This window comes from Nocardia pseudovaccinii NBRC 100343, assembly GCF_001613225.1.
GTDB lineage: Bacteria > Actinomycetota > Actinomycetes > Mycobacteriales > Mycobacteriaceae > Nocardia > Nocardia pseudovaccinii.
Genome location: NZ_BDBY01000308.1, coordinates 1 through 57,671, shown reverse-complemented (window position 1 = coordinate 57,671; position 57,671 = coordinate 1). Strand labels below are relative to the sequence as shown.

Genomic DNA, 57,671 nt, shown 5'->3' with positions numbered 1-57,671 from the left:
GTGGCTGAGGATCGCGGCAGAGGCCGCGACGCTCAGCTCGGGTTCCTCGGCCATTAATTCGCCCATCTCGGTGAAGACCGAGGACAGTCGTTCGAGCGGAGTCTCGCCGGTGACCGGGAGTGAACACCACCCGCGGATTCGGCGCCAGTAGGCTTCGGCCACGAGATGCTGTTTCGCTGAGAAGTAGCCGTAGGCTGTTGCATGCGTGAGTCCTGCTCTGCGGCATACCTCGCGCATCGACAACTGGTCGTAGCCCTGCTCGCGCAGAACCTCTAGAGCAGCGTCGAGCAGGCGATCCACCGTATCCGTCGAGCGGCCGGCCAGGGAACGTCTACCTGCGCCGGGCTGCGTCGCTGCCTCCACCATTTGATTTACAGTAGGCTATACGCCTGTAAACAGCAACGGGCTCGATGTCGTCCCACCGGTATTGAGCCGGCGCGAATCGCGCGCGATGTCCGCCTGAGCCAGGCGCATGGTAAGTTTCGGACACCTGTCTGTTCATCTGTCCTGGATGGGTCGGTGCTCGACGAGTGTGGTGAGTCGATATCCCGCCACGGCACCGCTGTATCTGTTCCGAACCCTCGTGTCCGAGACGGTCGATCGATGGCGGCTCGGTACGGGCTGTAGTCAGGAGGTTGGCCATGGGCCGGCTCGATGGAAAAACGGCACTGATCACCGGTGGCGCACGCGGTCAAGGGGCCGCTGCGGCAACACGATTCGTCCAGGAGGGCGCGAAGGTCGTCATCGCCGATGTTCTCGACGAGCCGGGAAAGTTGCTGGCGGGGACGCTGGGGTCAGCGGCTGTTTATCAACATCTCGATGTCACCGACGAGGATCAGTGGCAGGTGGCCGTCGATCGTACGGTGACCGAGTTCGGCCAGGTGAATGTTCTGGTGAACAACGCGGGCATTCTGCATTTCGCAGCGCTGGCGGACACCACCCTCTCCGACTACGAGCGGGTGATTCGCGTCAATCAGGTGGGGACCTTCTTGGGCATGCGTGCGGTCGCCGAGCCGATGCGTACGGCTGGGGGAGGTTCCATCGTCAACATCTCATCCGTGGACGGTCTGGCCGCAACACCGCTCGTAATCGCCTATGCGGCAAGTAAATTTGCGATTCGCGGCATGACCAAGTCTGCCGCCGTCGAACTCGGTCCGGCCGGTATCCGGGTGAACTCGGTTCACCCGGGGATGATCGATACGCGCATGGTCTCCGAAGCGCTCGGTGGCGCCGAGATGCCGACCGACTGGCTGAAGGAGAAGCTCCCGTTGGGGCGTGTCGGTACACCCGATGAAGTTGCGGAGATGGTGGTCTTCCTGGCCAGCGATGACAGCTCCTACAGCACTGGCGCGGAATTCGTTGCCGACGGTGGCGCCACTGCAACCCACGCCCTGAAGATCTGATCGACGGCTCGGCTCGTGTCGTGGCGGGGGAGTGATAGTCAGCCACGACACGACGTGTCGGGGACTGACACCGCCAGAGGAGTGCCGCGGCGTCGCCATACAAACTGACGGTTGTATGGACATGTGTAAAGTGCTACCGTCCAGACACGTGTCTCGGAGTGTGCTCGGAGGCCGAGAATCAGCGTTCTACGTGCGGTGACGAATCAACAGCACGGTGCGCAATCGGAAGATAGAAGGGTCGTCAACCATGGCTGCAGCATTCACACGCGAGGAACTCGACGAGACGGTTCGCCGCTGGGTGGAGCTCAACAAGAAATGCGAGGCCGTCGGTGATTGGCGCGGACTGGCGGACATGTACACCGAGGCCGCCACCTACGGCTGGAACTACGGCGCGGAAAGCGAATTCATGGCCGTCGGCCGGGACGAGATCCGCGACATCGCGGTCGGGCAGGAGATGGATGGACTGGAAGGGTGGAGCTACCCCTACCAGGAGTTCGTCGTCGACGAACGTTCCGGATACGTGATCGGTTTATGGAAGCAGGTCAGTAGCGCGAAGCGACCCGACGGCACCAACTACGCCGTCGAGGGGATCGGGGGTAGCTGGTTCCGTTACGGCGGAAACTACCAGTGGGCATGGCAGCGCGACTTCTTCGACTTCGGCAACGTGTCTGCGCTATTCGTCGAGATGATGGCCGCTGATGCCTTGTCCGAAGGTATGCGTAAGCGCATCGAACGGACTACGGCCGGTCCGCTGCCGGGCTGGTACCGCATCGGCAAGGCCCCAGTCCAGTTGTGGGATAGGTGATGATCAGCCGATACGCCGAACTGTCCCGGGAACAGCTGGCGATTCTGGTTCCGGAATTGCTGTTGTGCGGTCATCTGATCGACAGATCCGGGATGGCACATACCATCGCCGCCTTCGGGCGCGATGGTATGGCCGAGGTGGCGATCGAGGAGTGGCAGGTTGCCAGCCCGGTCTACACCCGCCGGATGCAGCAGGCGATGAACTTCCGCGGCGACAGCGTTGAGACGATCTTCAAGGGGCTGCAGCTGGATATCGGTGCGCCGCCGCAGTTTCTCGACTTCCGTTTCCGCGTCGACGATCACGACCACGGTGAGTTCTGGCTGGACCACTGCGGTGCACTCGCCGACGTCGAGCCGCTGGGTGACAAATACGTCACGGCCATGTGTCACACCATCGAGGACCCGACCTTCGATGCCACGGCTCTGGCCACCAATCCGTACGCGCAGGTGCGGCCCATTCATCGGCCGCCGCGCGTGCCTGCCGACCGGCGGCCGGTGTGCGCGTGGAAGGTCACCATCGACCCCGCACACGTGCCACCGGCCGTGCCGCGCAACGCTGACACTGTCGCCGATTCAGCTGCGGCGCGAGTCGAACTGGAACCCGTCGACCCTGCCGACGATGGACATCACGATTACTCAGGACCGCTGTTGAGCGATCTGCGGTTCGCCGACTTCTCCAAGTCGGCGCTCGTGCGTCTGGCCGACGAAGTTTGCCTTCAACAGCATCTACTCGTGCTCGGGTTCTTGATCGCGATCCGGGAACGCGTGGACGAGCAGACTGCTCGCGACATCGGTCGCAAGCAGTTCGCCGGGGTTGCGGGCGTGACAGCCGAACGGCTGCGGAGGGCGCTCGATCTCGGCGACGACCTCGCGGCACTGGCGCAGATCCTGATGCTGCACCCGGCGTGGAACCCGGCGCCCTACATGGCCATTGAAGTCGTACGAAAGGCGGACAGCCTGATACTGCGGCTCGATCGGCAGGGCGGTGCATTCGTCGACGGGGTATGGCCCACACTGATCGACGCGGATCATCCGGACGCGATCGACGCGATCGCCCGAGCAGTCAACCCGCACTTCCGTTCTCGTGTGCGGGCCGAAGACCCGGACTATATCGAGTTCGTGATCGACGCCGCGGACGACCCGTTTCCTGAATTGGCGGAGGTGGCGCTGACCCGCATCAGCACCGGCGCCGAGTTCTCGTTCACCGACCGTGGCATCCCATTGCCCCTCACCGTTGTCCGCTGACCAGCGAAAGAGCACAGACCTATGCCGAACAACTTCGCCGATCTGTTCGAGCACGCCGTGGACGCGATGCCCGAGCGGCTTGCCCTTATCCAGGGGGACCGCCGGGTCACGTTACGAGAATTGGACAGTCTCGCCAACCGTTTCGCCCGTCACCTCGCGGCCGCCGGCGCGGGCACCGGAACCCATATCGGGTTCCAGATGCACAACTCCATCGAAACGGTTGTGACGCTGGTCGCGAGCTTCAAACTTCGCGCGGTGCCGATCAATATCAACTACCGATACGGTGCCGAGGAGCTGCATTACGTCTATGACAATGCCGACCTCGAGATGCTGGTCCACCACCGGTGCTATGCACCGCTGGTCGATCAGGTCCGGCCGCGAGTGCCCGGTCTCCGGCATACGGTGGTGGTCGACGACGAACACGACAGCTCCGACATCGTCAGCGACTCGGTGCCGTTCGAGCAGGCAGTGCGGGACGTGCCGGACGCGCGAGTGTTCGTTGAGCGCAGCTCCGATGACCTGTTCATGATGTACACCGGTGGCACCACGGGCCTGCCCAAAGGCGTGATGTGGCGGCAGGAGGACATGTGGCGGGTACTGGGCGGCGGTGTCGATTTCTACACCGGTGAGCCGGTTGCCGACGAATTCCAGCAATCCCGCGTGGGCGCCGAGACCGAACCGAGCACGTGGTTCATCCTGCCGCCGCTGATCCATGCCGCGGCGATGATGCCGACCTTAGCGGCTCTGTGGTCGGGTAACGCCGTCGCCTTCGTATCGAAATTTGAGCCGGCCACAGTGTGGGAGAACGTAGCTCGGCATCGTCCTCAGATCCTGGTGATCACCGGCGACGCCATGGCCCGGCCCCTGATCGACGCCTACCGTGGGACCTCTGTCGACGCGACTTCACTGGTGGCGATCGCCTCCGGTGCCGCGCTGTTGTCCCAGCCGACGAAAAACGAGCTACTGGAGCTGTTTCCGAACGTGATCGTGTCGGACTCCATCGGGTCTTCCGAAACCGGTTTCGGGGGAATGGGCTTCGCCCAGAAGGGCGACGACCCCTCGCGTGGGCCCCGGGTGCAAACAGGGCGGGGCGCCGTCGTGCTCGACGACGACGGGCTGGCGGTGCAGCCGGGTGGCGAAGGGTGGCTGGCCAAGACCGGATCCGTACCGATCGGCTATTACAAGGAACCGGACAAGAGCGACAAGCTGTTTCGCATCATCGATGGCGCCCGGGTCGTGGTCACCGACGACCGTGCCCGCGTCGAGGCCGACGGCTCGATCACACTGATCGGACGCGGAAACATGGTGATCAACACCGGAGGGGAGAAGGTATTTGCCGAGGAAGTCGAGGCCGTGGTGAAAGCACACCCAGGCATCTACGACGCGGTGGTGATCGGCGTACCGCACGACCGCTGGGGTAACGAGGTGGCCGCCGTCGTGTCGGCCGCCGACGGAGCCATTGACTTCGCGGATCTCGAACGGTATGTGCGTGCCCACCTCGCCGGCTACAAATTGCCGCGCCGGATCTGGGTTACCGATACCGTATCCCGCACGCCCAGCGGCAAGCCCGACTACCGCGCCGCAAAGGCATATGCATCGGAGCGCGACCCCGAGCATGTTGCCGGTGCCTCGCGGACTGCAGAGGCAAGCTGACCGACTCGCGTGCCGGTCCCGACGTCGGCGCCAAGTCGGGACCAGGGCCGCGCGATAACCGTCTGCCCTCAGCGCGTCGATTTCGCATTGCTGTCCGATTTAAAAACAAATGCGAATAGGACTCGTTCGGCTATTTGCATCTCCGGGATTCTTCATTCGTTGTTATCGATGATCCGTCGAAGGTGGGTACACAAATTCTGATTGACGGGTGTGGTTCTGAGGGGCCCGCAGCTGCCCTCTGATCAACCCGTCGGTGCAGTAGACGGTGTCCATCTGTATCCGCTCGATTCCGCCGATACCGGCGAGGAAGTTGCCACTGGTTCCGAGCTGCCGACCGAGGGGCGCGAGGTCAGCTACCAGCCGCTGGGGAGAGTGGTGAAGTCGGGCTTGCGCCCCCTTGGCGAAGGCTGTCAGTGCCTCGGTGTTGGCGGGCCCGACCATCAGTTCCGCGAAGCGGTCGTTCTTCCGTTGCCGTGTGGCGGCGATCTCCTCCCGGACGGACGCTGTCATGCAGCGCTTGACGGGTACCAGGCTCGATATCGGTTGTGCGGCAAGCGTTTCAGCATGCTCGTGGGTGACGTCCAGCAGTTCGTTCGGTTCACACGTTCCAGGCCAGGCCCATGTCGGTGCTTGGGCCGATGCGATCCACTGTGAGGACAACAGTATCCACGCCGCGTTCTGACGGCCGATCAGCTGTGGGAAGAGATACGACGATGCGGCCTCGGGCGCCCACGCCAAGGCTGGTGAGCGGGCACTCGAGGCGGGCGGTGGAAGCGATGAACGAGAGATCGCGAAGCCGAGATTAGTTGCGCCGAGCCCTAGTCCGCGTTCGTTGACCGCGTAGATGAGCGGTTCGGGGAAGCCGACCAAGGCTTCGATGACTCAGAGAAACCGTGCTTGCCGGGGGATGAAATCCGGATTGGCGACGCGTTCGGCCATTTCGTTGAGATCGGTTCCGGCGCTGAAAGCCCCGGGCGTTACCGGTCAGCACGATGACCGCGACCGATGGGTCACCGGCAGCCTCGATGACCCGTCGGTCAGTGCGTCGTAGAGCGCTTCGTTGAAGGCGTTGAGCGCCCCGGGACGTCGAGGGGCAGCCACCGCACTCGCTGACCGGTGCTTGTCTGCAGTGTCATCGGGTCACTACCGCGCCCGTGACCAGCGGCAGATCCAGAGCCGTGCGGATTCCGGCCGGCGCGGCAACGATGGCCGGGATGGCGTTGACGATCCTGCCCGCTGCCGCGACGATGGCGGCATGATTGTGGTCGCCGCGGCGGCTGGTGGGGCAGATATCGACGGTGTACGACGGTTCGCCGACGATTTCGACGCGATAGGACCCGCCGGGCTGCGCGGGCTGCGGCCAATCGGGACGCAGGTCTTCTCGGAGCCGTGTGGTGTGCTCGACCACGACGACAGGACGCCCTCTCACCAGGCCGCGGATCTCGAAACGAATCGCCGCGACCGACCCCTTCGCGATGTGTCCCGCGGCGATGTCGAAGCTTTCCGGTGCCGGTTCGCGTTCGTACGAGTCGGTGATCTCGTCCACCGTGACGCCCAGTCCCGCGGCGAGCTGCCGGATTGTCGTACCCCACGCCATTCCCAGCACTCCGGGCTGCAGCAGCATCGGCACTTCTTCGAAAGGTTTGCCGAATCCCATCACGTCGAACATGACGGTGGCGCCGTCATAGGTGGCGTAGTCGGCGATCTCCGAGCAGCGGACCTGTTCGATGTCCTGGCAGGTACCGGCGAAGGCCAAGGGGATGAGGTCGTTGGCGAAGCCGGGATCGATGCCGGTGATGAACACACTGGTATCGGTGGCGAGCGCGGCCTCTTCGATCGGGGCGAAATACTTGTCCGGCAGCACCTGCCAGGGGTATTGCAGTAGTCCCGGGGCGGAACCGACAACATTGACGCCGGCCGCGAGGATGGTGCGGCATTCTTCGAGGGATTCGATCAACCGGGTGTCGCCCATCGCGCAGTACACCGCGCACTCGGGATTCAGTGCGAGCACATCCGCCAAGCTGTCGGTGGCCTGGATCCCGGTGGTGACGTCCAATCCGGCGAGTTCACCGGCATCCTTGCCGACCTTGTCCTTGGACGAAACGCATACTCCCACCAGTTCGTACTGTGGGTTGCTGATCAGCCCGCCCAGTGCGAGCCGACCGACATTACCGGTGCCGATGTGTACGACACGGATCGCCATATTTTCTCCTCGTTTGACCTACGGCACCATGCCGTAGAGCGCGATTCAGCTGCGCGCGGATTCGACCAGCTCAGCAACTCGGGTGAATTTGACCCGCGGCCGTCCCGCGGCCGCGCCAGCCGCCTTCTCCGCTCGGTCGATCGTTGTCCAGCCGTCGCGATCGACGAGGTCCGGGCAGCGGTCGATCAGCAAGGCCGCCAAGGCTTCCCGGTCGTGCTCCGGTGCGGTCAGCTGACCGGAGAGGAAGTCGTCGACCAGCGCGGTGGCGGTCTCCTGCGCATCGCGGCGATTGCTGCCGATGACTCCGCGCGGGCCGCGTTTGATCCACCCGGTCACGTAGGTGGCCGGGGTCGGCGTGCCGGACCGATCGATGACGCGCCCGTGTTCATTGGGGATCACGCCGACCGCTTCGTCGAACGGGATATCCGGGACAGGCTTACCCCGGTAGCCGATGGCACGAAGCACCAAAGAGGCAGGCAGAGTGTCGATTTCCGAACTCGGCACCGGAACCGGTCCATTCGGTCCCGGGCGCAAATCGTTGCGAACACACTCGATGCCTGTGACCTTGTCGGTGCCGACCACTGCCGTCGGCGAGGCGAGGAATCGGAACACGATACGTTTGCTGCCCGGCTGGTCTCGCCGTGCGTAATCGGCGGCCAAGTCGAGTTTGAGTCGCAGCGCCGGATCGGTCGCCGGATCATCGAGCGCGGTGCGGACGCTGTCGTCGATATCGACTGGGTGGATGACGATATCGGTGTCGGGCAGATGACCGAGGGCCAGGAATTCCGGACCCGAGAACGCGGCATCGGCCAGCCCGCGCCGGCCGAGAAGCACAACTTCTCGGATATTGCTGTGCCGCAACGCCTCGATGGCATGGTCGGCGATGTCAGTGGTCGCCAACTGATCGGGATCGGCGGTGAGTACGCGCGCCACATCCAAGGCGACATTACCGTTGCCGACGATGACCGCGCGCTCACCGGAGAAATCGAATTCGTGATCGGCGAAGTCGGGGTGGCCGTTGTACCAGGCTACGAATTCGGTGGCCGAGATGCACCCGGGCAGATCTTCGCCGGGCACGTCGAGGCGGCGCTCGGCCGAGGCGCCGACGGCGTAGATCACTGCGTGGCAGTGCTGCAGCAATTCCGCGTGTGAGATGTCTTTGCCGACTTCGACATTCAGGTGGAATCGCACCGCGTCGCGTTTGAAGGCCGAGGCGAACATTTCGGTGACACCGCGGGTTTCGGAGTGATCCGGGGCCACACCGTAGCGGGCCAGCCCCCACGGTGCGGGTAACCGGTCGAACATCTCGATCTCGACATTGCCACGACTGAGCAGATTTTCGGCGGCATAGCAGGCGGCCGGTCCGGTGCCGACGATCGCCACCCGCAGCGCGCCGAGGTCACGGGGTAGCCGTTGTGGCGAGTCCGGCGGGGACAGCGCGCTGTCCAGCGGATTGTGCGCAAAGTACGCGGCATTGATCTCGGTGTAGCGTGCCAGCCGGGTCGGAAGGTCGTCGTCGGCGTAGATTGCGTCCACGGGACACGCTTCCACACATGCGCCGCAATCGATGCAGGTGTCCGGGTCGATATGCAGCATTTCCGCGGTAGCGAATCCGGGGTCCTCCGGGCGTGGGCGGATGCAATCGACAGGGCATTCGGTGACGCAGCTGGCGTCGTTGCAGCAGCGCTGTGTGATGACGTAAGCCATGACTCTCCGATAAATCGACGGTACGCGTCGTCGCGGTACGCCAGCCGGCGGCATGGCCGGAGCTGGGTCACGATGCGGGTGGCGTCAGTATTCGACATGGGGTAGCTATGCCCGGACAATGATCTGGACAACTGTCTGGACATTACCCTGATTCTGTGGCCCGTGGCAACATGTTCCCGGCGCACGCGGCGAGAGCTGGATCCTCGCGACCGCAGCCTGCCGAGGCGCTTGTGCTCACGGGATCCGGTGCGTGGCTTCATTGCACGCTGCGGAGGCCCCTTTGATCGCCAATGATCGCCAGCGCCTGGGCCGGGCAGTATCGGACCGCATTCTTGATGTCGGCCAAATCGTCATTGTCTACGGTCTCGCGTCGCAGCTGGACTTTTCCGTGCTTGGGTACCTCGAAAATCTCGGGGGCCTCGACCTGGCACATTGCGTGGCCCTGGCATAGGTCTAGGTCGACCTCGATGCGCGTCATTTCTTGCCTCCGTTCACGTTTCCGATGCGACCGGAACCATCGAACCGGTCCACGCTCTGACAGTCGCCAGCTGGGAGCGCGGCTCGAAACTATATCTTTACAGGTGTCTGTACAAGTGTAATTCCGATCTGGCCCGCGGTAGCTACCCCGAGCGCACGCATATCCCGGTCAAGCGTTCGGCGGCGCATCTGCAAACCGGAGGCGCAACTCTGTCGGACGATCGGTACCTGCGAACACTCGATTCGTGGGTGGCGCTGGCTACCGCGATGGCCGAGCGCATCGAGCTGTCTGCCGCGCGGCGCTGCCGGTCAGCATGACCTGATCGCGCTGGCCAAAACGATCGCCTCCCCGATCATTTGTCCGGGTCAGGGTCACCTTGGGGGCCGGATTCGGTTGGAACACTGATGAATTGGTTGATCATGTGTGCCGCCGCAGCGTCGGTGCACCGCGCTGCGGCAGTGCATCGAGGCCATGCGGTCGCTGTGGACCGAGGAAGTGTCCGAATATCGCGGCGACCACATCTCGTCCTGTTATACACATAGTGTTCGTGTGTATGATTGCATCGCGGTTGTCAGGTAGTACGCCGGTGAAACGGGAACCTGTTTCACTCACGGCGGCCTGAAGTGTCGTTGCTCGCGCAGCCCAGGGCGGGCCGAATGATCTGCTCGACGAGACGGCCGTGTCGGTATTGCTTGAAGCAGGAGTACATCGTGGTACAGCAAGAACTATTCCCCCCCGGTCTGGACTTCACCGATCCCGGCCTGTGGGCCGACCGCACCCCTGTCGAGGAGTTCGCGACGTTGCGCCGGACGGCGCCGGTGTGGTGGAACGCCCAGAGTGACGAGGCGAGTTCTCCGTACCGTGATGGTGGTTTCTGGGTGGTCAGTAGGCACGAGGACATTCGCGAGGTTTCCCGGAAACCGGACTTGTTCTCGTCGAATGCCAAGGGCGCGATTATCCGCTTCCCCGGTAATGTCGAGCCCGAGGCGTTCGAGATGACCAAGACGATGCTGATCAATATGGACCCGCCCAAACACAGCCGGGTCCGGCGCATCATCTCCAAGGGCTTCACGCCTCGGGCGGTCGAGGGATTGCGCGCGGCGCTGGCCGAGCGCGCCGGCGCCATCGTGCGGGCCGCCAAACAAACCGGCGGCGGAGACTTCGTCGAGCAGGTCGCCTGCGAGCTTCCGCTGCAGGCCATCGCCGAGCTGCTGGGTGTGCCGCAGAGCGACCGGCGAAAATTGTTCGACTGGTCGAACCAGATGCTCAACTTCGATGATCCGGAATACGGGGACCCGACCGTCGCGACCGCCGAGGTTCTCGGCTACGCGTGGCAGATGGCGGAGTCCCGCCGCGCGGAACCGACCGACGACATCGTCTCCCAGCTGGTCAACGCCGATATCGACGGCGAGTCGCTGACGTCGGAGGAGTTCGGGTTCTTTGTCATCCTGCTGTCGGTGGCCGGTAACGAGACCACCCGGAACGCCACCACGCACGGGATGAAAGCGTTCGTCGACTATCCCGAGCAGTGGGAAATTTTCAAGGAGCAGCGGCCGCGGACCGCGGCGGACGAAATCGTGCGCTGGGCGACGCCCGTAACCGCATTCCAGCGCACTGCCACCGCCGATACCGAACTCGGCGGACAGCTGATTCGCAAGGGGCAGCGGGTGGCGATGTTCTACAGCTCGGCGAACTTCGACGAAGAGGCGTTCGAGGATCCGTTCCGCTTCGATATTCTGCGCGATCCCAACCCGCACCTGGGATTCGGTGGCACCGGAGCTCACTTCTGTGTCGGGGCCAATCTCGCTCGGCTGCAAATGAATCTGGTTTTCAATGCGATCGCCGACGTGACGCCGGATATTCAGCAGGTGTCCGAGCCGGAGCGGTTGCGATCGAGCTTCATCAACGGCATCAAGCACTGGGACGTCCGCTACCAATGATCCGTATCGGCAAACCCGCGGTGACAACGCGAGAAGTGTGCGTCGTCGCGGTGGCGCCCGTCGCTACTGCACCGAGGAGTACCAATGGCCATCGTCCACCCCGCTGATGACACCACTGACGGCCACCGCCGACTCGCTCTGGCAAGCCCGCTGGACGGTAGCCCCATCGACGAGCTGGAAATAGCCACTTCCGCCGAAGTTGACCACGCGGTGGAGAAAGCCCGTGCGGCGCAGCGCAACTGGGCTGCACGAGGGGTGGCCGAGCGCGCGAAGATCGTGCGCAGGGCTGTTCAGATCGTGGTCGATCGGCGCGAGGAGATCGTCGCGACAGTGCGTGCCGAAACCGGCAAGCCGCGCGCCGAAGCGCTGATGCTGGAGATCGTTCCCGCCTGTGATTTCCTCAACTACTGGAGCGTTCACGCCCGCAATGTGCTGCGCCCGCGGCGGCAGCGGCTGCACGGCTCGCTGCGGATGCTGAAGAAGCTGTACATCGAGGAGCTGCCGCTCGGTGTGGTGGGAGTGATCACGCCGTGGAACGCGCCGTTCGTGCTGGCACTCAACCCGGTGGTGCAGGCACTGCTGGCCGGCAATACCGTCGTTCTCAAGCCTTCGGAAGTGACACCGCGGTCGAGCGAATGGGTCGTGCGCGTGCTGCACGAGGCAGGTGTACCCGAGGACGTGGTCCAGGTTGTGCACGGCGACGGCCGGACCGGTGCCGCGCTCGTCGATTCCGATATCGACAAGGTGTGTTTCACCGGCAGTGTCGGCACCGGACACAAGATCTCGGCCGCGTGTTCGCAGCGGCTACTGCCCTGTACGTTGGAGTTGGGCGGTAAGGACGCGATGATCGTCTGCGCCGATGCCGACCTCGAGCGCGCGGCAGCGGGCGCTGTGTATCTGTCCATGTTCAACACCGGTCAGGTGTGTATGAGCACCGAACGTATCTACGTCGTCGACAGCGTCGCCGACGAATTCATCCGGCTGGTAACGGAAAAGGCCGCCGCTGTCACCTACGGCTCAAGGGATGCCGATCTGGGGCCGTTGTTCTGGGATCGCCAGCTCGATGTGGTTTCCAGGCACATCGACGACGCGAAGAACAAGGGTGGGCAGGTAGTGATCGGTGGTGCCGTGGACGCCGGAAAGGGCTTGTACTTCCAGCCGACGGTCGTCGTCGACGCCACGCACGAGATGCAGCTGATGACAGAGGAGACCTTCGGGCCTGTCGTGGCGATTACCCGTGTCCGCGACGAGGCGCAGGCAATAGAAAAGGCCAATGACAGTCGCTACGGCCTCAGTGGATCGGTGTTCACCAAGGACCCGGTCAAAGCGCGCCGCATTGCGCGCCAAATGAACACCGGCTCGGTGTGTCACAACGACGGCGCGGTCATCTACGGCGTGCCCGAGGCGCCGTTCGGTGGGCGTAAGGAAAGCGGCCTTGGACGAGTGAACGGCACCGATGGCCTGCGCGGCTATACCCACGCCCAGCCGGTGCTCATCGACCGATGGCAAAGTTCGGCATCCAGCGTGTGGTACCCGTACTCGGAGAAGACGATTCGCAATCTGGAATCCATGATTCGGTTCGGCTACGGCACAAAGCTCGGACGGTGGCTCACCTCCTGACATTTGTGCGGCGAGTTCTCCGGGCCGTGTGAGCCAGAGCCGGTCGGCCCGGACCAGCTGTGGTCAATCAGAAAGATGAAAGGGACTTTCATGTCCGGTATCTACCCGTGTGTTCGCGTCGACGCTGACTTCGTCGAGGTGGCGCCTCATCGCTTCTCCAATAGTGTCGAGCTGAACATCACCCCCGAACAGCTCTTTCAGGTCCTCGGGGATGCCGAAGCGTGGCCGAAGTGGGCGAAGGTGATCACCGATGTGCGCTGGACCAGCCCCGAGCCGCGTGATGTCGGTACGACCCGTACCGTCACCATGCGCGCCGGCATCATCGGCAACGAGGAGTTTCTTGCCTGGGAGCCGTACCGGCACATGGCGTTTCGCTTCAACGAGTGCAGCATTCGGGGCATTGCCGCCTTCGCGGAGGACTACGGCATAGTGCCCACCACAGCCGGGTGCCGACTGACGTGGACGTTGGCTATGAGCGGAGACGCTGTGACGTCCGCGTCGATCAGACTGGCTGCTCCGCTGATGAATCTCACGTTCCGGTGGTTCCTGCGCAACTTGCGGAAAGTGACCGACGTGCGGTTCGCTTCGGTCGCGCAGTGACTGCGCTCCGTCGAGCGTCATCGCGGCCAAGGGCTGGCGTCGCATCGCGGTGCCGCACACTTGCTGTATGAGAAGACCGGCGTGGAACGGATCGGCGCCCCGTGACGACAACGAGGCTCGCCACCGCATCATCGATGCCGCCATGCGTTGCATCGATAGGCACGGTCTGGAAAAGGCCAACCTATCCGATGTGGCGTCGGAGCTCGGTGTCACCCGCCAAACCGTATATCGCCATTTTCGTAGTACGGACGAGTTGTTCGCCGCTGTCGGTTACGCCGCCGCGGACGGATATCTGGATCGGTTGCTTACCCATGTGTCCGGCATTGCCGATCCCGCGCAAATGTCGGTGGAAGCTATCGCATACACCGTCGAGCGCGTGCCGCACGACCGCTACCTCGGCCTCCTGCTGTCGGCCGGTCGTCCGGCGACCTTTTCTCGGGTCGCGATGGGCGAGACGGCCTTCGAGGCATCTCGCCGGGCGTTCGAGCGCTCGGATGTTGACTGGGCTGCCCATGGATACTCCGGCGAGGCATTGACCGAGCTGATCGAGTATCTGCTCCGCATACTGCTGTCGTTTCTCGCCGATCCGATGCCACCGCGCCGTGATCCCGCGCAGCTTCGCCGCTTCCTGCACCGATGGGTATCACCAGCTGTCTCCAAAGGGCGATGCCAGATTGTCCAGGACATGCCATGACCGCTGGGTGGCGCTGCTGACCAGCACTCGTCCGTGACGCTCACACGCCAGGTTGCTGGCAGCCGAAGGAGCATCGGTTGTCTCGGCGACATCCTCGATGACGAAGGCAAGGCGCTCGCCGACAAACTCGGCGCCGCTGCGCGGTTCATGCACCTCGACATTCGTCGTGGACGGTGCCTGGTCACCGCCGTCCCACACAAATCCTGATTCCGGCAAGGATTTCGAGTGTTGATAGAGGTCGGACGGGCGCTGTGGCGCCGGGTGAGGCGGTAGGTGTTGATCGATCCACGCACACCGGTGATCGTCGGTGTCGGACAGGTCTCCAAGAGCGCCGACGGACCGGGCTATCCAAGGATGTCGTCGGTTGAGTTGGCCGCTGCGGCGGCGCGTTGCGCACTCGAGGACACGGCGGCCGAATCGCCCGTGTCGCAGGATCGACTTGATCGCCCGAGCGGTGCGACGACCGGAGACGCGCGGATCGCAGTGCTTGTCGGGCGGCTGTACGCCGACGGCAGCCGGTTCCGGGCGACGATGCTGGCCGAAAAGCTCGGGGCGGCCGATGATCCGATCGGCCGGGACATCTTCTTGGCTGGGGGGTATTGCTCAACGGATGACGACCGCTAGTTTGATTTTGTTTTGTTCGGCCGACAGCCACCTACTTCGTTGGCAGGGCGTTTTGCAGGCCACCGACGTCGGTGATCTTCCACCCGGAGTTGCGGTCGATGGTGAGGGAGTAGGTGACCGTGGTTCGCCCGCCGTCGGGGGTTTGCGCACTGGTGGAGGTCACATCGAGGTAGGCGTTGACCTTGTAGATGCCGCCGGATTCGGAGGTGACCGCCGCCGACAGCGGGGTCGCCTTCGAGGTCCATTGCAGCGGCAAAAGGATCTGTTCGAGTTGCGGCGCGGTGGCATCGAACTTCGCCGACAGTTGTGGTGTGGTGCCTGTTTTGAGTCGTTCGATCCAGCTCTTCACATCGTGATAGTCGATGGTCGAGGCGCCCACCGAGTAGTCCGAGGCAATCTGCTCGGCATGCCGGTCGTCTGCGGCCGCGGAGTCACGGTCGGTGAGGGTGGAGCGGGCGGAGAAATAGAGGGAACCGAAGACGATGGTGAGCGCCAGCAAGGCGACGATCACCACGGTGGTCAGTACGGTCGACAGTCGGATCGCCAGCGTGAGCTGGGCGCGGAGCGGTGCGGCCGGTGTTGGTTCTGATTCTGATTTCGGCGTATTCGAGGTGTCCTTCTCGTCTACTGCTGTGTCCATTTTCTTTCCTCCTGCCGGGCCGTACGGATGGTGCTCGGCCCGCTAATTGATGTGGATCCGGAAATGCAGGGACCCGTCGGGTTCGACACTCTGCAGTGCCTGCCCGATCAGGGCGCTGATGTCGATGTGGGGTGTACGAGCGACAGCGTCGGCCACTACCGGTTGCAGCACCGGCGCCAATGGGGCGATCCCCGGCCCGATCTTGTTCAGCAGATCGGTCAGCTGCCCGAGGAACGGCACAAGGCCGTCCCCGGTGAAATAATTCGATACCGGCTGTGCTTTCGACAGCACCGAGCCGTGCTCGACGATTTTGGTCAGCGAGGTGCCGAATAGACCGAGTTGCGGCCCAGCGGTGCTCAGCGAAGGGCCCAGCCAGTCCATATTCGCGCCCATGGCCTGCATATCGGCGAACAGCTGCCGGATGGTGTCGGTGCGGCTGAGAAGGGTGGCTGCCAGCAGATCGGAGGAGCGCTGCAGTGTCTGCATGGCCTGGTCCGTGCCCGACAGCGCGGTGTCGAAGGTGTCGACCAAATGTGAGATCGCCTCGGGGTGAATCTGATCGAGCAGTTGCACCGCCCGTGACGAGAGCTGGGTGATGGTCATCGGCAGCCGCACTTGGTCGGCCGCGATATGTTGCCCATCGTGAAGATACGGCCCCGAGTTTCCGGTCGACGCGAATTCGATATACGGTTCGCCGAGGGCCGACAGCTGTTCGATACGGACGTTGCTGGAGACTGGAACGCGGTACCGCTTGTCGATTTTCAGGGAGACGAGTACACCGGTGGCCTGCTTACGCACTGATTGAGTCTTCCCGACCGACACGCCGTCGAGTAGCACCGGCGAATTCGGCCCCAACCCGGCCGAGTTGTCCAGTTGTAGGTCTGCGGTGAAATACGACTTGCGCGGATCGACATGCAGCACACCGGCTGTCATGTAGACGATGCCGAAGACCAGCACTGCGGCGATCGCCGTCAGCGATATCGCGCCTCGAACCCTCATCGGACCGCTCCGATCATCCGCAGGGTATCGACGATGCGCTTGGTGGGGTCATCGGGGCCCATGCCGGGATCCGGCGGCGTCACTCCGACGCCGACCATATTGATCTTCGGACCGTGGTCGGTGAAGGGAATGACCTTGTTCTGGATGAGATCGATCAATTTCTTGAAGTTGGAGGGCGAGTCGGTGTCCAGGGGTGCGCTGCCGAACAGCATCGGCACCACCGCGCGTGCGGCGCCGGCGGTCGAATCAAGTACCGGCCCGAGCCATTTGGTGGACGGGGCGAACGGGCCGAGCGCAGTAAGCACGAAGATGACCCCGATTTCGGCGTTCATCACATCGGTTGTGTGCTGCACACCGTCCGGGGTCAGCAGCGGATCCCAAGTGGAGGTTCGTCCGAGCAGCCCATCGTCGACCGTCGCCTGGATTCCGCTGACCACCGCGTGAATCGAATCGGTATGTGCGGCCAGGTCGTCGAGGTCCTGACCCAGTGTTTCCGAGATCCGTGCGGTGTCGGCCGGATTTCTCGGCATGATCCCGTTCATCTTGTGCACGATGTTCTGGACATCGTTTACAGCTCCGCTTCCGACGAAGGTCGCCAGCTGGGCGAGGATGTCCTCGATGGGCAGCGCTTGGCGGGTGTCGGCGAGCGGGATGGTGGCATCCGGTGGGATCTCACCCGACGCCGGTGCTGCCGGCTCGGTGAGGGCGATGTGCACGTCGCCGAGCGGTGTCGCCTGTCGCAGCTGCGCGGTGGTACCGGCCGGTAGGTGCACCGAGGTGCGGATGGCGACATCAGCGATCACATACCCCTGGCGTGCAGGGGTGGTAGCGGTGGCCGGGACCGGGTTGACGAGGGTGACACCGGTCAACTGGCCGACCCGCACGCCATCCGCGATGACCTTGGCGCCCTGCGGCAGGTTGAGCACATCGGCGAATTCGATGCGCAGGTGATAGGTCGAGCCACCGACACCGGTCCCGGGAACGGGAATATCGGCCGGTTGGAAACCGCAGGCGGTGGCCGATATCGCAATGGTCGAAGCGGCCAGGGTGTGCAGCCCGAGGCGGCGGGTGGTCTGGGACGGATTCCTCACTTCGCGCTCACCGCCGCGAGGAGTACGGGCAGTGCAGGCACCGTCACCGCGCCGTTGTCGCCGACCCCGCATTGCTGATCTGCAGCGGCTTTCAGCGCGGCACAGATTTGGTCGGTCTGTTGTTGTGGCAGTGCGAGTTTCGGTGGCGCGTAACGGATGGTGAGTTGTCCGTCGGCAGGATCGACCGCGCCGGCGAAACCGGTGGCGATGGCGGGCGCCATGCGGATGACATCGGCCAGTGAGCTGACGCCGTTCGAAATCAGTTGCGGCAGGTTCGGAATCGCGTTGACGGCATGGAGTGTGGGGGTGCCGAATTTCATGATCACCTCATTGAGTTCGGGCAGCTCTCCCGAGAGTGCGGCGACCAGATCGATCACGGGTGGGAAGGCGAGGGTGTTGATGTCGTTGAAGGTTTGGGTGAGCCGCGGAACGATGGTCTCGAGATCGGACCAACCGTTCTGGGCGCGGTGCGCGAGATCGCTGAGGCTGTCGAGCAGCTGCCCGAGGTGACCGATGGCGGCGTCGGGCGAGTTCAGCGCCTTGCTCAATTGCAGGATGAGCGCATTGATCTGGTCTCCGGTTCCGGAGGTGGCGCGGTCGAGTGCGTCGATCCCGTCGCCGAGTGCGGTTCGCTGGGCGGGATCCTTCGCGGCGTTGAGCTGATCGGACAGTTTCGCCAGGGCGTCGAAGGTTTCCGAAAGACTTTTGGGTGTCAGGGTTTTGGTGATGCAGGTGCTCGGATTCCAACCGGCACCTGTCGGTTCGGGTCCGATGAGGGCGAGGTTGCGGTCGGCGACGATAGTGTTGCTGACCGTCACCGCGCCCACGTCCGGCGGGAGTTTGCGGTCCTTGCGCACCGTGAACCGCACCCGAGCCGATCCGCCGACGGGTTCGATACTGGTAACCTTGCCGACCTGAATTCCCATGACGGTGACCGCACTGTCTTTGTACAGGCCGATGCTGTCGGGCATGTCAGCGCAGTAACTGCGGGTCGCAGGCTCGGGTTTGCTCAGCTTCAACCCGATTACGGCCGCCAGTATGAGTACGAGAATGACTGTGGCGGACATCAGTCCGCGTGATCCGAGAATCCGGCTGAGCATCAACAACCTCCTCCGGGAACCGGTACACACACCCCGGCGATCGTGGTGCCGGACTGGTCCACGGTTACCCCGTCGCCGGGCTGGACAAGCGGCTGCAGGCGCTGTTCGAAGGTGCGCAGCGAATCGAGCAGTGTGGACAGACGGCCACCGAGTTCTTGAAGTTTCGGGATAGCCTCGGCGAGCGGCTGAGTCTGATCGCGTAGCGAGTCGTCCCAGATTCGACCGAGCGGTGCGAATTCCTGCAGTAGTTGCGCCAGTCCGTGCAAAGCCCAGCTGAGTTGTTCATGGTTGTTGGCGACGATGTTCTCGAGGGTGCCGAAGGTTCTCATCAAGTTGACCAGGACATCGGAGTTCTTGTTGAGCGCCGTCAGGTATTCACTGCTGAGTGACAGTGTTTTCGAGATATCGACATTCTGTTTGTCCATGATGGCGACGATGTCGCCGGCCGCCCGGGTGATACTGCGAATGGAGTCCGGGCTCTTGTCGATCGAGCTGGACAGGGCGGCCAGATCCTGGCGGATGACATCACCGTCGGTCTTCTGCACGGGTTCGATGGCATCCTGAAATGCCTGCGTCAGACGATACGGCAGGATGACCCGCTGGGTGGGGATTACCTTGGTGCCGAGCGGACCGGGTCCGGCCGGTTGAACGGCCAGATAATATCCGCCGACGATGGTCAGCATGCGCACGGCCAGAGTGGTCTGATCACCGATGAAAACATTGCTCTTCACCGTGAATGTCATCCGCACTCGGTCGGGCAGTAATTCGAGCGATTTCACCTTGCCGACAGGTATGCCGGCAATGCGGACGTCATCGCCGGCGCGGACGGCGCCGGCCTCTGCCAATTCCGCAGAGTAAGTGCGCTCCGGGGAGGTGCCGACCATGTTGATCACACCGATGGCGGCGACCAGAATCAGGACCACGACTATTCCGGCGATACCCCAGCGCAGTTGCGTGCCGCGTTCGCTCCGGCTGGTCGACAGCAGGCGCACGCGGCGTAGCACACGCGTCGACGACATCTTTATCGATGGCATAGCGTGATCCTCTGTCCGGCGATGAGCACCTGCAGGGGTTCGGGCGCCGCGGCGATGCCTTGTGAGCAGGTGATGTTCGCTTCGGGGCCGGTCGGCGGGATAATCGCGGCCAAGGTCTGGAGCATTCCCGGCAGTCGGCCGAGCACGTCAGCGGCTTGGCTCGGGCTGGGGAATACCCGATGCAGCAGGGCGTCGAGATCCTTGTTTTCCTCGCCGGTGACGCCCAGCGCCTGCAGCAGGTCGAGTAGTGGCCGCAACATCGGCGGGATCTCTAATGCGAACTGAACGAGGCCGGGCAGTTTGTCGGTGATTGTGACGAAAAGATCCGTCAGATTGGTCATGAGTTTCATCGCGTTGCCCGACTTACCGGCCATATGGTCGGACACTTGCGCGAAATTGTTCACCAATGTCGAGAGCACCTGCTGTCGATCGGATGCCAAGCGGCTGAGCTTATCGATAGCGTCCAGCGCCGGTCCGATGCCGTCGCCATCGCCTTGAACGACAGCGAGCATACTGTTCGCGAACTGATTCAGGTCTTCGGGCGACAATTGCGCGAGGACGGGTTGTAGGCCGTTGAATAGTGTGGTGATGTCGAAGGCCGGAACCGTGTGCGCGGTATCGAAAACCGTGGCGGGTTTGCGGCTCGCACCTGGTTGCTCGGGTTGCTGAATCTCCAGATATCGGAACCCGGTCAGATTCTGATAACGCACGGCCACTTTGGTTTCGGTGTACAGCGGATGGCCCACTGACACCGTGAAACGCACGCGAGCCAGTGCGCCGTCGAGATCGACCGAGCGCACTTTGCCGACCTGGACGCCGTAGAGGCGGACATCGTCACCGAGTCGAAGTCCGTTGGCATCGGTGAAGATCGCCGTGTAGGTATCGGTCCGGCCACTGACCGGTCGTTCGATCAGCCGGAGTACCCCGACCAGAGCCAGGGCCATAACGGCCACCGAAACCATGATGCGGAGCCACAGCCAACGCATCGACATCAGCGTGCCCCTGCACCGGGCTGGTGCGCGAGCAGCGCCGACAGCGGACCGGCCAGTCCAGGAACCACATCCAGGTCTACGCGCGCATTCAGCACCGGGCCGGACGGCGAATCGTGGAATGCTGTGCCGAGCCGGGCGAGCAGTTCACTCAGCTCGCCCTCGGAACGCTCTGGTGCACTGACGGCTCCGGACACCTGGTCGAGGATCGCAGTGGCGATCGGCAGGAAGCCTTGGAAGTACTTTTGGGCGGTGTAGAGCGTGTCGGTTGCCGCCGGGAGCATGAGAGTTTTCACTTTGTCGAACATTTCCGAGAACCGTTGGATGTCTTGTTTGGTTTGCAGCTGCTGATTCGTCAGATCCGAATGCAGCAGCTCCGCCGCGCCGGCCAACAGTGCGGGTACTCCGTTGAGAGCCGATCCGTACTGGTCGAGAAGGAATGACGGGGGGAGCTGCCGTGTTTCGGTGTAAGAGCGCGCTGTGGTGCCGATCGCCTGCAGGAGCGGGGTGAAGGCGTTGATGTCGTGAGAGGTCCTACGAAGCAGCTCGGTCAGCTTCGGGGTGAGGACGTCGTCGGTCAGCTGGCCGGTGGATTCCAGCAGCGCTGCGAGTGTCGCATCGCGTACTCGGTCGGGGTCGCGGCCGCTGAGATCGATGGTCGAGCCGTCGGTGAGGGGTTTGCCGCCGTTGACCGAGTTCAGTTGCAGTGCAGTGATTCCGAATAGATTGCCCGGCGCGTAATCGACGGTCAGGGCGTCTGTCAGGCCGAACAGTTGGGACCCCTGTAGATCCAGGCCGATCCGCTGGCGGCCCGGACCGACGATGGCGACCGAGGCGACCGACCCGACCCGCACCCCGTCGAGCCGGACATCGGTGCCGGGCGCGACACCCGCACCGACATGGGTGGCAAGCAACGCGACCCGGATGTCGTCGGCCGGGCGGCTATCCGGAAGCGCCTGCCACACAATGACTATGAGCAAGACGATGACAACGGCGCCGATTCCGAGGGTGCGGGCGCGGCGGGGCCCGACTTCGGTTCCGGGCAAGGCATAGGCAGGCATGACGTCACCCGGTGAATGTGATGGGGGACTGGAATCCCCACAGAACGATGGTCGTGAGCATGTCGAGTGTGATGATCGAGACGAGACTGGCACGTACTGCGCGCCCGGAGGCGGTGCCAACGCCTTCGGGGCCGCCGGTGGCGAAAAATCCTTGGTAGCAATGGATCAGGACCACGGCGAGCGCGAAGACCATCACCTTGATAGTGGCGGCGACAACATCCCAGCCGAGGACGAACTGATCGAAGTAGTGGTCGTAGGTGCCGGCGGGGGTGCCGTGGATGGTCGTCACGATCAGCTCGCACGACAGGTAGCTGAGGATCAGAGCGACCACGAAAGCCGGTGCGACCGCGATAATTCCGGCGATCACGCGGGTCGTCACCACAAACGGCACCGACCGCACGCCCAGCGATTCGAGTGCGTCGATCTCCTCGGAGATGCGCATGGAGCCGATCTCGGCGGTCATTCGGCAGCCGGCCTGGGCGGCGAATCCGACCCCGGCGGCAATGGGCGCGAGTTCGCGGGTGACGCCGAAGGCCGAGATCAGGCCACTGAGTTGGCCCAGCGACAGCAGATTGAGCGCACTGTAGGCCTCGATTCCGATGGATGCGCCCATGGCGGCGCCCATCAACAGCATGAGCGGCACAACGCCGCCGCCGATGATGACCGAACCGCGACCCCAAGTCATATCGGTGATCACGGCGACCGTCTGGCGCCGGTAGTGCACCAGCGTGTAGGGCATCGAGGACAGCACCTGCCAACCGAACCCGAGGGCGAAGCCGATCGACTCGATCGGGCCCATCGGGTGGACTCGGCGTCGGATGCGGTTGGTCCACCGCAGGCCGAACGGAGCATACGGTGTGGCTGGCATCACGCCATCCTTACTGGGAAGAACATGGTGACCACCTGGGTGATGGCGGTATTGAGGACGGTGACCGTGGCGACGGACATCACCACGGCGGCATTGACCCCATCAGCGACCCCGCGGGGCCCGCCGCGCGCCTCGAGTCCGCGCTGGCAGGCGATGACCACCACCAAGAAGCCGAAGATCAGTGCCTTGATCAGCGAAACCCAGACATCGAGTGTGCTGGTGAACGCGCCGAACGACTGCCAGTAACTGCCCGGCGTGACACCGAGGGCGGTGACCGCGACGGCGAATCCGGACACTATGCCGACCGCGACGATCAAGATGTTGAGCAGGGGAGCGACCAGCATCATCGCCGCGATCCGCGGAACCACCAGGCGCTGCACCGGATCGATACCCATGACACGCATGGCATCGACCTCTTCGCGGATGGTCTGCGCGCCGAGATCCGAGGCAATGGCGGCGGATCCGGCGCCGCCGAGCATCATCGCCGTCGCCAGGGGCGCGCCCTGTTTGATCACGCCGAGCCCGCCGGCCGCCCCGATCATCGAATCCGCGCCGAGCTGCGACACGATATTGCCGACCTGAGTGGACACGATGACGCCGAACGGAATCGCCATCAGCACACTTGGAATGGCGGTGACCTTGATCAGAAACCAAGCCTGCGTGAGGGTTTCGCGGGTCTTGAACCGCATTTGCACCGCATCGGTCACGCCGATCCGGGCGGCCTGACAACCCATTCGCAACGCCCTGCCGAGGGTGGCCAGGCTGGATAGGACCGTGTCGGAAAAGTTCCGGCGCAGCACTGCTGCAGCCGGTGGCACCGCCGACTCGGGAAAGATATCCAGATCAGTGTTCGTCATCGAATCTCCGGGTGTCCGCCGAGCAATGCGGCAGAACGTACCATATGATCTGGACCACTATCCAGACATCTATCCAGATAGGTGCTCCGATTGTCGGGGAGCAGTCCACTCTTGTATGTCTCGGCTGGTCATCGGTATTGGCTGGACTGTTGTCCAGTAGTGGTTTGTCTGTATTGTCGGATGCCGCACAGCCGGGATCCCCGAGGGTGGTCGCCGATGATCGGGTCGCGTGGCGTGCGTCCGCTAGCGAACTTTGCAGGTGTAAATCCTGATGTAAATCGCTATTTGCGCAGAATTCCGAGGCGGCTGCTCCCGGCGGTCTTCGTCGGCCGGTTGTAGTCGGCCTGCTATCTGAGGGGTGGCAATGGCCAGGGCTTCGACATGCGGGCGCCGCGGAGGGGGTTCCAGCTCGCGGTGGATCAATTCTGGACATATCACCCAGGTTGTGGTGTGCGGGCGCCTCGCGGGTGTCCAGTTCTTGGGCAACTGTCCATACGTTCATCTGTACAAGTGTCTATGTATGTGACATCCTGGTGTCGACGCTTTCGCATCCCTCCCCCTTTGGATCGCAAGTGTCGGCGACGGGCGAAGTCTGCAACCCGCATCAGGTCGCAGACTTCGCCTTCGCTTTCAGGTGAATTACCTTGCGTGTCTTTAATTTTCGTAGTCCAGGTGCGGCCTGGTTGGTGGCCGTGTGGTGGCAGGCGGCGTGCCATTCCCGCACAAGTGGTCGAAGCCTGAAGGTAGTGCGCGGGGCGTGAAGGCAAAGATCTTGGGCTGCAGTCGATCTCATTCCGTGGTACTCGAAGTGACGCGTACAATTAAAGCCGCGCCGAATGCGAAACGAGGGCAGCGACTCAGGTCGTTCAAGAAGCGCCGATCTGCGCCGGGACAACTCGGTTGGGCTCGCTGCCAACGCCCCTGTGCAGCCCACCGGAGTCTAAGTCGGCCGCACCGAAACGGTGAGCAACAACCCGCCGGCGTGCTCGTCCGACTGCGGATCGACGACCGCTACCGTATTCCGGTGTCGAGCACCGTCCGCGTCGAACAGTTGTCGGCGCTCGGCCTGCCCTGACATCGATACCGAGCTAGACCCGACCGTCAGCCAGAAGCGCTGCAGTGCCAACGGATTTGGCGGCGGTGTTAGGATCGCGCTACGCCGGACGTAGACCGTCACGAGGAATCGCAGTCGGGTGGTGATCTGGCCAGACTTCCGATCAAGATCCACGGGTCGGCCTCTTCGAGCGGCGAATGTGTTCGACCGTCGGACATGTGCCGGTCAGCGCAATGTGTAGCAGGTCGTTGGCGAATCCGGGATCCATGCCGGTGATGAACAGGCTCGAGTTGCCGTGCTGTACAGCATCTTTCACGGGCGCGATGTACTTTCCGGGTAGGACACGCCACGAATATTGCAACAGCCCTGGCGCGGAGCCCACGACATTGACGCCCGCCGCGAGCAGTCACCGGCAATCCTTGATCGCCTCCTGCGGCCGAGTGTCTCCCATCGCGCAGTACACGACGCAGTCCGGTTCACGAGCGGGCAGATTGCCGAGGTCCGCGACGGCCGTGACCCCGGGTCTGCGAGTTCACCCTCGTTCTTTCCGGTCTTTCCGGGTGTCGAGACGCAGACCGCGGCCAACGCGAGGCGGCCGGTGTTCCCGTGCCGACATGAGCGACGCGGATGGGCAGGTTTTCTCCTTGTGGACGGCGGGTTCGGACCGGGATCAGATGAGCTGCTCTAGCGTCTGATCATAATTCTGGACACTAGTCTGGATCGAAGTCCAGCCAGTATGTTAACGTGACCGCTATGGGACGTGTAGACGGCAAAGTTGCACTCATCAGTGGCGGTGCGCGCGGGATGGGCGCCGCACACGCCGAAATGCTCGTCGCCGAGGGGGCCGAGGTTATTCTCGGCGACATCCTCGATGACGAAGGCAAGGCGCTGGCCGAATCACTCGGTGCGGCAGCGCATTACGTCCATCTCGACGTAACCGAGCCCGTTCACTGGGACGCGGCGGTGCGCGAGGCACAAAGCAAGTTCGGCAAACTGAATGTGCTGGTGAACAATGCTGGCATTGTCAACGGTGGACCGCTGCAGAAGTTCGACCTCGGCAAGTGGCGCCAGATCATCGACGTCAACCTGACCGGGACCTTCCTCGGAATGAGGGCCGTTGTCGACTCGATGATCGCCGCCGGCGGCGGGTCGATCATCAACGTCTCGTCGATCGAAGGTTTGCGTGGTGCGCCGTGGGCGCACGGGTACGTCGCCTCGAAATGGGGCGTGCGCGGCCTGGCCAAGTCGGCCGCGCTCGAATTGGCATCGCACAATATTCGCGTCAATTCACTGCACCCGGGCTTGATTCGAACCCCGATGACCGCGGGCATACCAGACGATTTGGTGACTATCCCGCTGGGCCGTCCCGCGCAACCGTCGGAGGTCGCGACGTTCGTGCTGTTCCTGGCCAGCGACGAATCCTCGTACGCGACAGGCTCGGAATTCGTTGTAGACGGTGGCCTGGTGACCGCTGTCCCTCACAAGGCCTCCTGACCCCGGGACTTCGGATGCCACGCCGTCCCCTCCTGCGCCAGCATCGCCGTGAAGGCACCCGGTCATCCGTTCGGCCCCTGGCGCCGTCGCGCCCTATCTGTCGCGCCCCGCGACGCGTATTGGTGCGCATAGGCGGGACGGCCCTTCTCACGAACCTTTCGAAGCGAGAACGAACCATGGTTCTGAAAGTTGTTGACGACGAGCGGGTTCGAGTCCTGACCCTCGACCGACCGGACTCACTCAATGCCTTCAACGAGCAACTCTACGACGCGCTGGCGTCGGAATTGTCCATCGCCACAACCGATCCCAGCGTTGCCGTCGTCGTCCTGACCGGCGCCGGAAGGGCGTTCAGTGCCGGAACCGACCTGCTGGAGATGCAAGCACGCATCACCGATCCGGACTTCACACCCGGGAAGTTCGGGTTTCTCGGACTCATCGACGCACTAGCGGATTTCCCGAAACCGCTGATCGTCGCGGTCAATGGGCTCGGGCTCGGTATCGGCGCAACGATTCTGGGTTTCGCCGACCTGGCATTCATGTCCTCCACAGCACGACTGAAGTGCCCCTTCACCAGTTTGGGCGTGGCACCGGAGGCGGCTTCGTCGTACCTGTTCCCGCGCCTGATCGGCCACCAAAACGCCGCTTGGATGCTGATGTCGGCGGAATGGATGACCGCCGACGAAGCCGCACAGATCGGCCTGGTCCGCTCGGTGTGCACACCGGAGGAACTGATGCCGACGGCGTTGCGTCATGCCCGGTTACTGGCGGCCAGGCCGATCTCGAGCCTGATCGCAGTCAAACGAACCATGATCGAACCCATACGGGCCGAAATCGCCGCAGCGCGCGAACGCGAGAACGCTTGCTTCGCCGAGTTGATGGGCGGTCCGGCCAACACGGAGGCACTGATGGCTTTTGCCGAAGGACGCGAACCCGATTTCACAAACCTGCCGGCGGGGTGGTGATGATGGCCGAGAGCGTGCGCGGCGTCATCGCCCGATCGGCAGGCGCTCCGGTGGAGCTGACAGACATCATCATTCCCGACCCGGGTCCCCACGATGTGGTAGTGCGAGTGCTCGCCTGCGGGGTGTGCCACACAGACCTGACGTATCGAGAAGGCCGCATCAACGATGAATTCCCGTTCCTGCTCGGGCACGAGGCAGCCGGAATCGTCGATCGCATCGGTGATTCCGTCACTCATGTCAGAGTTGGCGACTTTGTAGTCCTGAACTGGCGAGCGGTGTGCGGGCGCTGCCGGGCTTGCCGCCGCGGACGCCCCTGGTATTGCTTCGATACCTACAACGCCGAACAAAAAATGAGCCTCGCCGACGGTACCGTACTGACGCCCGCGCTCGGGATCGGCGCGTTTGCCGACAAGACACTGGTGCATGAAGGCCAATGCACCATCGTGGATTCCGCGATCGACCCGGCCGTCGCCGGGCTCCTCGGCTGCGGTGTAATGGCAGGGCTGGGGGCGGCACTGCACACTGGCAGTGTCGGCCCTGGCGATAGCGTCGCCGTGATCGGCTGTGGCGGCGTCGGCGCGGCCGCTGTCGCGGGCGCGCGACTGGCCGGAGCGACAACGATCATCGCGGTCGATCGCGACATCAGCAAGCTGGCCGCCGCAGTCGGGCTGGGTGCTACGCACACTATCGACGCATCCAGCGAAGACTCGGTCACCCGAATCCAGGAATACACAGGCGGTTTCGGTGCTGACGTCGTGATCGATGCAGTCGGCCGCCCCGAAACCTGGCAGCAGGCGTTCTACGCACGGGACCTGGCGGGGACAGTGGTACTGGTCGGCGTACCGACGCCGGACATGCGGATCGACATGCCGTTGCTGGACTTCTTCTCACACGGTGGCGCACTGAAGTCGTCTTGGTACGGCGATTGCCTGCCAGAGCGAGACTTCCCGACATTGATCGAGTTCTACCGCCAGGGCCGGCTGCCGCTGGACATGTTCGTCTCTGAACACATAGCACTCGACGAGGTCGAAAAATCCTTCGACACCATGAAATCCGGACGCATTCTGCGGTCGGTGGTTGTGCTGTGACACCCGAAACCGTGCATCGTCTCGGCTCGCTGCGCGTCGAGAAGGTCCGCACCTCGGGCACCTTCGATCTCGACGGAGGGAGCTGGGAGGTCGAGAACAATGTCTGGGTATTCGGCGATGATCACGAGGTCGTGGTCATCGACGCCGCACACGACGCCCAGCCGATCTTGGCAGCCGTGAACGGGCGAGAGGTGCGCGCAGTCGTGTGCACACACGGGCACAACGACCACATCGGTGCCGCTGAGGAACTGGGGACGCACCTGGACGCACCTGTCGCCCTGCATCCCGGCGATGAAATGCTGTGGCGACGAGTGCATCCGGGATTCAACTTCGCCGCGATCAGTGACCGGGACCGTATTCCGGTGGCGGGAACCGAGATCGAGATCGTCCACACCCCTGGGCATTCACCCGGCTCCGTATGCGTATGGGCGCCTGAATTGAAGCTTCTGTTCAGTGGTGACACCTTGTTCGCGGGCGGACCAGGCGCAACGGGCAGGTCCTACTCCGACTTTCCCACCATCATCGAGTCACTGCGCGAACGTGTGTTCACCCTCGCCGACAACACGACAGTGTTGACTGGGCACGGGCGCGCAACCGACCTGGGGGCTGAAAGCCCACACCTCGAGGAATGGATCGCCCGCGGATGGTGATCCGCACCGATGCCGTGGATGGACGGTCCGATAATCCGCCGCAGGCAGGACGGCGCGCGCACGACCGACAAGGAGGCGCGCGCCGCAGAAAGGATTTCGCATGACCCAGGTCGAGCTTCCCGCAGGCACCCGTAACCTGTTCGCACTCGCCGAGCAGGTTCCAGGATTCATGCCTGCGGAGGAGGGACGCGCCCTGTACGAGGCTGCCCGTGCCCATGCCGGTGAGGGCAGCATCATGGAAATCGGGACCTACTGCGGTAAGTCGACCATTTACCTCGGAGCGGCCGCGCGTGAAACCGGCGCCCAGGTCTTCACCGTCGATCACCACCGCGGTTCCGAGGAGCATCAGCCCGGGTGGGCATACCACGACACTGCGCTGGTTGACCCTGAGACGGGTGTCTTCGACACCGTGGCTTCCTTCCGCCGCAGCATGATCCGCGCGGGATTGGCCGAAACCGTCGTCGCCATCATCGGATCTTCCGCGGCAGCCGCCCGTATCTGGCGCACCCCGTTGCGCCTGCTGTTCATAGACGGTGGCCACACTGAGGAAGCAGCGCAGCGCGATTACGGTGACTGGGCCCACTGGGTCATCGAGGGCGGCCTGCTCGCCATCCACGACGTCTTCCCGGACCCCGCCGACGGCGGTCAGGCTCCGTACCACATCTATCGCCGCGCCCTCGACAGCGGAGGTTTCCGCGAGCTTTCCGTCACCGGTTCTCTTCGGATCCTTCAGCGCGCGGGGTCCGCCGACTGAGGCGTCGACGTTCTCAGTGGGGGAGTACATCGCGGAAGATGCCGTTCGCCGCAGTTGTGCGGGTGAGGGCATCAGCGGCCAGAAGGACGGCAGCACCGGTCCAGGTGGGGCATTCCTCCGGCCATCGTTTGCCGTCGATGTAGACCAAACCCGTCCAGTAGGACCCGTCGGAGTCGCGCAGATGTTGCATATCCGACAGCATGCGGTGGGCGCGCTCGGTGTCACCCAGAGCGTCGAGAGCCAGCGCGAGTTCGCAGGTTTCCGCACCGGTGACCCAGGGGGCGTCGGAGACGCAGCGGATGCCCAGGTCCGCGACGACGAACTCGTCCCAGTGGCGATCGATGCGGTCGCGGGCTGCCGCGCCGCGCAACGCGCCGCCGAGAACTGGGTAGTACCAGTCCATGGAGTAGCGACTCTTGTCCAGAAACGCCTCCGGGTGATCGTGCAGGGCGCGACCGAGACGACGCCGCGCTGCGACCCAGTCCGGTCGGCTTTCACCGAGGCGGTTGGCGAGAGTCGTGGCACAGGCGAGGCTGTGGAAGATACTGGAGCAACCGGTGAGCAGTGCCTCGCCCGAGGTGCCGGATTCGGAGGCCGACCAATGGATTTCGCCGTGCGGACCGAGCTGGAGAGTAAGCACGAAGTCGATGGCTGCGCGGACGGCAGGCCACATTTCGGCGGCGAACTCGTGATCGCCGGTGACGGTCAGGTAATGGAGAATGCCTGTCGCCAGGTAGGCGCAGAAGTTGGTGTCGGCATCGGGGTTCTCGATGACGCCCTGACGGAATTGCATGGGCCAGGAACCGTCCGCGCGCTGTGTCTTAGCGGACCAAATGTACGCGTCGCGGGCCTCGTTCCACAGTCCAGCGACGGTCAAGCCCATCGCGGATTCGATGTGGTCCCAGGGATCGGTGTGGCCGCTGGGGAACCAGGGGAGAGCGCCGTCGGGTTCCTGTGCCGCGGCGATGGATTCACCGGTACGGCGGATGTCGCGGGCGGATAGGACACCGGGGACGGCCGGGAGTTCAGCGGGTGACATCGTGCGCTGCCGGTTTGGTGAAGTAGAGGGCAACGCTCTTGCCGATGAGCGGGTTAAGGAGACGCTCGGTGATCCGGGTCAATAGTGGAGCGGACATCATGTCCCACACCAGCATTCGGTGATAGGTCGTCACTGCCGGGTGGTTGTTGTCGGAGACCCCGACAGCGCATTTCAGCCACCAGTAGGGCGAGTGCAGCGCGTGAGCGTGCTTTAAGTGGCTGAACCGGAGGGCGTGGGCGCTCACCTTGTCGCGCAGTTCGTTCGCGCGGTAGATGCGGACGTGGCCGCCGTCGTTGGCGTGGTACTCGTCCGACAGTGCCCAGCAGATCCTTTCGGGCAGCCAACGTGGGACGGTGATCGCAAGGCGGCCGCCGGGTTTGAGCACGCGCACCAATTCGGTGATCGCCTGCGCGTCGTTCGGGATGTGCTCGAGGATCTCCGAGGCAATGACCACGTCGAATTCGGCGTCGCCGTAAGGCAGGTCGAGGGCGTCGCCGTGGACGGTCTCGGCCTTGGCGTCCTCGGGGGCCTCGCCTGTCTCGGCCATGGCCTCGAACATGACCTTCACATCGGTCAGGTCGCCGGTGTTCTGGTCGAAGGCCACGATGTCCGCGCCGCGTCGGTACGCTTCGAACGAGTGCCGTCCCGCACCGCATCCGACGTCGATTACGCGCGCCCCGGGCCCGATGCCCAGGCGGTCGAAGTCGATAGTAAGCATGAGGTCTCCTTCCCGTTGGTGATGGGTTGATTCATCGGCTGGTTCCAGCCGCTGTGGTGCCAGATCGGTACAGGTGTCGCTCGATCGCCTGTTCATAGACCGCCACGGTCTGTGCGCCAACGGCCGACCAGCTGAATACCTCCAGCGCTCGTCGCCGTCCGGCGATACCCATGCGGCGCAGCCGGTCCCGATCGAGCAGCAAACGACCCAGGACCTGAGTCAAGGCGTCGACGTCGCCAGGTTCGACCAGTTCGGCGCAGTCACCGACAACTTCGGGTAACGCGCCGGCACGGCTTGCAACCAACGGAGTCCCGCTGGCCATGGCTTCCACGGCCGGTAGCGAAAAGCCTTCGTACAGGGAGGGAATGCAGGCGATGTCGGCGGATGCGAGCAGCTCGGCGAGCTGCTGGTCACTCAGTCCGGCCGTGGCTGTGACGATATCAGCGATCCCGAGTTCGGCGATGAGCTTTTCGGTTGGTCCGTTCGACTCCAGCTTCGCGACGAGCCGAAGTTCGACATCGTGGGTGTGGCGTAGCCGCGCAACGGCTTTGAGTAGATGCGCGACACCTTTGAGAGGTTTGTCAGCACTGGCCACCGCGACGATCCGCCCAGCGGCCCGCGGCTGGTTCCGTGGCCGGAAAAACGTCGTATCCACGCCCAGTGGCACGGTATTCAGCTGCTCCGGCGATACCGCGAAGTCCTCGACGATATCGGTCGCAGACGAGGAGGACACGGTGATCAGGTCCGGAATCTGGCGTGCCACTTTCTGCTGCATGTCGAGGAACCCGTACCAGCGGCGCACGAATGGCTTCCGTCGCCACGGCGCGGCCGCCAGATCCACGGCCCGGTCGCGGGTGATCGGATGATGGATCGTCGCGGTCAGCGGCAGCCGACGGGCGATGTCCAGCAGCCCGTAGCCGAGGCACTGATTGTCGTGCACCACATCGAAATCGTGTGTCCGCGCGGACAGCAGTTTCGCCGCGCGCAGACTGAATGTGCGTGGCTCGGGGAACCCGGCTGTCCACATCGTGGCGACTTCGAGCAGATCGATACGGTCGCGGATCTCGCGGGGATGCGGTGTGCGGAAGGGGTCGTCGTCGCAGTAGAGATCGAGGCTGGGCACCTCGGTGAGCCGCACCCGCGGATCCAGGTGTTCCGGATAGGGCTGGCCCGACAATACTTCGACGTCGTGGCCGAGCTCCGCCAGACCTTGACTCAGATACCGGACGTAGACTCCTTGTCCTCCACAGTGTGTCTTGCTCCGGTAAGACAGCAGGGCTATGCGCATCCGGCAGCCTGGGCAAGCAGTTCGGCGCACTTCTCGCCGATCATGAGCGACGGCGCGTTGGTGTTGCCGCCGGTGATGTTCGGCATGATCGACGCGTCGGCAACACGCAGGCCTTCGATGCCGCGGACTCTCAGCGTCGGGTCGACGACAGAGCGCTCGTCGACGCCCATCCGGCAGGTGCCAACCGGGTGGTAGATCGAATGCACGCGGTTGGGCAGCTCACGGCGCAGGGTGGCGTCGTCCGGGAATTCGTTCCCAGGCGCGTACTCCTCGACGATGTCATGGGCAATTGCCTTGTGCGCCATGATTTCCCGGATAGTCTTCACGCCCTCGACCAGGAAGTCGGTGTCGCGTGGGTCGGTGAGGTAGCCGGGATCGATGAGCGGAGCAGCGAACGGGTCCGCCGATGCCAGCCTCAGTTCGCCGCGGCTCTTCGGATAGATGAGGCTGGGCAGGACGGTGAGCGCGGGCCGGCGCTCCACCAGATACATTTTGTCCTCGTCCTGATTGGGCACCGGATAGCTCCACGGCAGGCTGTGGATTTGCATATCCGGGTAGTCCGCGTCGGCGAACTTGGTCTTGACGAAGCCGACCGCCTCGAACACCGTGCGTCCCATCCAGGTGCTACCCGGGCGCCGCAGCTCGCGCGCCAAAGCCCGGGCGAAGTAGGTCGGTATGCCGCGGTGGATGGCCTTCTTGGATATGAACGTCAGGGGAACGAATAAGTGGTCGTGCAGATTCTGCCCGACCGGCAGATCCGACTGCACCGTGATGCCGAGCTCGCGCAGGTGTTGGGCCGGTCCGATGCCCGACAACATGAGGATCTGCGGTGACCCCATCACGCCGCCACAGACGATGATCTCTCTACCTGCGTGGATGATGCGGCGGGCACCATTGCGATCGGCGACCTCCACACCGGTGGCGCGGCCCTTGTCGATGACGATGCGCGTCACGTGGACTCGCGTGATCACCCGAGGGCACTTGTCCGGCCTTTCGGTGAGGTACGCGCGAGACGAACTGTAGCGCAACCCGTTTCGCACGGTCTGCTGGAATATAGAGATGCCTTCCTGCGACGCGCCGTTGTAATCGTCGATGATCGGTGTGCCGAGGGTCTCGGACGCGGCGACCATGAATTCCTGCGAGACGGGGGTGAGGTCTTTCTGGCGTGTCACTTGGACCGGCCCGCCGACACCGCGATGGGCGTCGGCTCCGCCTTCCCAGTTCTCCAAACGTCGATAGGCGGGCAGGACCTCTTCGTAGCTCCAGCCCGAATTGCCTTCCGCGGCCCAGGAATCGAAGTTGGCTCGGTTTCCGCGTACGAACAGCATGCCGTTGACCGAACTCGATCCGCCAAGCACCTTGCCTCGGGTCATCGGGATCGTTCGGTCGTTGGCGTGCTTCTGCGGGATCGAGTACTGCTTCCAGCACACTCGCTGCTTCAGCGGCGGAATAGTGTGGACCATTGTGATGAGGCCGGGGCTGGTGACCAGCCGGCTGGTATCCGGGCCTCCGGCCTCCAGCAGGATCACGCTCACTCCTCGCTGTGCCAAACGGCCCGCGATGACCGCGCCTGCGCTGCCGGCGCCTACGACGATGTAGTCTGCTGCTTCGCTCATGGATTCGCCTGTCTATCTTGATGTGCTCCCGCGCCTGGTCGGGTCTACTCGTATCGGACGTGCCAGTGCTTGATGCCGTTGATCCAGCCGGAGCGCAGTCGTTCGGGTTCGGCGAGCTGCGATAGATTCGGCATCGTGTCGGCTAGGGCGTTGAACATCAAATCGATTTCCAGTCGCGCGAGATTCGCGCCGACGCAATAGTGTGCGCCGGTGCCGCCGAAGGCCAGATGCGGATTGGGGTCGCGCAGGATGTCGAAGTCGAAGGGGCGCTCGAAGGCGTCCTCGTCGAAATTGGCTGAACTGTAGAATAATCCGACGCGCTGTCCTTTGCGGATCTGTTGCCCACCGAGCTCGGTGTCTTCGGTCGCGGTGCGCTGGAAGGCGGTCACCGGGGTGGCCCAGCGCACGATTTCGTCGGGCGCGGTGCGCGGGCGCTGCTGTTTGTATAGCTCCCACTGCTCCGGATTGTCGACGAATGCCTTCATGCCGTGGGTGATGGCGTTACGGGTGGTCTCGTTGCCCGCAACGGCCAGCAGGATGACGAAGAAGCCGAATTCATCCGAGCCGAGGGCTTCACCGTCGATGTCGGCGTGTACGAGCTGACTGACGATATCGTCGACCGGGTTGGCGCGCCGCTGCTCGGCCATGTTCCAGGCATAGCCCAGGATTTCCACCGACGCGTTGGTCGAGGTGGTAGTCGTGATGGTGTCGGCGTACTCGGGGTCGTCGTAGTTGAGCATCTGGTTGGACCAGTCGAACAGTTTGCGCCGGTCTTCCTGCGGGACACCAATAAGTTCGGCGATGGCCTGCAGTGGGAGCTCACACGCGATGCGCTCGACGAAATCACCACCAACTTCTTTCTTGGCGGCGTGCACGATCGCGGCCGCCCGCTCGGTGAGAGCATTGCGCAATCCTTCGACCGCGCGGGGGCTGAATCCCTTGGAGATGATGCGCCGGATCTTGGTGTGCTTGGGCGGATCCATATTCACCAGCAGGGCGCGTGTGAGCTCGATCTGCTCAGGGGTCACCTCGCCCGGCAGTCGGATGATGGAGCCCTTCTGCTGCGAGGAGAACAGTTCCGGTTTGCGTGAGATCTCTTTGATGTCTTCGTGTTTGGTGACCACCCAATAGCCGCCGTCGCGGAACCCGCCGGACTGTTCGTCGGTCTGGGCGTTCCACCAGACGGGTGCGGTGCGCCGCAGCGTGGCGAATTCATGGGCGGGGTTGCGGTTTTCCCAGAGCGCCGGATCGGTGAAATCGAATCCGGTGGGCATGGACAGAGCTGGCACAACTGCCTCCTGAGGGGCCGACGTCATTGTGGACCGGTACTTCCAGGGGGTCTCACCGCCGCCGGCGGCGGTAGCGAACACGGCACGGCTGCTGCAGCTGCACGACCATCTTGGAGTGGTCGTTGCGGTAGGAATCCGGCGGCTGGGCCAGCTCGAATTCCCAGTCCCGCAACAGGATCGAGAAGATCGCCTTGAGCTGCATGAGCGCGAACGGGGCACCGACGCAACGATGACGGCCCGCGCCGAAGGGGATCCAGGTCCAGCGGTTGACGATGTCCTCTTGCCGCGGATCGAGGTAGCGGCTCGGATCGAAGGTGTCCGGATTCGGGAAGTCCTGGGCGATCCGGTTGGAGATCGCCGGAGTCGCCGCCACCATGTCGCCGGGTGCAATCCGGTTGCCGCAGACCTCGAATGCGTCACGGGCGATGCGCATGAGGATGATCAGCGGCGGATGCAGCCGCAGCGTTTCCTTCAGCGCAGCTTCGAGATTGGGAATCTGTCGCAGCGCGTTGTGGCTGACCTCCGAGCCGTCCGCATACAACTCGTCGAGTTCGGCGGTGACAGCGGCCAGCGTCTCGGGGTGGCGCAACAGTTCGATGATCGTCCAAGCGGCGGTGCCCGACGTGGTGTGATGGCCGGCGAACATCATCGAAATGAAAATGCCGGTGATCTCGCTGGCCGAGAACCGCAAGGCCCCGCTCTCATCTTTGACCGACATGAGAACGTCGAGCATGTCGCGGTCGTCCTTGCCGGTCGGCGGATTCGAATCCCGTCCATCCATGATCGACTGGACGAGCTCGACCAGCTTCGCGCGGGCCTCGTCGCGCCGGATGAAGCTCTCGATCGGCGCATAAGGATCGACATAGGCCAAGGCATCGGTGCCCTGCTCGAGCTCGTGGTATAAGTGTGCAAATCGCGAGTCGAGCTGCTCGCGGAACTTCACGCCGATCAGGCACGCCGACGAGGTGTAGATGGTCAGTTCCGCGAAGAATTCGAGGAGATCGATCTCGCCCTCGTCGCCCCATCCGGCGAGCATCCGATCCACCTCGCTGGCAATGGTGGCGGCGTGCCCGCGCATGTGTTCCGCGCGCAGGGCCTGGTTGTGCAGCATCTCCTTGCGGCGTTCGGGTGGTGCGTCGAACACAACCCCCTCGCCGAAGATGGGCTTCATGAACGGGTAAGCAGCGCCCTGGTCCAGGTCCTCGTCGCCGGCGCGGAAGAAGAACTCGTTGGCTTCGGACCCGGAAAGCAGAATCACATCGCGCCCCGCCAGTTCGAAGGCTCCGACATCACCGCACTCGGTCCGCACCCGCCGCATCAAGGCGATGGGGGCGGTGCGGAACTCTTCCAGATGCCCGTGTTCGTCTTCGCCTCCGGACACTCGCTGTGGCTTGACCAGCGCCATTGGAAATCCTTCCCGAGATACCTGTCCAGACATATGATGGACATGTGTCTGGACAGTACTATGATCCACTGTGTACGACAAGACTTGATAGACGGACCGACAGCGGGAACGAGAGCGAAGATCGAACGCAAACCCCGGCCCCTGCGGGCATGCTTCGGAAGGGGTGAACGAGGGTGATGGCTGCGTTTGATGCGCTCTTAATGTGACGAAATCCGCTGCAGCAGAAGGGAGTGCATCACTCGAACGATCGCCCTTGTAGGGCAAGTGCCGAGCGGCGTACCGCCTGGTTTCGGAGCTACGCCTGCTGGGTGCTGGTCGATACCGCTATCGACAATCGCACTGCCGCAATGACGTTCGAAGCGCGACGTTCGCTATTCGGCGCCGTCCGCAGCGCAGCGACTATCGATGGCTGCGGTATCCGTGAAAGGCAAACGGACGCACAAACGTACCCCCTTTGCTCGGCTGCGGAATATGCTCAGCTGCCCGGATCGGTCAGGATTCGACGTGCGCAGACTTCCAGCACGTCGGCTACCTCCTCATATGACAGCAGCCCCATGCCGCCTTGCAGCAGTGCGCCTGAATAGAGCAGTTCGAGCATGGACAGGCGTGCCCTGTCCTGCTCCCCCAGGGCCACGGCGAGCCGGTGGCGTATCTCGCGTCCGATGCGTACGCGCAGGTGTTGCACATCGGGGTCGTCGCCGAGCAAGGCGTTGCTGACCGCGCTGGCCAATGCCGGCTCGTCGGCCACGAGCATCGAAATCTGCCGCAGCACCGCGACCACTCGCGTGGCCGGATCGGAGTCATCGGTTTCCGGTTCGGGAGTCGCTATCAGTCGCCGCCAGAACACCTCCGAGATCAGATGCTCCTTGGAGGAGAAGTATGTGTAGGCGGTAGCGGTACCGACACCCGCGGCAGCGGCGACCAGTCGTATCGTTGTGCCGGAGTACCCTTCGCGCGACAGCACGTCGACAGCCGATGCCGTTAGACGGTCGACCGTGTCGGCTTGTTTTTCGGTCAAGCGCCGTCGGGTGGCTTCGACACCGGTGGACGTGAGTTCGGACATATGTCTGGATATTACTACGGTAATGTGTCCAGAACAATTGGCATCGGGTGTGTCGCTGGTCCCGAAAATGACGAGAGAATACGAATTGGTCCGTCGGCGAGGAAATGGCATAGTTCGCGTACCCGCGCGTTATGACAACTTCTCCGCGCGGGCGTGCGAACTGGTCTGATTCAGGACGTCGCTTCGGGGCTTCGGGTGCGATGCAACTCGACCGCCACCCGTCCGGCCAATCAGCGGCAGATCAAGGTAGGTTCGGACGCCCGGTTCGGCCGCGACAACGTAGGGAATGGCATTCACGCAGTGCATGGCCGTCGCGACCACAGCAGGATTTCGCGACAATCCGGCTTCCATCGAGTGTGGCATGCCCGAGACGGTGACGAGACAGCCCGGGTCGCCACCGATTTCGATTTCGAACCGTTCGTCCTCGGGGCCGAGTGTCCGTGGCGGGTCAAGGTTGTGCTGTCCCATGAACTAGTTGACCGCCGCGGTGATGACCCGACCGTCGACGGTGCCTGCCATCGGAAACTTTGAGCGGCAACGTGTCCGGGCTCGATCAGTCCGATCAGGAAGTCGATCGGCGCGGCCGCCACCGCCGTTTCGTGAGTGACCCGCAGATCGGGATCCAGGTCGAATCCGAGTTCGTCCGCGAGCATCCACACAGATTGTGCGTATCCGGCGCCGAGCAGTTCGCCCATGGGACTGGTGGCGGCCTGTTCGGAAGTGGCGTCGAAAAGCATCCAGTCACGGACGACATCTGGGGTGACCTAGGTGCGGATGTCGGAATATTCTTCTGCGCGAACCGAAGTCACCGGACCGGACAGGGCCAACAGCACCAAGGGGCAGGTGCTCGGTGATCGACGAAGCGACCACCGTCGTTCGGGATGATCCCTGCGGCCGGAATCGATGTGCAGCATCTCCGCGGTCGGGAATCTCGGGTCGTCGTGGCGTGGGCCGGATGCAGTTGACCGGACATTCGCCACGCAACTGGCGTCGTCGCAGCAGCGCTGGGTGATTGCGTATGCCTTCAGCTCGTCCTCATGCGATGGATACCGGAAGAACGGGTTTCGGCGGGTTCACCGGTGATGTAGTCGGACGTCGTCGTAGACACGGCGGGCTTCGTGGTTGACCTGTTTCCACGCCGCAGGGGATCCTGGCCGGCATTCAGCAGCTCGCACACGATGCGAATCTGCTGTTCTACGCGACCGAAGAGGCCAAAGAAGGCCGGGAGCCTTCAAAGCCAAGCGGCGACCAGAGTTCGATCGGTTTCCGCGTCGGGCCTGAGATATCGGAAGGATCACCGAGACGGCCCGCCGCAGAAAACCGGTACGGCATCGTCGCGTCAGGCCTGCGGGCCGGTGAACCCGTGGCCCGCAGCGGCGAGGTAGCCGCGGACGGTGTCGACCAGGGTCTCGAACGGTTCGGCGGGTTGCCATTGCTGGTAGGCGGTGTGCAGGGCCGCCATCGCGAGGTTGAGCTGGAGTAGGGCTACGGGCAGCTGGGGGGTAGGGATTCGTTGCTCGAGCCAGAGCCGGAGGTCTTCGGTGATCCACCGCGTGCCCGCGCCGAAGGTCGCCGCCCCGGCGGGTGCCGTCGCCTTGATCCGCCGGATCGCGACGACGAAGTCGCCGGTGGCCTCAATGCCCTCCAGTAGGACGGCGGAGAGTGCCTGCCACAGCGGTTCGGTGTCGGTGTGGCGGTCGCGGATACACGCCCACGTGGCTCGTTCCTGCGGGTCGGGCTGGGCGATGGTGTCTTCCTTGGTCGGGAAATAGTTGAAGAACGTCGTCCGGGACACGTCGGCGGCGGCGGCGATCTCGTCCACGCTCACCGCTTCGAACCCGCGCTCGGCGAACAGCCGGAGGGCGGCATCGCGGATCTCGCGGCGTGCCTGCTGCTTCTTGCGCTCTCGCAGACCGAGTTGCGCGCCGCCGTCCGGTCCGGTGCCCATGTGACCCACGGTACCACTTCCGTACTCAAGACTTATGTTTTACTTGAGTACAAGTTCGCACTCAGATTCGCCGCAGCGCGGCGAGCATCGAAAGGAACGTCCGACATGTCCGGGATGAACAAGCGCAAGGCCCTGATCCTCATACCCTCCGGGGGCGACCTGCCCCTGGCCGAGCCGGCCGGCGTCGCCTCAGTGTCGATCGGCTTCTACCTGGTCGAGCTGGCCGAAGTGCTCCGCCGGTTCCAGGACACCCACGAGTTCACCCTCGCCACACCCGACGGGAGCGTGCCCCAACTCGACATCAACGGCACCGCGCTGCCGTACCACGCGCTGGCCGACCTCGCGGCCACCACAGGTCAGGCGCGGCAACTGCAGGCCGCTGCCGAGTTCGATCTCGCCGCCTACCGCGACCGGTACGCGACTCTCGCCGCCCGCCGCGAGAATGAGCTTCGCCTGCTGGAAAGGCACCTCGGCCAGGTCGAGCTATCGGCCGTGCTCCCCGGCACCGACAAGGACGCCGCCGCTCTGCACCCGGAACTGGCCGCCCGCCTGTCCCGGATGCCCCGGCACACCTACCTGTCCGCCCGCCAGATCGTCGAACGCCACCGCGACCCCGCCGACGACTTCGACCTGGCCGGCTTCGACTTCGTCCACGCACCCGGCGGCCACGCGCCCATGATCAGCTTCCGGGATGACCCCTGGGTCGGCGAAATCCTGCATACCCTGCGCGACAATGGCGTGCTCATCTCGCTCATCTGCCATGCCCCGGTCATCCTCACCTCGACCCGGTTCCGCATCGACCGGGACGGCAACCCGTACGAACTGGCCGACAACCCGTTCGCGGGCACCACGGTGAGCACCGTCCCCCAGGCCGCCGAGCGCGCCGCCGAGGACTACGGATACCTCCACGTCCCTGGCAAGCAGACCCGGCTCACCTATTACATCGACGAGGCCCTCGAACAGGCCGGAATCCACAACCTGCACAAGCCCAACCCCGCCAGTGTCGAGGTTCACCACGAGCCCACCACCAACGTCTTGTCCACCAACGGCCCCCAGGGCGTCGACGCCCTCGCCGACCAGATCGACAAGCTGATCTCGGCGCCTGCCACCCCCGGCCAGCAGCGGTAGCAAAGAACAGTTCCCGTGTCGGCATCACTATCGCGGGAGCGGGTCTGGGCCTCGGATGGAGATCCTCCGCGTCTTCGGGCGAGGGATTTCGGTGACCCTCGGCGCCCGGACCCGTGGCAGCCTCGACACGCTCGCCGCCACCCTGAACGACGAGGGTATCGAGGCCGCCAGTTTCGCCGCGGTACGCGCACCCACGGGTTTCGTGACCACCACAAGCGCCCACTCACCACGACCAAGGCGACTGACGAGACCTTCTACCCAGGCAGCCGCAGCGGCCGGTAGCCGTCAGTATCGAGCTGGGCGAGCTCGCCGTCGATGTCTACTGAGTGGGTGCCGTAGAAATGCACGTTCTCGTGGCGGGTCGGCCAGATGTGTGCCAGGGCCTCGTCGTCGACCTGGCGGCCGGTCCGGCGCAGGGCGGCCAGACGAATGCGATCGGTACGCCATTGGAGATACGACAGGATGTATCGGTCATTGGCGAAGAACGCTTCCACGAAAGGGTTCAAGTTGTTCGGCTGCCACGGTCAGCCGATACGCCACCCGTTCACCAACCGTAGGGTCGGTGCCCTCGATATCTGCTTCCACTGGAACGCCGACGATCGCCTCTTCGGAGCTATCGCGCGGTGGCCGACGTAATCGCAGAGCTGGTCGAGGCAACCCCGCGCAAGCATCAACTCCTGGCTGCCGCATTCGCTGCGGCAGGTGGGGCGGGAGTGAAAGTGGCGTTGGGAGATGGTTCCGTCCTCGCGACTTCCGTGGCCATTGATCTCCTGGACGACGCTGATCACGCAGCCTTGCGCGTACTCGCCCACGACGTCCTACGGACCGGGCGGCATGTCGATGTCCTCCGCCTGACCTCTGGTGAGGATGTCGATGTCCGTTGGATCGTCGCGGACGGAGTCGAAGTGGTCGCGTCATTGACGCGACGCTCGCCGCAGTTGGGCGTTGGTCAGAGTCAGAAAGCCTACTCCGACTCTTGGCCGGTTCTCGTGATCGGCGAGCGTGGGTCAGGGCGAACCACAAAAGCCCGGGATGTGATCGCGACACCGGATGTCACTGTCCTCGACGGCATCGTGCCCAGCAAGCGACGAAATTCAACCGGATGCTGGGTATCGCGTTGTCACGTGGGCACGGTAGCGCAATTGTCGAGAACGTCCACCTTCTTGGCGAATCGTAGATCCTGCACCTCGCATCCCGGCTTCGTCGGCAGGCTCCCCGCACTGTCCTCACCGCCATCCCTGGGCGCGAGTGGGACAGAGCCCATTCCGTACTGGGACCGGCAATTGCTCGCCAAGAGGCGTTGGCGCCGGTGCGATCGCGGCGCGGCGAGATTCCCGCAATCGCCAATCGCATGCTGTCCATGATCCTGCCGGGGCAGACTGCCCGATTCACTCCCGCGGCACTCGGGGCGCTGGCCAGTCAAGACTGGCATGGCAATTCGGTCGAATTGCAGAGGGTCGTAGAGACGGTCGCTGAGGCGCACTCGCACGGCGATATCGGCCAAGGGGATCTGCCGCCGACCTATCGGGAAGGCTGGCGACTGCTCACTGCGCGAGAGGAGGCTGAACGCGACGTGATACTGGCGGCGCTCCGGAGCGTGGACGGAAACAGAACCCGTGCTGCCTCTCACCTCGGCGTGAGCCGGTCCACGCTGTACAACCGGATTCGCCTGCTGGGCATCTCTTGACCTCGGGGCTTCGGGCTTCGTGTCCTCGTCCGAAAATGTGGCAGAAGCTAGTACTGAAGCCGTGAGCTTCACGGCTGGCTTGCAGGACCTGGACAAGATGCCCAGATTCTCGTCGTGGACAACGCCCCGCCCACCTCGGTCGACGTGCCGCGTCATGAGCAAGATGTTGCGCGACTAACTCGGTGCCACCAGCCTGGACCTTGTGTCGCTATCTGATGTCAACTTTCATTCTAACCGGGATGAGCGCCGGAGCCGACAAGCTGTGCGGTCCCGCGTACGGTGAGCGTTCCGACGATAGGGTCAATTCCCGAAACGGGCACCGGCACAGGGATTTCGACATCAGAGTCGGCGCGATCGTTGTCGCGAATCCAAAGTTGCGCCAGGATGGCGATCTTCGGGATTGCCGTTGAAGCGCCCCATCGGCGCCGACTTGGCACCTACCTCGGTGGTGGCGACCTACCAGCTGCTCGGTGTGTCGGACTGCAAGCAACACCGGGTCTCGGCATCCAACGCGGACCAGACTGTCGCGGCGGTGGTTAGAGACCAGATACCGGCTGCCGGGGATCCCGGGACGCGCCGAGGGCGTCTACGACGGCGATCGACACCTCAACCGCTGACCTCGCATCGCTTTCAGACGCCGACTCACCCGCGTGGATAACGGCGTTGCGGCAGTCGGCGAGCCGGTTGAGGTCCGAGTGCGGCTGGTAGGAAGGCTCGTGCCGCACCAACCAGTTCGATCGGCTGACGATGCTTCTGGCCGTGCACTTGTTCCCCGTGCGCTGCTCGATCTTGCCGATGAGAACGATAAGGCATCGTTCGACAGACGTTGCCGCATCCAGAACCGCCTTGCGAAAATCGCGGCGGCGGAACGCGCCGAGGCTGTCACGACGAAGCTGGTGCTCCACCGGGGGCTGCTCGCCGTCAGCCACCCGGTCGAGAATGGCTTGCAGGAAGACCGCAGACAAGGGCTGGGGCCTCGGGGTCATGACCCGAAAGCCGCCGTCGCGCCACTTCCCCCCGCGCCACAACTGCAGCCCTGGGCCAATGACGTTGGCATCGAACACCGGCTGTCTATGGTTGATGTCCTCGCCGGTCACGACCGACACCCAGTCCTCAACCCCCGCGAACCATTCCGCGATGATATTCGCCGTGTAGTCAGCGATCCTGTTCTCCTGATTCTGCTGGTGCAGAAACCGCACCGGCACGTCCCGACCGTCTTCGCGCAGCTCCAGACCGATATGGCGCAGCGCTGTAGCGTTGGCGACATTGAAAGCGGCATACGTCGTGGTCCAAGGCGTGGCTGGGTCCCACGCAGACACCGGCACACCCTTTAAGGACGGCTGCCGCGCGGAGTCCGCCAGGCCCTCTGGAGCAGGTGTGACCACGGTCGCGCGCGCCGCGCCGATGTAGGTGTCGAAGCGCGAGCCTAGGACCGCGGTCTCGACCCAAATATGGTGGGGCAGTTGGTACTGCGCCGAAACAATGACCACCAAGGGCCTCCGAACTCCCGCGTTTACTGGGACCTTCCAGGATACGAACGGCAGCAACCGATTTTCTTTCGGCGTTCGACCACCTCGTTGATGTACGAGGCGAGGGGTAAACCGCCCGCGGTTATGTCATCCGGCCCACGGCGGGCGGAAACTCGACAATCGAAAGTTAGCGACAGAGTTCCCCGATGGGCGGACACAGCACCTCCAGGCTCCAGCTGCAAGGGTGCACCGATGTCGTCGATGAATCGCCTACAGCCCGAAGTCGTCGTCGTGGCCGAAGGCGGGATCGATGATCAGGTCAGGCTCGTATTCCGTGGGTTCTTCGGTGATGTTTGCGTGCTGGTACTGGGCGCGTCGGGCGTGTTCGGCGGTGGTTTGTTCGGGTGTGAGTTGGGTGCGGCGGTGTTGTTCGGTGTTGAGCTCGGTGAGTTCATTCTCCAGCCAGGTGGTGGTGTCGACTGCTGTTGTGTCCGTGGATGCGGTGCCGGGTGCGGGTCCGTAGAGGATGGCTTCGGTGTCAGCGAGGTGGATGCGCAGGCTGATGTCGGTGATGGCTTGTGCGAGTTGGTCGTCGGTGAGCATCTGCACCGGATCGGACAGATCAGGGAGAACCTCAGACGGTGGTGCTGATGGCTCGATGGGGATGTCGGGCAGGGGATGCTGGTCGACCCAGGTGGCGATGGCGAGGCGTTCGGTGAGGGTTCGGGCGGCGCGCCAGTCGCGTTTGAGCAGGCCCAGGATGGTGTTTGGTGGGTGGGTGGTGGCGATGTGGTCGCAGCGGGCGTGGATGTGGTCGTTGGGTGGGTGGTCGGGGATGCCGAGTTGGTTGTCGGTGCGGCATTCGCCGCAGAGGCCGTCGTCGCTGCGGCGTGGTGGGATCGGTCGGCTGTCGGTGAAGGCGCGTCCGATGCCGCAGGACACACAGGGCAGTGCGTGGGTGTTGCGCGTTGTTTGGCGGTCGTAGTCGGGTTCCTCGGAGTCGGGATGGCGGTCTTCCCATGGTCTTTCGCGGTAGTAGCGGTGCGGGACTCCGTCGGGTTTGGGTAGGTGTTCGGGGTCGGTGTCGACGTCGCCGCGGGTGTCGAGGTAGTCCTGGTATTCGCGTGCGGCGGTGATATCGGTGTCGGGGCATGGTGGCCGCTGCAGTGTGCGGTCGACACGGTCGGGGTTGTCGCGTGCGGCGCGCCGGTGTTGGTCGCGCCGGTCCGGTGTCGCGATGTCGTCGGCGGCTGGTCGGTAGACGTGCGGGTCGCTGGTGGGTGTGCAGGCATGGATGAGGGCGCGGTGTTGGGGGTATTGGTCTGCGGCCCACCGCAGTCGGGCGACGGCGACGTTGAAGTGGTTGCGGTAGAGGGTGGTCGCGACGTGTTCGATGATGTCGCGTTGTTCGTCGGTGAGGGTGTCGGCGAGGTTGCGAAAGGCGCGCTGCGCCGCTGCCATGTCACCGGTTTGGATCAGGGCGGCGATGGTTGCGGCGCTGTCGAATAGTGGGTTTTCGGCAGTGGTCTGTGGTGGCCGGATCGGTGGGCGCGGTGACGGCTGTGCAGTGGTGTCGTATTGCGAGGGATCGTGTGGTTCGGGACCGGGGTGGTGCTCGGGCGGGGGCATGGCGGGCTCCGGGGGGCGTTGGGAATCGGGTGGGTCGGGGCGGGTGAGTTCCTGGAGGAGTGCATCGATACGCCAGGCGAGGGCGTTGGTGAGTTGGTCGGGGCGCAGGGGTGTGGTGTCGTCGGGTTGGGCGGCGAGGATGAGTTCGTGTGCGGTGGTGAGGAGTTCGTGCGGTGTCCAGTCGGTGCTGGTGGCGCGGTCTATCGCGGCGACCAGGCGCGGCCATGCGGGGTCGTTGATGACGCGGTGTGCGGTGTCGTCGCCGATGATTTGGTGGAGTTCGTTGGTCCAGTCGGGTGTGAGGTTGTCGGTGTCGGTGGCCTCGGCGGCGACGAGTTCGAGCTCGAGTCGCGACCACAGGGCCGCGGCGGGCATGTCGTCGGGCAACGCTCGTTGTGCAGTGGCGCGGGTCAATCGGGTTTCGATGTCGATTCCGGATCGGTCGGCGACCTCGATCTTGTCGGCGAGGATCGGCCACCACGGGTCGGTGAGGATGCGGGATTCGAGGCGCGCGACCAGCGGAGCCCACTTGTTGGCGGGCAAGTGGATATCGCCGAGGGTATCGGTGACGCGGGCGTCGAGCAGGTCTTGGTGTTCGCGTTCGATCTGGGTGTAGCGGGCGGGTCCGGTGGGGCGCGGATCGCGGTCGTCGATGTGCAGGGAGGCCCGCCACACGGCAAGATCCTCGAGCAGTCGCGGGTCCGGCCCGATGAGTGGGCGTGCCCAGTGCGGTGCGGACGCGGGTGTCCAGGTGTGGACGTCGTCACGGATTTGTGTGGCGAGATCGGTGACGATGCGGGCGCGGGCAGCGAGTTGGGTGGAGTCGAGTTCCGCGTGGAGCCCGCGCGGGATCCCGGACGCCCACGGCAGGGGCGCGTCGGTGGTGGAGTGCGCGCCGGAGGGATCCAGTCGCCAGTCCAGCACGGCGGCAACATCATCGGCGGAGTCGAGTTCACGGGCAGCCGCGGCGGTGCGCAAGGCGCTGATCGGGTCACGCCCGGACAGCGCGATCATCGCCAGGTGCTGCCGCAGCACCGGGTAGGCGGGGCTGTCGGTGAGGTTCGCGCGAATCGCTTCCGCGGCGGTGTCGAGGCGTTCGAGTCCGTCGGCGCCGAGGGCGTTTTCGGCGGCGACACCGAGGGTGTCGAGGTAGATGTCGAGTGCGCGTCCGATTCGCTGGTGCGGAGCCAGGGCGTCGCGCAGCATGGTGTGCGCGGACTTTTGTGCGCCGTCGCGCCCGAAAATGCGCACCATTAGTTCCACGGCGGTGCGCGGATAGGCGGCGGGTTCGGACCAGAACGAGCCTTCCGAACCGTCCAACGCGGTCGGTACGTAGGCGTGGTTGGCGTGGATTCCGCGGGTGAGTGCGACGTAAAGCTGTTGCAGGGATTCGCCTCCGGTGAGCGCGACATGACACGAGTCGGCGGTGATTCCTTGCGCGGAATCGATCGTTGTCGCGTACCCGAGACGCACATGGGTGGCCACATAGTCGACGGGAAGCCGCACACTGTGACCGAGTTCGTTGTCCGACCGCAGACGTTTCACGGTCAGACTTCCATCCGAGTGCACAGCGGTGACGGTCCAGGCGTAGCCGTTGCGGACCCAATCGTTGTCGCCGACTTGCAGTCGCCGGTTGTTGCGGCGGGAGCGAATCGTGTCCCCAACCGAGGCCCGGAGGCCGTCGGCGAGAACGCATTCCTCGCTCACTACACCGCCGTCGCGGGTGATGCGGTCGGCGCGAGCGCGGGCATTGAGTTCGGTGACGATGTCGTGGGTGGCGGCGAGCATGATGGTGTCGCGGACCGGCGAGGTGGTCGGTGATCCAGGCGGTGTAGGCGTCGTCGTGGGTGGCGCCTTCGTGCCCGGCGTGGATGCGGCCGTTGTCCAGATACCAGCCCAGCGCTGCCGGATCACCCTCGCGCAGTTGCAAACTGGCGGTCGCTTCGGCGTTCGAGGCGAACCGCACGACGTGGGTGAGTGTCATGGTCGCTTCGGGTGCGGCCGCGTCCATGTCGGTGTCCGCGCCGCCGGCTTCGATTGATGCGAGCTGGTGTGGGTCGCCGATGCAGCGGATCGTGGCGCCGCGGTCGTGCAGGAATCGCAGCAGGCGTAGGCGTTTGAGGTTGCCGATCTTGACGTGCTCGTCGACGATCACCAGCGTGTCGGGGTCGATGTCGAGGATCCATTGCGGCAGCGACGGCGGCTGCTCGCGGTCCAGGGCGAGGTTGTCGGGGCTGGGTGTGTGGCGGTCCAGGATGTCGAGGACTTTGTCGACGGTTTCGACCCGTGCGCCGATCGCTTTGCCCAACTCGGCGGCCGCGGACGCGGTTGGTGCCAACCCGAGGACCCGGCCGCCGCTGGTGTGCCAGGCGTCGGTGAGCACGGCCATCGCGGTGGTCTTGCCCGTTCCCGCCGGCGCGTTGGTGGTGCGTACTCGCAGATTCGAGGAGGCGAAACCCTCGACTACGCTGATCTGCCCGGCATTGAGCGGGCGTTCGGGATTCCGGGTGTTGTAGCGGTCCACGGCCGCGGTGACGAGATCGGGTCGGAGTTGACGTGCGCCGGGCTGCAGTGACATCTCGATCAGCTGCCGCTCGACCGACAACGTCCGCGCCGAGGTGTAGATCTGCGCGCCCGAGGACGTGTACACACTGGTCCCGTCGCGGCGCGCCAACAACACTGGGACCGTTCGCAGTTCGGGTTCATCGGCGAGGTCGGGGTCACCGCGAGCCACCGTGAGTGTTGGGGAGATCGTTTCGGTGAGAACGGCTTCCGCGACCTGTTCCCACTCTGGCCCGTTCACGTGTCCGCGGAGTTGGCGTTCGATTTCGGCGCGCAGATTGTGGCGCTGCCACGTCGATCGGTGCTCCGAAACGACCTCGATGACGTGCTCGGCGGTGCGAGTGATCCAGTCTGCGGTGATCGCGGGGCGGGCGGTTCGGATCGGATTCAGGGCCGCGGTGACCATGCGCGCTACCGCGTCCCGGCCCCCGAGCAGGGCAACGGCCTCGGCCCGCCATGCGTGGCGCTGCTCGGCCAGTGACCGTAGGGCGTGCTTGATCGGGCGGGTTTCCAAGGTCGCGCGCTCGGCGAGGTCGTAGATTTCGCCGGGGGTTGGTTCGCGTCCGCGTGCCTGTTGGAACTCGGCGGTGAGCTGGCCGAGGCGGGTGGTGATTGTGGTATCGCGGCGCGAGAACGTGGTGATCAAACGCTGTGGGATACCGACGATTTCGCGGATCGGGCGCTTGGACGGATCGGGTGTGGGGCGTTCGGCGAACTCGACACCCACCAGGTCCTGCATATGGTGTTCCAGGCGGGTGTTGTAGATCTCCGACACGGTGACCACCGCCTGGTAGATCGCGGCGCCATCGAGGGTGCGCCATTTGCCGTCGAGCGTGCGGACCCGGTTGGCGATCACCACGTGGGTGTGCAGGTCCGGATCCCCGGCACGGCTGTCGCGATGGGTGAAACAGGCGGCGACGATGCCCTCGACATCGACTTGGCGCACACCGTTGCGGCCGAGCCGGGTGAACACCGCATTGCGTTCGAGCCAGACGAGTGCGTCGCGTACCGCGCGCTGATGCGCGAGCTCGATCTTGCCCGCTACCGTCCGCGGAGCCAGCGCCCACAGCACCGAGACGCTCTTGACGGGTGAGAAAGTGATATCGAAACCCGCGACCGCGACGGTATTCGGGCGCGAGTTTCGTGCCACCCACCCCGACAATTCCCGCGCATCCAAGGGTGCACGATCGTAGGTTTCGCAGAACATTTCGAACGCGACACGGGTCCGAATTAGTGCACGTTCGTCGTCGGAAATAGCGTCATGCGGGTCGAATCCGTGCACGGAATTGTGTTTGGCGAACGCTTTCGCGCACCGTTTCCGGAACTCGGAAACCTCCGCATAAACCCGGAACGGGTCACCTAAACGCGACGCTCGATCGGCGGCGCGCGCCGCGTCTTTGTGCTTGGCGCCGAGGTACATCTGCTCGTCGTAGACGCGGGCTTCGATCACGTCCGCGTTCGGGTGACGCCCCAGTCCGAGCAGTGATTTCAGCTGTTCTTCGGTGACTTCCTCACCGGGTTGGATGCCTAAGGCGGCCAGGCCCGTGCCGTGCCAGCGGCCCGGAGCTTCTCCGTGAGCGGAGTAATAATCGGCGAGGCTGGAACGGCCGCGAGCCGACACGTCATTCGCGGCGACATTGCGCAGATAATATTGATACCCATTGCCCGCCGCGACTTTATGAATCGTCGCGGTCACATATCCATCAAGCACCCCACCGGCCATTAATGCCAGCGGTTGGATTTGACTATTTTTTTGTCAAATCAAGCGAAACCGCTGGTCGTTACCGAATTGTTACCTCAGATGCAAGAGGTCTGCTTGTGGAAATGAGGGGGAGTGGGGTGGTGAGGGTGGAAGTGAGGAGGAGGAGAGGTGGTGGTGTGGGTGGGGTTGCGTGGTGGTGGTGTGCGGATGGAGGTGAGTGTAGTTGTGGGCGTTGGAGTGTGGGTGGGGTTGCGTGGTGGTGGTGTGCGGATGGAGGTGAGTGTAGTTGTGGGCGTTGGAGTGTGGGTGGGGTTGGTGATTCGGTGCGGGTTGGTGGTGGCTGGTCCGTTGGGGGAGTGGGCGCCGCGACGGACCGTGGTCTCGCGAGGCGCCGGTGATCCCGGGCGGCGGGGAGTCGCTGTGCGCGAGCGGTTCTGGTCCATAGCGCGGCGGGCTCGGTGGCCTCCACCACGGCGGATTGGAAGGGGGTCGGTGGTTGGTGTCCGGTCCGCCGCAGGAGCGCGACACTGCGGCGGACCGGGAATGTGAGACCCGTTGTAGGCGGGCCGGTGTGGAGACGAGGAGGGGTCAGGCGGCGGTGCGGTAGAGGTCGCGGCAGTCGCCGCAGAGGTCGTCGATGTCGATGTCGCGACCGGGGGTGTGGCAGGAGCAGCACCGTCCGGTCCGTAACTGCACCGCAGTCAAGGTCCTGATCGGCGTGCTCGATGCCGATGGTTGCGTGGCTCGGTCGCGGTAGGCCATGACCAGCCCGGCCACGGTCCGGGTGGAGCGTTGCTTCAAGTCGCACAGCAGTGCGGGGGCGGCGGCGGGGTAGTGGTCGGTGAGGTGCTGGCAGTAGGCGGCGACTTCGTCGGCGAGGGTGAATCCTCCCGGGAGTGGCGCGATTCCGGTGCGGTCGTGGTCGCGGCAGTGCTGGCAGAGTCCGTCGTCGCTGAGGCGGTGGCCGGTGGTGTCGGTGCGGAAGTGGTCGCTGCAGGCGCGTTCGCCGAAGCAGTGCACACACACCCACCCTTGCAGTGGTGCCAGGGTGGTGTGGTCGTAGTCCAGGCCGTTGCCGTTGGGTAGGTAGGCGGGTCGGTCGTCGTCGCGGATGTCGAGGCCGGTGCGGGTGCGGGCGATCGCGTCGGTGTCGAAGTCGTCGCGGGTGCGTTCCCCGGCGCGGTCGCGTTCGGCGCGGACCTGCTCGGCGACCTGGCGTACGTAGTGCCGATCCCATGGTGAGGGTTCGTAGGGGTGGTCGGTGTCGCGCAGGAAGCGGGTGCGGATGTATTCGGTGATGATCCGGTCCTCGTGCGCGGGACGGCGTTTGGTGGTGATCGCCTCGATATGTTCGGGCCGCCGCCTCGCGCGTTTGGCCGCGATCTCGGTGCCGGTGGAGGGTTCGCGGTTGAGTACCGGTGTGTCGTCGGTGGCGAGCACCCGGCGGAGGGGGGAGTCGATGGCGGTGAGGGGCACGGTCGTGATCCAGCGGGGTTGCTGCTCGGTGGGCCGGTAGAGGCCGGGGTCGGTGCGGGTGACGAACATGTCGAGCCACGTCCGAAGGTCGGGGTCGGCGCGTCGCCACAGCGAACGCAGTTGCGCTTGCGCACTCAGGTAGGGGGCGTGGGTGAAGGTGTCGGCGAGGCGGACGAGGAGGTGGAGGTCCTCGGTCGTGGCGAGGGTGGTGAGGGCGTGCTCGAAAGCGTCTCGGGCGTCCTCGTGTAGCCCGGCTTCGAGTTGCCAGTTGATGTGGGTGATCGCGTCGAGGAAGGACGGGGATGCGGTGTTGGTCAACGGTTTGCCTTTCGTGCGAGCGGAGATGACCTATCCCCGTTGGGACGTGACATTCCACAGGGATGGTTGGCTGGCCGGGCGGTCAGCCTGAGGGCGTTTTCGACCGGGGCGGTGTTCGGCGTGGTGGGGAACGCGCCGGGGCGTGCACCACCGAATTTCGAGCCGGGACCGCGGCGTGCGTGCGTGGGGTGAGGGAAATTCGGTGGTGCCGGGCGCGGGCCCTGCCGTGTCGAGCGACGCTCTGGTAGCCCTCGGTTCGGGCTGGACGAACGGCCAGACGGGCATCCCGCCCACCCGATGACTCCCGCTCACCTCCTACGAGAGGTGAGCGGAAGCATCATCGGGTCAGAAGCTCGGCTCCTCACCGGTACCGGCGAACGCCGGTTCACGCGAGCCGGCCGACGCCCACGGATCATCGGAGTTCGCGCGGGAGCTGATGGTGGTGTCGGTCCTAGAGTTGGTACGCCGGTTGGCTTTGGTTACCGTCGCCGTGGCGAAGCGCATCGATGCGGCGACTTCGTCGGCGTCGAGTTCGACGACGGTGCGCTTGTCGCCTTCGCGGGTTTGGTAGCTGCGTTGCTTGAGTCGTCCGGTCACGATCACTCGTGCACCGCGGGGCAGCGACGACTCGGCTATGTTCTCGGCGGCCTCGCGCCAGATGCTGCACGGCATGAACAACGGATCCCCGTCGGTCCATTCGTTGGTGGTGCGGTCGAGGTAGCGTGGGGTCGAGGCGACGGTGAAGTTCACGACAGCGACGCCCGCGGGTGTGTATCTCAGCTCGGGTGCGGCAGTGAGATTGCCGATGACGGTAATAACCGTGTCTGCGGCCATGATGATCCTCCAAGGAGTGTAGTGGACAGTGGTGTTCCCGGATGCTCTGGGCAGCAGGGGATTTGAGGAACGCCCGCGGGCTCCTCGCGCTCACGGGTTCAGTGAGGGGTGTCGACGACAGTTCGCCGTCGCGTTCCGCGTGAACGACCCGTCGGTATTGGCGAACCTGCGGGAACGGGCGTGAACCTCGGCGCGGGCGCGGCAGCCCGATTCCGATGACGGTGATTACGGCACGAAGGCCTGGGGCCTGCCGCCAATGGCGGTTGCTTCGCCAGTTCCCGACCCGACTCGAATGGTGTTGGTGAGAAACAGGAATCGGGCACACCTGCGGCCTCTACGCAGTTGGTGAGGTGAGGGGGATCGGTACCTCCAGCCCCGCCGATCTGGCCGTGGGTTCAGGCGGCGATATCGATGTCGTGGTAGTCGAGGTCTCCGGCGGCGGCTTGTTCGACGTCGGTGAGGGTGAAGTCGAGTGTGGCGGCGGCTTCGGCGAGGAAGTGCAGATAGCGTTGTGTGGCTTCGGAGTTGGTGCGCCACAGGGTTTTGTCGAGACCGGTTTCGTGCTTGGCGATGATCAAGGCGGTCACGATCACCCACGCCCGTGCTGGTGTCGCGGCTTTGATGGCGTTGACCAGAGCCTTGGTCGTGCCGCCGACCCCGAGTACATGCAGCACCTTCCGTAAGACTGGGGTGTCGAGTTCGTGGGCGAGGGATTCGGCCACGAACGCGGCGGCCTGGTTCGGCGGGGTGCGGCGGGTGAGGAACTTGACCAGTGTGGCGTCGCGGCGTTCGGCCGCGGCCTCACCTCGGATGTTGAGCTCCTCGACGCGGGCGCGGTCTTGGCGGGCCTGCTCGCGCTCGGTTGCCGCCTTCTGCACTGCCGCGGCGGCTGTCTCGCTGTCGCCGGTGTCGGTGGCGTTGGTGGGGTGCAGCTGGAAGCCGCTGTCGGGCAATTGATCGGCGGGCAGGTAACACAACGGGATCCACCGGTCCCGGGGTTCGACGGCGCTGGCGTGGAGCAAGCCATCGGCGGGGGCCGCGTCGGGATTGTCGCGGGTGTGCGGGTCGACCGCGGCCGGGTCGATGATCGCGCCGGTGTTCTTCTCGACGAGTTGCCCGTTTGCCTTGAGATGCAGGTACACCACCCAGCGGGTCGGGTCGGTGTTGATCTGCTCGATCGTGACCGGCTCGCCCTCGGCATCCACGAGCCATTCTGCGGGGATGAACGCGGCGTCGGCGCGGCTGGTGTCGGGTTCGTGGTCCAGGATCCCGAACCCGTGTCCGGCGTAGAGCAGTGCGGCTGCCATCCGGGCGCGCTGGGCGGCGCGTTCGGCGAGGATCCGTTTGACCTCGATGGCGAATCCCGCCCGTGTGGAGCGGTTCAATCGTTGCACGGCGTCGGTGTCGCCGAGGGCTTCGTAGTGGCCGATGACGGCGAGTTCGTCGAATCCGAACTGCCCGGAGTCCAGCAGCGCTGTCGCGGTGGGTGATGCCGCGATCTTGGCTTGGTTCCTGACGTCCTCGCGGCTGGTCTGCAGTGCCTTGGCGACGCGGGTGACGCTCGCGCCGAGGTCGAGCATGAGCGCGACCCCGGCGGCGTGGTCGGCCTTGGTCAGTGGGATGCGGCGGTTGAAATTGATCTGGCTCAGGGTGCGTTCGACGCGGCGTTCGTTGGCGGTGAGCCCGGTCGGGGCGGTGGTGATGAACACCGGAATCCACGCCAGCTTCAGGTGGCGGGCGATGAGGATGCGGACCTGACCGTCCTGGGCATGCACCGATCCGTCGGGTTCGCGGGTGGCGTTGATCGGATCCTTGACACCGAACTGCTCGATCGAGGCGACCTGGTCGGGATGGTCGGTGATGACGAAACTGCGGCGCACGTTCTCGGCGATCACCACCTCCTGTGGCGGCATCCACACCGCCTCGATCACCGGCAAACCCGCCGGTGACCCACCGCCGCTGCTGGCAGTCTCGGTGTCGGGGCGGGATTCGGGTTCGGTGGTGTCGGGGTCGAGGACCGCTGTGGCGGTGCTGGTTTCGGTGTCGGACATGAACGCTCCTGAGAAATGAACGGCGGGGCAGAGCCATTCGTGGCGAATGGGTCCGCCCCGCCGAAAGCGGGTGCGAGATCCGGCGATCACACCGGTGGTGTGGCCGTGGTCAGGCGGGCACTGCGGCTGGCTGGCGGGCGGCGACGTTGATCGGGCGCAACCGCAGCACCCCGTGGTCGGTGCCGGTGAACGCCCAGTACTTGCCCCGCCAGTGCGGGAACTGCTCGCGCCACTGGTCGAGGACCGTGGAGTCCTCGATCGCGGGGGTCGGGCCGGCCGAGCCGGTGTAGAGCAACTGTTCGTACTCGCGGCCGGTGATGGTCTCGACAGCAGTGATGACAGACATGGGTGATCTCCTATCGGTACTGGCGGATGAGTGTGGTCACAAGCGCACGGAGGCAAGCGATTTTCCGAAGACGGGGGTAACACCGGTCTCGTGCGAAGCGGGACCGGGGACTCGGTGTGACCGGCGGGCTGGACAGCGACGAACCCGCACCGCGGGGACAGCGACGGTGACGTGTGTCGCGGTGTGGCGTTGAGCGCCGCGACCCTGGTGTTGGGTGTTCGGTGGTTCGGGTGAGCCGATCAAGGATCTGTGTCGCGGTGGTGACAAGTTCGGCTTCGCCGTCGCCGATCATCGCGTGGCAGCCCGCCGAGGACGACGAGTAGACCGACCCCGGTACGGCGCATACCGGGCGTGTGAGCCGGTTGGCCCACCGCACGGTGTTTCGGGTCCCGCCAGTGAGTCCGGCCTCGGTCACCACGAGCCCGGAGGTGAGGGCGGCGACCAATCGATTCCTGGCCAGGAACTGCGATTTCGCTGGCGCGGTCCCCGCTGGATATTCGGAGACGAGCAGCCCGGTCGCGGCGATCTCGTCGAACAAACCCGCATGCGGGTACGGGTAGGCGCGATCGACTCCGGTCGCCAGGACCGCGACCGTGGTACCGGAGCGGGCGAGCGCGGCCCGATGCGCGGCGGCATCGACTCCATACGCGCCGCCACTGGCCACGCCTCTGATCAACCGCCCGCGTTGATAACGGCTCACCGGTGGGCTCGTAGTGGGGCTGACGGTGCAGGCCCGGCGTTGGCCCCTGGCAAGCGATTGGGGCGCACTCAGGTCAGCGTGTGCCTGGTCCGAGGTCGATGCCCAGGTCGGCGGCGATGGTGTGACCGCAGTGCGCCAGGCGGCGCACGGTCTCGGGTCGCATCCCGGTGGTCAGGCAGGTCGCCAGCAGGATTGCCATGGAATGGGTTGGGTCTGCGTCGTGGGCGGCCTGTATAGCGATTCCCGCGAGGACGCCGTCGCCGCGGATGTAGGCGCTGAACCCGAGAAGTGTTGCGGCATCGGCCCGGTCGGTGCCGGTGGTCGCGTGCGAGAGCGCCAGCCACAGGCGTTCGGCGGCGTCAGCGTGCTCACCGTCGGCGAGCCCGAACAAGGCGTCGCGCACGACCCGGTCCCGCAGTGCTACCGCCAGGTCAGCGTATTCGCGGGCGGTGGGGTTCGTGCCGGAGTCGGTGTCGGCGATCTGGCGCAGCACCCGTTCGAGCGTTTGCCGGTGATAGGCGTCGGGATCACCAGCGCGGACCGCCGCCGCGTACCGGTCGTGCGCCGCCGCTATCGACTGTTCGAGGTGGGCGGCGACTCGCACGGTGAGTTCGCTGTCGGGGGTGAGGAGATCGGTCAGCTGGGAGCGTGTGGCGCGGATCGGTCGCCCGTGGAACACGTGCGCCGCTGCCACCATTGAGGCTGCCGGATCCGGCAACGTTCCAACGTGTTCGGTGTCGAGCAGGCTCCACCATGGTTCGTTCGCTTCGATTGATCGCACTACCCACGCTCCGGCCAGCAGCACCTGCTGGTCGGCGAGCAGGTGCGCGAGCGCCTCGATCAACCCGGCGTAGCCCCCGGCACCTTCGTGGTGCCGGTCAGGGTCCGGGCGTAGTGGCAGTGCCCGGTCATCGACGATCACCGCCAGTACCTCGCACGAGCCCTCCGTGGCACAGATCCGAGCGACGGCCTCGGCGTATGCGGCCGCCGACCCCGGTCGCTCGTCGCCGTCGCGGTCGACATACAGATCGAACCGTGCCACCGCATCGATGACCGGCGCACCGTTAGGGTCGGGCCCATTCCGTAGGACTGCGATTAGGAGCGAGCGTTCGGGCACGAAGCCGACCATCGCGGGCACTGCCACGATCAATTCGCCGGGATCGTCCACATGCAACGAATCCGCCGAGAAAGCCTGCTCGGCGCGCTCACCAGGATCAGGTACCCCCGCGTCGACGGGCTGGGATGGGGCATCGTCATCGGTGTTGTCGGACATGTGATTTCGTTCCTACCTTTCTGGGTCGGTGGCGCACGGATGCTGGTGGTCACGGATGTGCGGAGACCGGCGCACGGCCGGGACACGGCCGGTGATAGCGGTGCCGAGGACACGGCCGAGGAGACAAGGCCGCCCGCTGCTGCGCGGAGACGCGACCGCTGATCGAGGGGAGGGATCCGATCGCTGTGCACGGACACGACCGCACGGTCGTCCACAGTCGCGAGGCGGGCGCGGATCATTTCCTGGTAGCTGGAATCAGGCTTTTTCGCGGCGGCATCCGATGTCGGCCAGGGTGATCGGGACCGGCCACGTGGCCTGGGGACACCGTCGAGCGATTTGGTGCATGACCTGACGTGCTGCGCCGCCCGTCGGCGATGGCGGGCGGTTACCGGTGATGTGGCAACGCATGCCGCAGTGAATCGGTGCTGTCGGCCTAACACAGCAGCGCACAGGTGTATGCGAGCAGTGGGGACTATGGTTGCTTGTTGACCGGCACAGCCGTTTCGGTGCGTCGGTGT

At 64.4% G+C, this 57,671-nt stretch carries 48 protein-coding genes and 4 pseudogenes (1 of these 52 running past the window's edge); 20 read left to right on the top strand and 32 right to left on the bottom strand.

The window, feature by feature from the left end; all coding sequences use genetic code 11:
* A protein-coding gene (locus tag NP3_RS36220) for a TetR/AcrR family transcriptional regulator (RefSeq protein ID WP_063046229.1) crosses the window boundary here: on the bottom strand, positions 1 to 366 show its 5' portion. 225 nt of this gene lie to the left of the window's left edge; 366 of the gene's 591 nt are visible here — the first part of the coding sequence; its start codon is at positions 364 to 366; its stop codon lies beyond the left edge, outside the window.
* A gap of 275 nt (positions 367 to 641) precedes the next feature.
* Between NP3_RS36220 and NP3_RS36215 the strand changes: the two genes are divergently transcribed.
* From NP3_RS36215 to NP3_RS36200, 4 genes are all read left to right on the top strand, one after another.
* On the top strand, positions 642 to 1,403 hold the full coding sequence (locus NP3_RS36215; protein ID WP_063046237.1) for a glucose 1-dehydrogenase: 762 nt from the start codon (positions 642 to 644) through the stop codon (positions 1,401 to 1,403).
* 247 nt (positions 1,404 to 1,650) lie between these two features.
* Positions 1,651 to 2,208, top strand: coding sequence for a hypothetical protein (locus NP3_RS36210; protein WP_063046228.1), 558 nt, complete (start codon positions 1,651 to 1,653; stop codon positions 2,206 to 2,208).
* Complete coding sequence (locus tag NP3_RS36205) at positions 2,208 to 3,452, top strand: hypothetical protein (RefSeq protein WP_063046227.1); 1,245 nt, start codon at positions 2,208 to 2,210, stop codon at positions 3,450 to 3,452. Before NP3_RS36210 ends, NP3_RS36205 begins: the two co-directional genes overlap by 1 nt.
* A 21-nt stretch (positions 3,453 to 3,473) precedes the next feature.
* The gene (locus tag NP3_RS36200; RefSeq protein WP_063046226.1) at positions 3,474 to 5,105 is read left to right on the top strand and encodes an acyl-CoA synthetase; all 1,632 of its coding nucleotides are present in this window, start codon (positions 3,474 to 3,476) and stop codon (positions 5,103 to 5,105) included.
* 1,132 nt (positions 5,106 to 6,237) lie between these two features.
* Here the strand turns inward: NP3_RS36200 and NP3_RS36190 are convergent.
* The 3 genes from NP3_RS36190 to NP3_RS36180 all read right to left on the bottom strand — a co-directional run bounded on the left by NP3_RS36190 (position 6,238) and on the right by NP3_RS36180 (position 9,493).
* The gene (locus NP3_RS36190; protein WP_063046225.1) at positions 6,238 to 7,308 is read right to left on the bottom strand and encodes an NAD(P)H-dependent amine dehydrogenase family protein; all 1,071 of its coding nucleotides are present in this window, start codon (positions 7,306 to 7,308) and stop codon (positions 6,238 to 6,240) included.
* A gap of 45 nt (positions 7,309 to 7,353) precedes the next feature.
* Positions 7,354 to 9,015, bottom strand: coding sequence for a 4Fe-4S binding protein (locus tag NP3_RS36185; protein ID WP_063046224.1), 1,662 nt, complete (start codon positions 9,013 to 9,015; stop codon positions 7,354 to 7,356).
* 256 nt (positions 9,016 to 9,271) lie between these two features.
* Positions 9,272 to 9,493 (bottom strand): ferredoxin, encoded by a 222-nt coding sequence (locus NP3_RS36180; protein WP_063046223.1) that lies wholly within the window; start codon positions 9,491 to 9,493, stop codon positions 9,272 to 9,274.
* A 146-nt stretch (positions 9,494 to 9,639) separates the two neighbouring features.
* Here NP3_RS36180 and NP3_RS50875 point away from each other — a divergent pair.
* The 7 genes and pseudogenes from NP3_RS50875 to NP3_RS36155 form a co-directional block, all read left to right on the top strand.
* Positions 9,640 to 10,018 (top strand): annotated as a pseudogene (locus NP3_RS50875) (LLM class flavin-dependent oxidoreductase); the annotation flags it as partial.
* A 185-nt stretch (positions 10,019 to 10,203) separates the two neighbouring features.
* A complete protein-coding gene (locus tag NP3_RS36175; RefSeq protein ID WP_063046236.1) occupies positions 10,204 to 11,433 on the top strand; it encodes a cytochrome P450 in 1,230 nt (409 codons plus the stop codon).
* 84 nt (positions 11,434 to 11,517) lie between these two features.
* Positions 11,518 to 13,053, top strand: coding sequence for an aldehyde dehydrogenase family protein (locus NP3_RS36170; protein ID WP_063046222.1), 1,536 nt, complete (start codon positions 11,518 to 11,520; stop codon positions 13,051 to 13,053).
* Positions 13,054 to 13,152: 99 nt separating this feature from the next.
* Entirely contained in the window at positions 13,153 to 13,653 is a 501-nt protein-coding gene (locus NP3_RS36165) for an SRPBCC family protein (RefSeq protein WP_063046235.1), read from the top strand.
* Positions 13,654 to 13,720: 67 nt separating this feature from the next.
* Positions 13,721 to 14,347 carry a TetR/AcrR family transcriptional regulator gene (locus NP3_RS36160; protein ID WP_063046221.1) on the top strand — a complete coding sequence of 209 codons (627 nt, stop codon included), beginning with the start codon at positions 13,721 to 13,723 and terminating at the stop codon, positions 14,345 to 14,347.
* A 40-nt stretch (positions 14,348 to 14,387) separates the two neighbouring features.
* A pseudogene (locus NP3_RS48465) lies at positions 14,388 to 14,509 on the top strand (3-alpha-hydroxysteroid dehydrogenase); the annotation flags it as partial.
* Positions 14,510 to 14,620: 111 nt separating this feature from the next.
* Positions 14,621 to 14,971 carry a hypothetical protein gene (locus tag NP3_RS36155; protein WP_063046220.1) on the top strand — a complete coding sequence of 117 codons (351 nt, stop codon included), beginning with the start codon at positions 14,621 to 14,623 and terminating at the stop codon, positions 14,969 to 14,971.
* Between the two features lie 31 nt (positions 14,972 to 15,002).
* Here the strand turns inward: NP3_RS36155 and NP3_RS36150 are convergent, their stop codons facing one another.
* The 10 genes and pseudogenes from NP3_RS36150 to NP3_RS50870 all read right to left on the bottom strand — a co-directional run.
* Positions 15,003 to 15,611, bottom strand: coding sequence for a hypothetical protein (locus NP3_RS36150; RefSeq protein WP_063046219.1), 609 nt, complete (start codon positions 15,609 to 15,611; stop codon positions 15,003 to 15,005).
* 42 nt (positions 15,612 to 15,653) lie between these two features.
* Complete coding sequence (locus tag NP3_RS36145; RefSeq protein ID WP_063046218.1) at positions 15,654 to 16,610, bottom strand: MlaD family protein; 957 nt, start codon at positions 16,608 to 16,610, stop codon at positions 15,654 to 15,656.
* Positions 16,607 to 17,701, bottom strand: coding sequence for an MlaD family protein (locus NP3_RS36140; protein ID WP_245721253.1), 1,095 nt, complete (start codon positions 17,699 to 17,701; stop codon positions 16,607 to 16,609). Before NP3_RS36140 ends, NP3_RS36145 begins: the two co-directional genes overlap by 4 nt.
* The gene (locus NP3_RS36135; RefSeq protein ID WP_063046217.1) at positions 17,698 to 18,801 is read right to left on the bottom strand and encodes an MlaD family protein; all 1,104 of its coding nucleotides are present in this window, start codon (positions 18,799 to 18,801) and stop codon (positions 17,698 to 17,700) included. The genes NP3_RS36140 and NP3_RS36135 overlap by 4 nt, the downstream gene beginning before the upstream one ends.
* Positions 18,801 to 19,835 (bottom strand): MlaD family protein, encoded by a 1,035-nt coding sequence (locus NP3_RS36130; RefSeq protein WP_245721252.1) that lies wholly within the window; start codon positions 19,833 to 19,835, stop codon positions 18,801 to 18,803. Before NP3_RS36130 ends, NP3_RS36135 begins: the two co-directional genes overlap by 1 nt.
* The gene (locus NP3_RS36125; protein WP_245721251.1) at positions 19,823 to 20,821 is read right to left on the bottom strand and encodes an MlaD family protein; all 999 of its coding nucleotides are present in this window, start codon (positions 20,819 to 20,821) and stop codon (positions 19,823 to 19,825) included. Before NP3_RS36125 ends, NP3_RS36130 begins: the two co-directional genes overlap by 13 nt.
* A gap of 5 nt (positions 20,822 to 20,826) precedes the next feature.
* On the bottom strand, positions 20,827 to 21,885 hold the full coding sequence (locus tag NP3_RS36120) for an MlaD family protein (RefSeq protein WP_063046215.1): 1,059 nt from the start codon (positions 21,883 to 21,885) through the stop codon (positions 20,827 to 20,829).
* A gap of 4 nt (positions 21,886 to 21,889) precedes the next feature.
* Positions 21,890 to 22,753 carry an ABC transporter permease gene (locus NP3_RS36115; RefSeq protein ID WP_063046214.1) on the bottom strand — a complete coding sequence of 288 codons (864 nt, stop codon included), beginning with the start codon at positions 22,751 to 22,753 and terminating at the stop codon, positions 21,890 to 21,892.
* Complete coding sequence (locus NP3_RS36110) at positions 22,753 to 23,610, bottom strand: MlaE family ABC transporter permease (RefSeq protein ID WP_063046213.1); 858 nt, start codon at positions 23,608 to 23,610, stop codon at positions 22,753 to 22,755. Before NP3_RS36110 ends, NP3_RS36115 begins: the two co-directional genes overlap by 1 nt.
* 1,247 nt (positions 23,611 to 24,857) lie before the next feature.
* Positions 24,858 to 25,299: pseudogene (locus tag NP3_RS50870) on the bottom strand (diacylglycerol kinase); the annotation flags it as partial.
* A 118-nt stretch (positions 25,300 to 25,417) separates the two neighbouring features.
* Here NP3_RS50870 and NP3_RS36100 point away from each other — a divergent pair.
* The 5 genes from NP3_RS36100 (at position 25,418) to NP3_RS36080 (ending at position 29,612) form a co-directional block, all read left to right on the top strand.
* Positions 25,418 to 26,158 (top strand): glucose 1-dehydrogenase, encoded by a 741-nt coding sequence (locus NP3_RS36100; RefSeq protein WP_063046211.1) that lies wholly within the window; start codon positions 25,418 to 25,420, stop codon positions 26,156 to 26,158.
* A 176-nt stretch (positions 26,159 to 26,334) separates the two neighbouring features.
* On the top strand, positions 26,335 to 27,120 hold the full coding sequence (locus NP3_RS36095) for an enoyl-CoA hydratase/isomerase family protein (protein ID WP_063046210.1): 786 nt from the start codon (positions 26,335 to 26,337) through the stop codon (positions 27,118 to 27,120).
* 2 nt (positions 27,121 to 27,122) lie between these two features.
* Complete coding sequence (locus tag NP3_RS36090; protein WP_063046209.1) at positions 27,123 to 28,208, top strand: S-(hydroxymethyl)mycothiol dehydrogenase; 1,086 nt, start codon at positions 27,123 to 27,125, stop codon at positions 28,206 to 28,208.
* Positions 28,205 to 28,858, top strand: coding sequence for an MBL fold metallo-hydrolase (locus NP3_RS36085; protein WP_245721250.1), 654 nt, complete (start codon positions 28,205 to 28,207; stop codon positions 28,856 to 28,858). Before NP3_RS36090 ends, NP3_RS36085 begins: the two co-directional genes overlap by 4 nt.
* A gap of 100 nt (positions 28,859 to 28,958) precedes the next feature.
* Positions 28,959 to 29,612 carry a class I SAM-dependent methyltransferase gene (locus NP3_RS36080; RefSeq protein ID WP_063046208.1) on the top strand — a complete coding sequence of 218 codons (654 nt, stop codon included), beginning with the start codon at positions 28,959 to 28,961 and terminating at the stop codon, positions 29,610 to 29,612.
* A 13-nt stretch (positions 29,613 to 29,625) separates the two neighbouring features.
* Here NP3_RS36080 and NP3_RS36075 read toward each other — a convergent pair whose 3' ends face one another.
* The 8 genes from NP3_RS36075 to NP3_RS51665 form a co-directional block, all read right to left on the bottom strand.
* Complete coding sequence (locus NP3_RS36075; protein ID WP_063046207.1) at positions 29,626 to 30,651, bottom strand: glucosidase family protein; 1,026 nt, start codon at positions 30,649 to 30,651, stop codon at positions 29,626 to 29,628.
* Positions 30,638 to 31,369: a class I SAM-dependent methyltransferase gene (locus tag NP3_RS36070; protein ID WP_063046206.1), complete on the bottom strand. Its 732-nt coding sequence runs from the start codon at positions 31,367 to 31,369 to the stop codon at positions 30,638 to 30,640. The genes NP3_RS36075 and NP3_RS36070 overlap by 14 nt, the downstream gene beginning before the upstream one ends.
* Positions 31,370 to 31,400: 31 nt before the next feature.
* Entirely contained in the window at positions 31,401 to 32,657 is a 1,257-nt protein-coding gene (locus NP3_RS36065; protein WP_063046205.1) for a glycosyltransferase family 4 protein, read from the bottom strand.
* Positions 32,648 to 34,273, bottom strand: a complete 1,626-nt coding sequence (locus NP3_RS36060) for a GMC family oxidoreductase (RefSeq protein ID WP_063046204.1) — start codon at positions 34,271 to 34,273, stop codon at positions 32,648 to 32,650. Before NP3_RS36060 ends, NP3_RS36065 begins: the two co-directional genes overlap by 10 nt.
* Before the next feature lie 44 nt (positions 34,274 to 34,317).
* A complete protein-coding gene (locus NP3_RS36055) occupies positions 34,318 to 35,562 on the bottom strand; it encodes a cytochrome P450 (RefSeq protein WP_218024994.1) in 1,245 nt (414 codons plus the stop codon).
* Between the two features lie 52 nt (positions 35,563 to 35,614).
* Positions 35,615 to 36,967: a lanosterol 14-alpha demethylase gene (cyp51, locus tag NP3_RS36050; RefSeq protein WP_063046202.1), complete on the bottom strand. Its 1,353-nt coding sequence runs from the start codon at positions 36,965 to 36,967 to the stop codon at positions 35,615 to 35,617.
* Positions 36,968 to 37,442: 475 nt separating this feature from the next.
* The gene (locus NP3_RS36045; RefSeq protein WP_063046201.1) at positions 37,443 to 38,030 is read right to left on the bottom strand and encodes a TetR/AcrR family transcriptional regulator; all 588 of its coding nucleotides are present in this window, start codon (positions 38,028 to 38,030) and stop codon (positions 37,443 to 37,445) included.
* A 129-nt stretch (positions 38,031 to 38,159) separates the two neighbouring features.
* Entirely contained in the window at positions 38,160 to 38,498 is a 339-nt protein-coding gene (locus NP3_RS51665) for a hypothetical protein (RefSeq protein ID WP_063046200.1), read from the bottom strand.
* A 682-nt stretch (positions 38,499 to 39,180) separates the two neighbouring features.
* On the opposite strand from NP3_RS51665, the pseudogene NP3_RS50865 reads away from it, so the two are divergent.
* Positions 39,181 to 39,311: pseudogene (locus NP3_RS50865) on the top strand (1,4-dihydroxy-2-naphthoyl-CoA synthase); the annotation flags it as partial.
* 58 nt (positions 39,312 to 39,369) lie between these two features.
* Here NP3_RS50865 and NP3_RS36030 read toward each other — a convergent pair.
* Positions 39,370 to 39,978 (bottom strand): TetR/AcrR family transcriptional regulator, encoded by a 609-nt coding sequence (locus NP3_RS36030; protein ID WP_063046198.1) that lies wholly within the window; start codon positions 39,976 to 39,978, stop codon positions 39,370 to 39,372.
* Between the two features lie 105 nt (positions 39,979 to 40,083).
* Here NP3_RS36030 and NP3_RS36025 point away from each other — a divergent pair, with 105 nt between their 5' ends.
* Positions 40,084 to 41,106: a type 1 glutamine amidotransferase family protein gene (locus tag NP3_RS36025; protein ID WP_063825008.1), complete on the top strand. Its 1,023-nt coding sequence runs from the start codon at positions 40,084 to 40,086 to the stop codon at positions 41,104 to 41,106.
* A 254-nt stretch (positions 41,107 to 41,360) separates the two neighbouring features.
* Here the strand turns inward: NP3_RS36025 and NP3_RS36020 are convergent, their stop codons facing one another.
* A complete protein-coding gene (locus NP3_RS36020; RefSeq protein ID WP_157124784.1) occupies positions 41,361 to 41,612 on the bottom strand; it encodes a hypothetical protein in 252 nt (83 codons plus the stop codon).
* Between the two features lie 803 nt (positions 41,613 to 42,415).
* Between NP3_RS36020 and NP3_RS36010 the strand changes: the two genes are divergently transcribed.
* Positions 42,416 to 42,793, top strand: a complete 378-nt coding sequence (locus tag NP3_RS36010; RefSeq protein ID WP_444980797.1) for a helix-turn-helix domain-containing protein — start codon at positions 42,416 to 42,418, stop codon at positions 42,791 to 42,793.
* 182 nt (positions 42,794 to 42,975) lie between these two features.
* Positions 42,976 to 43,203 carry a transposase gene (locus NP3_RS48460; protein WP_373864807.1) on the top strand — a complete coding sequence of 76 codons (228 nt, stop codon included), beginning with the start codon at positions 42,976 to 42,978 and terminating at the stop codon, positions 43,201 to 43,203.
* A gap of 126 nt (positions 43,204 to 43,329) precedes the next feature.
* Here the strand turns inward: NP3_RS48460 and NP3_RS36005 are convergent, their stop codons facing one another.
* The 8 genes from NP3_RS36005 to NP3_RS35970 all read right to left on the bottom strand — a co-directional run bounded on the left by NP3_RS36005 (position 43,330) and on the right by NP3_RS35970 (position 57,153).
* Positions 43,330 to 44,283, bottom strand: a complete 954-nt coding sequence (locus NP3_RS36005) for a hypothetical protein (protein ID WP_063046193.1) — start codon at positions 44,281 to 44,283, stop codon at positions 43,330 to 43,332.
* A 2,599-nt stretch (positions 44,284 to 46,882) separates the two neighbouring features.
* On the bottom strand, positions 46,883 to 50,149 hold the full coding sequence (gene mobF, locus NP3_RS50860; protein WP_245721249.1) for a MobF family relaxase: 3,267 nt from the start codon (positions 50,147 to 50,149) through the stop codon (positions 46,883 to 46,885).
* 594 nt (positions 50,150 to 50,743) lie between these two features.
* Positions 50,744 to 51,949, bottom strand: a complete 1,206-nt coding sequence (locus NP3_RS35995; RefSeq protein ID WP_063046191.1) for a hypothetical protein — start codon at positions 51,947 to 51,949, stop codon at positions 50,744 to 50,746.
* Between the two features lie 345 nt (positions 51,950 to 52,294).
* Entirely contained in the window at positions 52,295 to 52,783 is a 489-nt protein-coding gene (locus tag NP3_RS35990; protein WP_063046190.1) for a single-stranded DNA-binding protein, read from the bottom strand.
* Positions 52,784 to 53,178: 395 nt separating this feature from the next.
* The gene (locus tag NP3_RS35985) at positions 53,179 to 54,834 is read right to left on the bottom strand and encodes a ParB/RepB/Spo0J family partition protein (RefSeq protein WP_063046189.1); all 1,656 of its coding nucleotides are present in this window, start codon (positions 54,832 to 54,834) and stop codon (positions 53,179 to 53,181) included.
* A 109-nt stretch (positions 54,835 to 54,943) separates the two neighbouring features.
* On the bottom strand, positions 54,944 to 55,180 hold the full coding sequence (locus NP3_RS35980) for a hypothetical protein (RefSeq protein ID WP_063046188.1): 237 nt from the start codon (positions 55,178 to 55,180) through the stop codon (positions 54,944 to 54,946).
* 10 nt (positions 55,181 to 55,190) lie between these two features.
* Positions 55,191 to 55,880 carry a DNA-processing protein DprA gene (locus tag NP3_RS51660; protein WP_373864806.1) on the bottom strand — a complete coding sequence of 230 codons (690 nt, stop codon included), beginning with the start codon at positions 55,878 to 55,880 and terminating at the stop codon, positions 55,191 to 55,193.
* Between the two features lie 73 nt (positions 55,881 to 55,953).
* Entirely contained in the window at positions 55,954 to 57,153 is a 1,200-nt protein-coding gene (locus tag NP3_RS35970) for a DUF4192 domain-containing protein (protein ID WP_063046186.1), read from the bottom strand.
* Positions 57,154 to 57,671: the final 518 nt, after the last annotated feature.

Excerpts from the sequence above, each read along its gene's own strand:
- NP3_RS36215 (WP_063046237.1), top strand. The coding sequence starts at position 642 with ATGGGCCGGCTCGATGGAAAAACGGCACTGATCACCGGTGGCGCACGC.
- NP3_RS36210 (WP_063046228.1), top strand. The coding sequence starts at position 1,651 with ATGGCTGCAGCATTCACACGCGAGGAACTCGACGAGACGGTTCGCCGC.
- NP3_RS36205 (WP_063046227.1), top strand. The coding sequence starts at position 2,208 with ATGATCAGCCGATACGCCGAACTGTCCCGGGAACAGCTGGCGATTCTG.
- NP3_RS36200 (WP_063046226.1), top strand. The coding sequence starts at position 3,474 with ATGCCGAACAACTTCGCCGATCTGTTCGAGCACGCCGTGGACGCGATG.
- NP3_RS36190 (WP_063046225.1), bottom strand. The coding sequence starts at position 7,308 with ATGGCGATCCGTGTCGTACACATCGGCACCGGTAATGTCGGTCGGCTC.
- NP3_RS36185 (WP_063046224.1), bottom strand. The coding sequence starts at position 9,015 with ATGGCTTACGTCATCACACAGCGCTGCTGCAACGACGCCAGCTGCGTC.
- NP3_RS36180 (WP_063046223.1), bottom strand. The coding sequence starts at position 9,493 with ATGACGCGCATCGAGGTCGACCTAGACCTATGCCAGGGCCACGCAATG.
- NP3_RS36170 (WP_063046222.1), top strand. The coding sequence starts at position 11,518 with ATGGCCATCGTCCACCCCGCTGATGACACCACTGACGGCCACCGCCGA.
- NP3_RS36160 (WP_063046221.1), top strand. The coding sequence starts at position 13,721 with ATGAGAAGACCGGCGTGGAACGGATCGGCGCCCCGTGACGACAACGAG.
- NP3_RS36150 (WP_063046219.1), bottom strand. The coding sequence starts at position 15,611 with ATGGACACAGCAGTAGACGAGAAGGACACCTCGAATACGCCGAAATCA.
- NP3_RS36145 (WP_063046218.1), bottom strand. The coding sequence starts at position 16,610 with ATGAGGGTTCGAGGCGCGATATCGCTGACGGCGATCGCCGCAGTGCTG.
- NP3_RS36135 (WP_063046217.1), bottom strand. The coding sequence starts at position 18,801 with ATGCTCAGCCGGATTCTCGGATCACGCGGACTGATGTCCGCCACAGTC.
- NP3_RS36130 (WP_245721252.1), bottom strand. The coding sequence starts at position 19,835 with ATGCCATCGATAAAGATGTCGTCGACGCGTGTGCTACGCCGCGTGCGC.
- NP3_RS36125 (WP_245721251.1), bottom strand. The coding sequence starts at position 20,821 with ATGCGTTGGCTGTGGCTCCGCATCATGGTTTCGGTGGCCGTTATGGCC.
- NP3_RS36120 (WP_063046215.1), bottom strand. The coding sequence starts at position 21,885 with ATGCCTGCCTATGCCTTGCCCGGAACCGAAGTCGGGCCCCGCCGCGCC.
- NP3_RS36115 (WP_063046214.1), bottom strand. The coding sequence starts at position 22,753 with ATGCCAGCCACACCGTATGCTCCGTTCGGCCTGCGGTGGACCAACCGC.
- NP3_RS36110 (WP_063046213.1), bottom strand. The coding sequence starts at position 23,610 with ATGACGAACACTGATCTGGATATCTTTCCCGAGTCGGCGGTGCCACCG.
- NP3_RS36100 (WP_063046211.1), top strand. The coding sequence starts at position 25,418 with ATGGGACGTGTAGACGGCAAAGTTGCACTCATCAGTGGCGGTGCGCGC.
- NP3_RS36095 (WP_063046210.1), top strand. The coding sequence starts at position 26,335 with ATGGTTCTGAAAGTTGTTGACGACGAGCGGGTTCGAGTCCTGACCCTC.
- NP3_RS36090 (WP_063046209.1), top strand. The coding sequence starts at position 27,123 with ATGGCCGAGAGCGTGCGCGGCGTCATCGCCCGATCGGCAGGCGCTCCG.
- NP3_RS36080 (WP_063046208.1), top strand. The coding sequence starts at position 28,959 with ATGACCCAGGTCGAGCTTCCCGCAGGCACCCGTAACCTGTTCGCACTC.
- NP3_RS36075 (WP_063046207.1), bottom strand. The coding sequence starts at position 30,651 with ATGTCACCCGCTGAACTCCCGGCCGTCCCCGGTGTCCTATCCGCCCGC.
- NP3_RS36070 (WP_063046206.1), bottom strand. The coding sequence starts at position 31,369 with ATGCTTACTATCGACTTCGACCGCCTGGGCATCGGGCCCGGGGCGCGC.
- NP3_RS36065 (WP_063046205.1), bottom strand. The coding sequence starts at position 32,657 with ATGCGCATAGCCCTGCTGTCTTACCGGAGCAAGACACACTGTGGAGGA.
- NP3_RS36060 (WP_063046204.1), bottom strand. The coding sequence starts at position 34,273 with ATGAGCGAAGCAGCAGACTACATCGTCGTAGGCGCCGGCAGCGCAGGC.
- cyp51 (WP_063046202.1), bottom strand. The coding sequence starts at position 36,967 with ATGGCGCTGGTCAAGCCACAGCGAGTGTCCGGAGGCGAAGACGAACAC.
- NP3_RS36045 (WP_063046201.1), bottom strand. The coding sequence starts at position 38,030 with ATGTCCGAACTCACGTCCACCGGTGTCGAAGCCACCCGACGGCGCTTG.
- NP3_RS51665 (WP_063046200.1), bottom strand. The coding sequence starts at position 38,498 with ATGGGACAGCACAACCTTGACCCGCCACGGACACTCGGCCCCGAGGAC.
- NP3_RS36030 (WP_063046198.1), bottom strand. The coding sequence starts at position 39,978 with ATGGGCACCGGACCGGACGGCGGCGCGCAACTCGGTCTGCGAGAGCGC.
- NP3_RS36025 (WP_063825008.1), top strand. The coding sequence starts at position 40,084 with ATGTCCGGGATGAACAAGCGCAAGGCCCTGATCCTCATACCCTCCGGG.
- NP3_RS35990 (WP_063046190.1), bottom strand. The coding sequence starts at position 52,783 with ATGGCCGCAGACACGGTTATTACCGTCATCGGCAATCTCACTGCCGCA.
- NP3_RS35985 (WP_063046189.1), bottom strand. The coding sequence starts at position 54,834 with ATGTCCGACACCGAAACCAGCACCGCCACAGCGGTCCTCGACCCCGAC.
- NP3_RS35980 (WP_063046188.1), bottom strand. The coding sequence starts at position 55,180 with ATGTCTGTCATCACTGCTGTCGAGACCATCACCGGCCGCGAGTACGAA.
- NP3_RS35970 (WP_063046186.1), bottom strand. The coding sequence starts at position 57,153 with ATGTCCGACAACACCGATGACGATGCCCCATCCCAGCCCGTCGACGCG.